The sequence below is a fragment of the Photobacterium sp. 1_MG-2023 genome (genome assembly GCF_030547945.1).
GTDB lineage: Bacteria > Pseudomonadota > Gammaproteobacteria > Enterobacterales > Vibrionaceae > Photobacterium.
In genome coordinates, this window is sequence record NZ_JAUORR010000008.1 from 115344 (window position 1) to 171255 (window position 55912).

The following is a 55912-nucleotide window of genomic DNA, read 5'->3' on the forward strand; positions in this document are numbered from 1 at the left end:
TGGTGACGGTTGCTGTTTTGGTGTACTGGTTCAACCCGGCAGGTAACCCGACCGTGGACATGCTGGCTCTGGTGGCCATCGGTTTCCTGATTTACGGTCCGGTGATGCTGATCGGCCTTTATGCTCTGGAGCTGGCACCGAAGAAAGCGGCGGGTACAGCGGCAGGTCTGACGGGTCTTTTTGGGTATCTGGGTGGTGCCGTCGCGGCGAATGCGATCCTGGGTTACACCGTGGATCACTTCGGCTGGGATGGCGGCTTCATGGTGCTGGTTGGCTCTTGTGTCGCATCCATTATCTTCCTGATGTACGCCTTTGTGGGCGAACGCGCACATCATAAGCAAAAAGAACGTGAGCAAGCGATTGCCTAAGATTTTACTTTAATTTTCAATATATACGGGCCGTTTCATATGAGTGACGGCCCGTTGTTTTATGGCGTCTGACAAACAAAATATGGATAAAAATATGAAATTAAACCTAATTGGCTTATCAATGGTTGCAATGACTCTTTCTTCAGCAGCTTTTGCGGATCCACTGGTGATTGCGCACCGGGGTGCATCAGGTTATCTGCCGGAGCATACGCTGGAAGCCAAAGCGATGGCTTATGCCATGAAGCCGGACTACATCGAGCAGGATGTGGTGATGACCAAAGACGACCAACTGGTGGTGCTGCATGATCATTATCTGGACCGCGTGACGGACGTAGCAGAGCAGTATCCAGACCGTGCGCGTGCCGATGGCCGCTATTACGCGATTGACTTTACGCTGGCAGAAATCAAGGGGTTGAAACTGACGGAAGGTTTCAACATTGATCAGGACGGCAACAAAGTCGCAGGCTATCCGAATCGTTTCCCGCTGTGGAAGTCTTCTTTTACGGTGCCGACCCTGCAAGAAGAAATCGAGTTGATTCAGGGCCTGAACAAAACACTGGGTTATGACATCGGTATCTATCCTGAAATCAAAGCGCCTTGGTTCCATCGCCATGAAGGGAAAGACATTTCGAAAGCACTGCTGAAAGTCCTGAAAGAATACGGCTACGACAGCAAAGACGACAAAGCTTTTGTGCAATGTTTTGACCCGATTGAGCTCAAGCGTATTCATCACGAGCTGATGCCGAAAATGGAGATGGATCTGAAGCTGGTTCAGCTGATGGCCTACACCGACTGGAACGAGACCATGGTGTATCAGGGCAAAGAAGCCACGCCGTACAACTACGATTGGATGTATGAAAAAGGCGGCATGAAGAAAGTGGCTGAGTATGCAGACGGCATCGGTCCATGGAAACCCATGCTGGTGGATGACAAGTCAACCCAAGACAACCTGATCATCCTGCCACTGATGAAAGCAGCCAAGTCTGCCGGTCTGGTGGTTCACCCGTATACCTTCCGTGCTGATGAGGGCCGGATTGCACCATACGCAGAGAACTTTGATGGCATGCTGGACGTGTTTTACAACAAAGTGAAAGTGGATGGTGTCTTCACCGACTTCCCGGACAAAGCCGTGTCTTTCCTGAATCGCGGTTAATCGGAACTGTCTCATCATGAAAAAGGGAGCGCATCGGCGCTCCCTTTGTTTTTCAGTTGATAGGGTTTACTTGAATCGCATCGACAGATCCATGGCCCGTACATGCTTGGTCAGCGCGCCAACAGAAATATAGTTAACACCGGTTTCGGCAAACGTCCGCAGGGTCTCGTCGGTCACATTGCCGGACACCTCCAGTGCGACCCGCCCCTGATTCAGTGCCACAGCTTCGCGCATCATCTCGGTGGAGAAATTATCCAGCATGACGATGTCGGCACCGGCCTCAATGGCTTGTTTCAGCTCATCCAGACTCTCGGTTTCTACTTCAACAGGCTTCCCCGGATTCAGTTGCTTCGCGGTTTCAATCGCTTGTTTGATCCCACCGCAGGCAATGATGTGGTTTTCTTTGATCAGATAGGCATCGAAGACACCGATGCGGTGATTGTAGCCACCGCCGCAGGCGACTGCATATTTCAGTGCGTTGCGCAGACCCGGAATCGTTTTACGGGTATCCAGCAGGCGGGTCTCAGTGCCGTCCAGCAGGTCGGCGTAATGCGCAACCTGCGTCGCGCAGCCGGACAAGGTCTGGATGAAGTTCATAGCATTGCGCTCACCAGTCAGCAGGATACGGGCAGGGCCACGCAGTATGCAAAGCACCTGATTGGGTGCCACCGGATCCCCGTCACTGACCTGCCATTCAATCTCAACTTCGCCGCCGAGCTGACGGAAGACTTCATCCGCCCACAGGCTGCCGCAAAATACGCCGTGCTCGCGGGTAATGATTGTGGCTTCTCCCTGGCTGTCTGCCGGGATCAGGCTGGCGGTGATATCGCGGCTGGCATCAATCTCGCCGCCCAAATCTTCCCGCAGGGCATCGGCCACGCTGCGGCGGATATCTTCCGGCAATTGCTGGCGCAGGTAGGCAAGGCGTGATTCAGAATCGTGTTTTTGTTCTGTAGGGTTCATTGTCTTTTCCGTCATGACTGAAGCGCAGAATGCTGATCATACTGTGAGATGCAGACAAGGGGAAGGCATTCACGGGTTGAGTGCGGGCGACTGTGGTTTTATGCTTGGCGCAGATTGAATCATTACAGGCAGGCAAAGCGATGGCGTTTACTATCAATAATGACCACTGGCTGAACGCGGTCAGGCAGGTTCCTTCTCCGTTTCATGATGCCAGAGCCACAGAGGCTGATATCACATTGCTGGTGATCCATAACATCAGTTTGCCACCAGGCCAGTTTGGCGGCCCTTATATAGAGCAGTTGTTTACCGGCCAGCTGGATCCGGCAGAACATCCTTACTTTGCGGAAATTCATCAGTTGCGCGTATCTGCCCATTGTCTGATCCGGCGTGATGGTGAAGTCATTCAGTTCGTGCCATTCAATGCACGCGCCTGGCATGCTGGTGTGTCTGAATTTGAGGGGCGGGCGAAGTGCAATGACTTTTCGATCGGCATTGAACTGGAAGGCACAGATACGATGCCATACACCCCGGCGCAATACGACACGCTCAAAGCACTGACGCTTGCACTGATGAAAACCTATCCGGCGATTACCCGCCCCAGAATTACCGGCCATGAGTTTATTGCACCGGGTCGGAAAACGGATCCCGGACTGGCGTTTGACTGGCATCGTTATAAAACAGCGCTGAAAGATTAAAAAATTTTTGGGATGTTTTACAAAAATTGACACATTTCTTATTGTGAATCTTTTGTTAATAAATTGGTCTGACCATTAACTTTTTATCCGGTTCTGGTTCGCAACATACGGAAATTTAGTCTAAAGTTGCCATAATTTTTGGCTTTTCAGCCTGTGCGAGAGGATTTTTGCACCTCGCTTTGGCTTTGACCTGTATCAAGTTGTCGGTAGACATCCTCAATTATTTCTGTAAAATTTCTGTATATAGTTAAATTGGTATGACCAATTAACCGGTCGCAGGGTCGAGCAGTCAGACAAAAAAATACAAGAAGCAGAAGCATCTAAATGACTTATAAGCGTATCCGCCAAGCCAAGCTCTCGGATGTCATTGAGCAGGAGCTTGAGCGACTGATTCTGGAGGGGATCTGGTCCCCCGGACACCAACTGCCGCCCGAACGAGAGTTAGCGCGGCAATTTGACGTATCTCGTCCTTCAGTCCGCGAAGCAATTCAACGCTTAGAAGCCAAGCATCTGCTGACCCGTCGTCAGGGTGGCGGCACCTTTGTCTCCAATCAGTTATGGCAAAGCTTTTCTGATCCATTGCTGGATTTACTGGCAGCACACCCTGAAACACAGCTTGATTTACTCGAGTCACGTCATGCCCTGGAAGGGTTGGCGGCATACTACGCAGCCCTGCGAGGCAACGAAGAAGATTTTGACCGTATCCGTGACTGTCACAGTCGGATACAGGAAGCCCAGCAACAGGGAGATCTGAAGTCTGAAGCTGCCGCAGTTATGCAATATCTGATTGCGGTGACAGAATCCGCTCATAATCTGGTCTTGCTGCATATCATCCGCAGTCTCGCCCCATTGCTGGAGCAAAACGTATACCAAAACTTTGAACTCCTGAACCGTCGCCCTGAGGTGGTGGAGAAGGTGAGCAAGCACCGAGCCGACATTGTGCAAGCGATCGTTTCCGGTCAGCCGGAAATGGCGCGAGAAGCATCGCATGCACATTTGGCTTATATCGAGGAAACATTGTTGGATTTAACCCTGGAAGACAGTCGACGTGAACGCTCTCTTCGCAGGATTCAACAACGCAAGGATGGGCTGGATTAATACCTCCCTCATATAAGCCGAGGTCGGTATCAAACAGTCGCGACATTGTTAGGGGCAACTAAAAACCCTAGTTTTGTAGAATATCAACGAAAGGATAGATCGCATGTCTGAAGTCATGAAGCATGACGTGGACGCACTGGAGACTCAAGAGTGGCTAGCAGCCCTGGAGTCCGTCGTTCGTGAAGAAGGTGTAGAGCGCGCACAGTACCTGTTGGAGCAAGTGCTGGAAAAAGCTCGTCTGGATGGTGTCGACATGCCGACTGGCATCACCACCAACTACATCAATACCATTCCTTCGGCGCAAGAGCCTGCGTACCCGGGTGACACTACTCTGGAACGCCGTATCCGTGCAATTATCCGCTGGAACGCTGTGATGATCGTACTGCGTGCTTCCAAGAAAGATCTGGAGCTGGGTGGCCATATGGCTTCTTTCCAGTCTTCTGCGGCTTTCTACGAAGTGTGCTTTAACCACTTCTTCCGTGCAGCGAACGAAACCGACGGCGGCGATCTGGTGTACTACCAGGGCCACATCTCTCCGGGTATCTACGCGCGTGCCTTCCTTGAAGGTCGTCTGACTGAAGAGCAGCTGGATAACTTCCGTCAGGAAGTGGACGGCAAAGGTCTGTCTTCTTACCCGCACCCGAAACTGATGCCTGAATTCTGGCAGTTCCCGACTGTATCTATGGGTCTGGGTCCGATTGCCTCTATCTATCAGGCACGTTTCCTGAAATATCTGCACGGCCGTGGTATGAAAGATACCTCTGCTCAGCGCGTTTACGCGTTCCTGGGCGACGGTGAGATGGATGAGCCAGAATCACGTGGTGCAATTTCTTTCGCTGCGCGTGAGAAACTGGACAACCTGTGCTTCCTGGTGAACTGTAACCTGCAGCGTCTGGACGGCCCGGTCATGGGTAACGGCAGCATCATCCAGGAACTGGAAGGTCTGTTCAAAGGTGCAGGCTGGAACGTCGTGAAAGTGATCTGGGGTAACAACTGGGATTCTCTGCTGGCCAAAGACACCACTGGTAAACTGCTGCAGCTGATGAACGAAACCATCGATGGTGACTACCAGACGTTCAAGTCCAAAGACGGCGCTTACGTGCGTGAGCACTTCTTCGGTAAATACCCAGAGACAGCGGCTCTGGTTGCTGACATGACGGATGACGAAATCTTCGCGCTTAAGCGTGGCGGTCACGAGTCTTCCAAACTGTACGCGGCATTCAAAAACGCGCAAGACACCCAAGGCAAGCCAACAGTGATTCTGGCCAAAACCGTGAAAGGTTACGGCATGGGTGAAGCGGCCGAAGGGAAGAACATTGCGCACCAGGTGAAGAAAATGGACATGACGCATGTTCTGCACCTGCGTGATCGCCTGGGTCTGCAAGATCTGGTGTCTGAAGAAGACGTGAAGAACCTGCCTTACCTGAAACTGGAAGAAGGGTCGAAAGAGCACGAATACCTGCACGCACGCCGTAAAGCGCTGCACGGTTACACGCCTAAGCGTCTGCCGAACTTCACCCAAGAGTTCATCACGCCTGAGCTGGAAGAGTTCAAGCCGCTGCTGGAAGAGCAGAAGCGTGATATCTCAACCACCATGGGCTTTGTGCGTGCACTGAACGTGCTGCTGAAGAACAAGAACATCGGTAAGAACGTTGTGCCAATCATTGCGGATGAAGCCCGTACGTTCGGTATGGAAGGCCTGTTCCGTCAAATCGGTATCTACAACCCGCACGGCCAGACGTATACCCCTGAAGACCGTGGCGTTGTGTCTTACTACAAAGAAGACACCGCAGGTCAGGTACTGCAGGAAGGGATTAACGAGCTGGGTGCGATGTCTTCGTGGGTCGCTGCGGCGACCTCGTACAGCACCAACGACCTGCCAATGATTCCGTTCTACATCTACTACTCTATGTTCGGCTTCCAGCGTGTGGGCGACATGGCGTGGATGGCGGGTGACCAGCAAGCACGTGGCTTCCTGCTGGGTGCAACGGCCGGTCGTACCACTCTGAACGGTGAAGGTCTGCAGCACGAAGATGGTCACAGCCACATTCTGGCGAACACCATCCCGAACTGTATCTCTTACGATCCGACGTTTGCGTACGAAGTGGCCGTTATCATGCAAGACGGTATCCGTCGCATGTATGGCGATCAGGAAAACGTGTTCTACTACCTGACGCTGATGAACGAAAACTACGCAATGCCAGCGATGCCGGAAGGCGCTGAAGAAGGTATCCGTAAGGGTATCTACAAGCTGGAAACTTACGCGGGCGATAAAGCGAAAGTTCAGCTGATGAGCTCAGGCACCATCATGAACGAAGTACGTAAAGCCGCTCAAATCCTGAGTGACGACTACGGCATCGCGTCTGACGTATTCTCTGTAACCTCATTCAACGAACTGGCCCGCGACGGTCAGGACGCAGAGCGTTACAACATGCTGCACCCGGAAGCAGAGCAGAAAGTCTCTTACATTGCGGAAGTGATGGGAACTGAACCTGCCATTGCAGCCACTGACTACATGAAGAACTATGCGGATCAGGTTCGTGCTTTCATCCCGGCTGAATCTTACAAGGTTCTGGGTACTGATGGCTTTGGCCGTTCTGACAGCCGTGAGAACCTGCGTCGTCACTTCGAAGTGAACGCTGGCTACGTGGTTGTTGCAGCTCTGAACGAACTGGCCAAGCGTGGTGATGTTGAGAAATCTGTTGTTGCAGAAGCAATCAAGAAATTCAACATTGACGCAGACAAGATCAACCCGCTATTCGCGTAAGAGGCAATAAACATGGCAATCGAAATTTTTGTACCAGACATCGGTGCTGATGAGGTTGAAGTTACTGAGATCCTGGTCAGCGTTGGCGACAAGATCGAAGAAGAACAGTCGCTGATCACTGTTGAAGGTGACAAAGCGTCTATGGAAGTGCCTGCTTCTCAAGCGGGTACTGTCAAAGAGATCAAAGTGGTTGCGGGCGACAAAGTATCGACCGGTTCTTTGATCATGGTGTTTGAAGCAGAGGGTGCAGCCGCGGCTGCACCTGCGCCAGCTGCAGAAGCAGCACCGGCCGCAGCGCCTGCAGCACCAGCCGCTGCTGAACTGAAAGAAGTTCACGTACCGGATATCGGTGGCGACGAAGTTGAAGTCACTGAAATCATGGTTGCTGTTGGCGACAGCGTGTCAGAAGAGCAATCTCTGATCACGGTTGAAGGCGACAAAGCATCGATGGAAGTTCCTGCGCCATTCGCAGGTACCGTGAAAGAAATCAAGATCGCTTCCGGCGACAAAGTGTCTACTGGCTCTCTGATCATGGTGTTCGAAGTGGCAGGTTCTGGTGCAGCAGCACCGGCACCAGTTGCTGAAGCAGCGCCTGCAGCTGCACCAGCAGCCGCGGCTGACAAAGAAGTGAATGTACCGGATATCGGTGGCGACGAAGTTGAAGTCACTGAAATCATGGTTGCCGTTGGCGACATGGTGGAAGAAGAGCAATCTCTGATCACTGTGGAAGGCGACAAAGCTTCAATGGAAGTTCCTGCACCATTCGCAGGTAAAGTGAAAGAAATCAAGATCGCGACGGGCGACAAAGTGTCAACCGGTTCTCTGATCATGGTGTTCGAAGTTGCCGGTGCAGCCCCAGCGGCAGCGCCTCAGGCAGCAGCACCAGCTCCGGCGGCAGCGCCTGCAGCAGCTCCGGCTGCGAAAGCAGAAGCACCAGCAGCGACTGGCGATTTCGTTGAAAACAACGAGTACGCTCACGCGTCTCCGGTTGTGCGTCGTCTGGCGCGTGAATTCGGCGTGAACCTGGCGAAAGTCAAAGGTACTGGCCGTAAGAACCGCGTTCTGAAAGAAGACGTACAGAGCTACGTGAAAGAAGCACTGAAGCGTCTGGAATCTGGTGCTGCGGCATCTGGTAAAGGCGACGGCGCCGCTCTGGGTCTGCTGCCTTGGCCGAAAGTTGATTTCAGCAAGTTCGGTGACACTGAAGTTCAGCCACTGTCTCGCATCAAGAAGATCTCTGGCGCGAACCTGCACCGTAACTGGGTGATGATCCCGCATGTGACTCAGTGGGATAACGCTGATATCACGGCGCTGGAAGCATTCCGTAAAGAGCAGAATGCCATCGAAGCGAAGAAAGATTCAGGCATGAAGATCACCCCGCTGGTGTTCATCATGAAAGCTGTTGCGAAGTCGCTGGAAGCCTTCCCTGCCTTCAACTCTTCTCTGTCTGAAGACGGTGAGAGCCTGATCCTGAAGAAATACGTGAACGTTGGTATCGCGGTAGACACACCAAACGGCCTGGTTGTGCCAGTGTTCAAAGATGTGAACAAGAAAGGCATCTACGAGCTATCTGAAGAACTGATGGTTGTTTCTAAGAAAGCGCGTGCTGGTAAACTGACGGCTGCAGACATGCAGGGCGGCTGCTTCACCATCTCAAGCCTGGGTGGCCTGGGTGGTACTGCATTCACACCAATCGTGAATGCACCGGAAGTCGGCATCCTGGGTGTGTCTAAGTCTGAGATGAAACCTGTTTGGAACGGCAAGGACTTTGAACCTCGCCTGATGCTGCCACTGTCACTGTCTTACGATCACCGCGTGATCGACGGTGCAGAAGGTGCACGCTTCATTACTTACCTGAACGGCATGCTGTCCGACATTCGTCGCCTGGTGCTGTAAAAGGTGTGACCCGAGATTCCTTGCCCGTATGACGGGCAAGGAATTGTTGCCTGGCTCACAGGGAATGCCATTTTCCTTTTCAGGGTGATAACAGGTCTGTAAACTGTTGCGCGGTCTGAAAATAAAAAATAATGCATTCTGCCTTACAGCCAGTTTAGGGATAGATGACTTACAACGAGGTCAATAATGAGTAAAGAAATTAAAGCCCAGGTCGTAGTTCTAGGCTCAGGTCCTGCCGGTTACTCTGCCGCTTTCCGTTGCGCAGACTTAGGTCTGGAAACGGTTCTGATTGAAAAATACAGCACGCTGGGTGGCGTTTGCCTGAACGTGGGTTGTATCCCATCGAAAGCACTGCTGCACGTGGCGAAAGTCATCGAAGAAGCAAAAGCCATGGCTGAGCACGGCGTGGTCTTCGGTGAGCCGCAAACGGACATCAACAAGATCCGCATCTGGAAAGAAAAAGTCATCAACCAACTGACTGGCGGTCTGGGTGGTATGGCGAAAATGCGTAAAGTGACGGTTGTGAACGGTTACGGTAAATTTACCGGTCCGAACACCATTGTTGTTGAAGGCGAAGAAGCCACCACAGTGAACTTCGATAACGCGATCATCGCTGCAGGTTCTCGTCCGATCGAGCTGCCATTTATCCCGCATGAAGACCCACGTATCTGGGACTCTACAGATGCGCTGGAACTGAAAGAAGTTCCTGAGAAACTGCTGGTCATGGGTGGTGGTATCATCGGTCTGGAAATGGGAACTGTGTATGATGCACTGGGCTCTCAGATCGACGTGGTTGAAATGTTTGACCAGGTGATCCCTGCGGCAGACAAAGACATCGTGAAAGTCTTCACCAAGCGTATCAGCAAGAAGTTCAATCTGATGCTGGAAACCAAAGTGACTGCGGTTGAAGCGAAGGAAGACGGCATCTACGTATCAATGGAAGGCAAGAAAGCACCTGCTGAGCCTGTTCGTTATGATGCAGTTCTGGTTGCGATTGGCCGTACACCAAACGGTAAGCTGATCGACGCTGAGAAAGCGGGTGTTGCTGTTGATGAGCGTGGTTTCATCAACACCGACAAGCAAATGCGGACCAACGTCCCACACATCTTCGCAATCGGCGACGTTGTGGGTCAGCCAATGCTGGCGCACAAAGGTGTGCATGAAGGTCACGTGGCTGCTGAAGTGATTGCTGGTAAGAAGCATTACTTCGACCCGAAAGTCATTCCTTCTATTGCGTACACTGAGCCAGAAGTGGCTTGGGTTGGTAAGACTGAGAAAGAAGCGAAAGCAGAAGGCATCAACTACGAAGTTGCAACCTTCCCATGGGCAGCCTCTGGCCGTGCGATTGCTTCTGACTGTGCCGACGGTATGACGAAGATGATCTTCGACAAAGACACCAACCGCGTCATCGGTGGTGCCATTGTGGGGACCAACGGTGGTGAGCTGCTGGGCGAAATCGGTCTGGCAATCGAGATGGGCTGTGATGCCGAAGACATCGCGCTGACCATCCACGCGCACCCGACGCTGCACGAGTCTGTTGGTCTGGCTGCGGAAGTGTTCGAAGGTTCGATCACTGACCTGCCAAACGCAAAAGCGAAGAAGAAAAAGTAAGTTCTTACCTTTTCTGAACGCATGAAAAAAGCGCCCATCGGGCGCTTTTTTACGTTCTGAGCCTGCGTTATGGCTTTCGGTGCCTGCTATCTTGTGGCGAAAGATGCCTGCGAAGGGCGCTCTGGCTCGCCGCTTTTGCTCCTCCTTCCATGTGTAATGGCGGAGGAGTGTTCAGGGCTCGTATCAGAGGCTGTAAAAACTGATTACTGTTTGAAACTGCTGACCATACGCTCCAGACGAACGGACAGTGCGTGCAGATTCTGGCTGGCCGTCACCATGTCGTTGGCCGTTTCGGACGTCCGCTGGGTATTTTCGTTGATATCTTCGATGTTGACATTGATATCGCTGACTACGGTGGATTGCTCTTCGGTTGCGGTCGCAACCTGAGTATTCAGATCCGAAATCTGCATGATTTGGTCATTGATCAACTGCAGAGCCTTGGTGGCATCGTGAGATGCCTGCGTCCCGGCTTCAGTGAGCTGCTGACTGTTCTGCATTGCCTGAACGGCGTTCTGTGCTTCCTGCTGCAGACGGTCAATCATGGTCTGAATCTCATCTGTTGATTTCGCTGTCCGGCTGGCCAGATTACGGACTTCTTCAGCAACCACTGCAAAGCCACGGCCCTGTTCTCCGGCACGGGCTGCTTCGATCGCGGCATTGAGTGCCAGCAAGTTGGTTTGCTCCGACACCCCACGAATGACTTCCAGAATACCGCCAATCGCTACGGTGTTATCGGCCAGATCACTGATGACCCGGACCATGTTGTTCATGTCGCTGGCCAACTGTTCAATACTGTCCTGCGCACTCAGAACGACCTGCTGGCCATTGCTGGTGGCAGAGGTTGCCTGTGATGCGGATTCAGCAGCATAAGCGGCGTTTCCGGCGATTTCGCTGACCGTTGCCCCCATTTCATTAATCGCGGTTGCAACCTGTACGGTGCGATCACGCTGATACTGACTGTGCGTGAGCGTCGTCTGTGCATGCTCAGAAACCTGCTCTGCAGCAACCCGCAGATCGGTCCCGGTGCTGGCAATGTCGGTCACCAGTGCATGAATCTTGTTGGCAAAGGCGTTGAATCCTTCGCCCAGCTGTGCAATTTCATCTCGTCCGGAAACCGGGATTCGCCGGCTCAGATCGCCATCGCCTTCACCCAGTTCACGGAAGGTGTTGGCGGCCTGCTGAATCGGGCGGGTAATGGTCTGGCTCAAATAGACGGCCAGACCGATAAAGGCCAGCGTGGTCAGGATCACCAGTAAAATGACGTGATTCCGGGTTTCATTCAGTTCAGCAAACACTTCATGCTCAGGCACCTGAGCAATGACAAACCAGTTCATGGACGGAATATAGCTGGAAGCCAGCAGCAGTTGCTCGCCATTGTGCTCTGTCGTGAACAGGTTAAAGGATTGCTTTTCGAGCAGAATCCGGCTGTCGGCACCGAAGCGGTCGGTTAAGCGAGATTTGTCCGGATTGCGGTTGTTGGGATCGAGCTGGACCACACCCTTGGCATCAGTCAGGACAACAAAACCGCTCTGCTCTAATTTCAATTGAGACAATAAGTTCGCCATATCATTGAAAGAGCGGGAAAAACCAGACATTCCTTTGCCGTTGATCTGCTGGAAATTGACAAAGAGTTTCAGTTCGCCATTGGCTTCCCGAAAGACCTGAACCATTCTTGACTCGTTACTGTCACGAAAACCAAAAAACCAGTTATCCTGATTGCGGTTCAGGCGGCGCAGGAAGCCATTCTGGTTCCAGTAATCGCCGGTGTCCCGGTTGGCAATCGAAGCATCATTCAGCCCGTATTGCGCCTTTAGCTGATTGAGCAAATCGACCAGTTGCTGGTTGTCCGCCTCACTGACGGGTTGTTCAAGTAATTTGAGGGTGGCGTGATTGGACGCCAGTTGCTCGGTCGCACTTTGCAGAAGCTTGACTTCTGACTCTACCTGATCGCGAAAATGCGTCAGCCGGGTGGGGAGTTCACTGGTGAGTAATCTGGACTGAATAATTTGTTGTGACTGACTCAAACTGAGATAGCTGACCAGTGCACAGGAAGCGATGACAGCGATACTCATCGCCAGCGTCAGCTTTTGTCTGATGGAAAGGTGCTTGATATTCATGCATCAATTCTCTGTTGCTACCGACATATCTGCGGTATAAGTGTTCGGATTCGTTGTGATTTATTTGCCAGTTTCTTGGAACTGGCCATGTGACCAAAGTGGTGTTTAAAAAAGGATGTTTCGGTTTATTGCATTGTTTCTTGTGATATCGGCAGCGATTCCCGCTGCTTTAGCGCAGCCATCGCAAAAAAGTGCTGAACGTATACACGTCGGACTTGTGCTGGGTGGCGGAGGGGCAAAAGGGGCGGCCCATGTCGGGGTCCTCAAAGCCCTGGAAGAGTTGCAAATCCCTGTTGATTACATCGTCGGCACCAGTATGGGCGCTTATGTGGGCGGATTGTACGCTTCGGGTATGAGTGCGGATGAAATCGAAGCCATCCTGAATACGGTCGACTGGGCATCCGGTTACGAAGACCGGGTGAAACGCAGTGAGCGCCGGGTTCGTGAAAAACAGCAGGAAGACCGCTTTCAGATTGTCACCGATCTCGGGGTCGAATTCTGGGAAGTGAAAGTGCCCAAAGGCTTTGTGCAGGGCCAGACTATGGGAGAAATTCTGCGTACCACGTCTGGTAATCTGCCCTGGATGATCAGCTTCGATACCTTACCCATTCCTTTCCGTGCTGTCGCCACGGACATCGAAAATCTGAAACCCGTTGTGTTGTCCGGTGGCGATCTGGCTGAAGCGATGCAGGCCAGTATGTCGGTGCCGGGACTGCTGCCACCGGTGATGCTGGATGGCAAGTTGCTGGTGGATGGCGGGATCACCAATAACCTGCCGATCTCTGTGGTGAAAGAGATGGGCGCCGATGTGGTAATCGCCGTGGATATCAGTAACGATTTCAAAACGGCGGATGAGCTGACGGATTATCTGGTGGTGATGGATCAGCTCACAGATTTTATGGTACGTGATAATGCCGCAAGGCAGGAAGCGCTGCTGGGGCAGGCGGATATTTTGCTGCGGCCGGATATTCAGGGGATCACGACCACAGATTTCAACCGGATGCCGGAAGCGTTCGACAGCGGTTATCACACGGTCCAGATGCAGCGCCTGCAACTGGCTGCTTTGGGCAGTGCGACCATCTATCAGGATTATATTGAGCAAAAACAAGCCGCCCGGCGACAGCTGGATTTTCTCGAAAGACGGCGGATTGATCAGATTGAGCTGATCAACAACAGTCCTTATGCCAATGAAGTGTTGCTGGATCGCTTGCAACTCAAGCCTGGGATGAAAGTTGATTCCGAGCAACTGGAAAAAAGTGTTCGTGATCTCTATGCCCTGGATCGGTTTGAGCGGGTGGACTACCGCATTGAGCGCCTCGGTGAGCGCCATATTCTGATTCTGGATGTCAAAGCCAAAAGTTGGGGACCGAATTTTATTGATATGCGCTTCTCGCTGGAAGATGACTTTGACAACAATACGGACTTTTCCATCGGTCTGGCACTGACCGCAACCGGGTTATCGGAAAAAGGGGCCGAGTGGCGAACCGAGCTCGAATATGGCTCCGATAAACGCATTGCCACTGAATTGTATATTCCCTTTACCAGCGATCAGGAGTGGTTCTCCGTGCTGGGGCTCGATTATGACGTCGTCAACACCAATGTGACGGTTACGGGCGAAGAGCCGGATCTGAAGAAGATTGACGACTTTATCGCGGCCCGGTTCAGCGATTTTCACCTGGACGGTTCGATTGGCTGGCAGCCAGCTTTGTGGCAGGAATTCCGGGCGGGCTACCTGATTGGCGACGGCGACACCGAGTTTCCCGGGATCCTGCGTCTCGGTAATGAAAAGCGCAGCAGCCGCAGATTGTATCTTCGCTATAACCTCGACACGCTGGACGACTTCACCTTGCCGAAAGAAGGCCATTACCTGCTGGCCGAAGTGGCTTCATCAGACGACAGTGCGACCTTTCAGGGGCAGCGTTTATCCGATACGGCGCTGCATTTCGATTTCGCATGGAAAGGTGCCTATACTTTTGGTCGCCATACTATGATGGGAAAGGCGGAATACGGGAAAGTCAGTTCGGATGAAGATCTGCGGCTTGATCCCAAAGAGCTGGGTGGTTTTCTGAACCTGTCTGGCATTCCTAAAAACAGCCTGTCCGGTAATAACAAAGTGTTCTCTGCGTTGGTGTATCGCTATCACCTGACGGATAACGACTTTGGTTTGTTTAACTCTTCTGTTTATCTGGGGACCTCTCTGGAGTGGGGCGGGGTATATAACAATCCAGATTTATCGTTTTCTGATCTGCCGGGTTATTACGCCGGGAGTATATTTACGGGGATTACGACACCGTTTGGCCCGTTTATTCTGGCATATGGCCAAACTGCAGAAGATTTAAGTTCGTTTTATTTGTTATTTGGAGGAGAACTGTAGCAAACGGATTTTTCCTGTTTTGTGAATGTTGTAAAAGTCAGCCTGATTTTAATGTTTCGTTAAAAATGATATGCTCCGTAACCGGTTTTGGTCTCTCCTGCACGCCATAAAGGTCTGAATCGAATCAAGCATAATGCGTGCGAGCAAACCGGAGAGGGCAATCACTTCCAAGGATGTTTAACCGTCTGGTTAAACCGAAAAAAGAGGAATATGTCGTGCTTGAAGCCTACCGTAAACACGTCGAAGAGCGTGCTGCCGAAGGGGTTGTCCCCAAGCCTCTGGATGCCGAGCAAGCTGCTGCTTTGGTTGAACTTCTGAAAAATCCCCCTGCTGGTGAAGAAGACTTTCTGATTGAGCTGCTGGAAAACCGCATCCCACCGGGTGTGGATGAGGCTGCTTACGTGAAAGCAGGTTTCCTGGCCGCGATCGCAGCAGGTGAAGCGGCTTCACCGATTGTCAGCAAAGAAAAAGCTGCTGAATTACTGGGTACCATGCAGGGCGGTTATAACATTGAGCCTCTGATCAGCCTGCTGGATGATAGCGCGCTGGCGCCAATCGCTGCCAAAGCCCTGTCTCACACCCTGCTGATGTTTGATGCTTTCTATGATGTGGAAGAGAAAGCGAAAGCAGGCAATACATTTGCCAAACAGGTGCTGCAATCCTGGGCGGATGCCGAGTGGTTTCTGTCCAAGCCTGAACTGGCTGAAAAAATTACCCTGACCGTCTTTAAAGTGACGGGTGAAACCAACACCGATGACCTGTCTCCGGCACCAGATGCCTGGTCTCGCCCGGATATCCCGCTGCACGCGCTGGCCATGCTGAAAAACGAACGTGAAGGCATTGAACCGGATCAGCCGGGTTCTGTGGGTCCGATGAAGCAAATCGAAGCCCTGCAGGCCAAAGGTCATCAGCTGGTTTACGTGGGTGATGTTGTGGGTACGGGCTCTTCCCGTAAATCTGCGACTAACTCAGTGCTGTGGTTCATGGGTGATGATATCCCTTATGTGCCGAACAAGCGTGCCGGTGGTTATGTGCTGGGTGGCAAGATTGCCCCAATCTTCTTCAATACTATGGAAGATGCCGGCGCACTGCCAATTGAAGTGGATGTGACCGCGCTGAACATGGGTGACGTGATTGACGTTTATCCGTTCAAAGGTGAAGTCCGCCGTCACGACTCAGACGAAGTCGTGTCAACGTTCAAACTGAAAACAGATGTGCTGATCGACGAAGTGCGTGCCGGTGGCCGTATTCCGCTGATCATTGGCCGTGGTCTGACCGACCGCGCGCGTGAAGCGCTGGGCCTGGCACCTTCTGATGTCTTCCGTCGTCCGCAACCTGTGGCCGATTCAGGCAAAGGTTTCACACTGGCTCAGAAAATGGTCGGTAAAGCGTGCAGTGTTGAAGGTGTACGCCCTGGCACATACTGTGAGCCGAAAATGACCACAGTGGGTTCTCAGGACACCACGGGCCCGATGACTCGTGATGAACTGAAAGATCTGGCCTGTCTGGGCTTCTCAGCGGATCTGACCATGCAGTCGTTCTGCCACACTTCCGCGTATCCGAAGCCGGTTGATGTGAACACGCACCATACCCTGCCAGATTTCATCATGAACCGTGGCGGTGTTTCCCTGCGTCCGGGAGATGGTGTCATCCACTCCTGGTTGAACCGCATGCTGCTGCCGGATACCGTGGGTACAGGCGGTGACTCGCACACCCGTTTCCCGCTGGGAATTTCCTTCCCTGCCGGTTCTGGTCTGGTGGCGTTTGCTGCGGCGACCGGGGTGATGCCACTGGATATGCCAGAGTCGATTCTGGTGCGCTTCAAGGGTGAAATGCAAGAAGGGATCACGCTGCGTGATCTGGTTCATGCAATTCCTTACTACGCGATTCAGCAAGGTCTGCTGACGGTTGAGAAAGCCGGTAAGATCAATGAATTCTCTGGCCGTATTCTGGAAATCGAAGGGGTTGAACACCTGACGGTTGAGCAGGCGTTCGAATTGTCGGATGCATCTGCTGAGCGGAGTGCTGCGGGTTGTACGGTGAAACTGTCTCAGGAATCTATTGCTGAATACCTGGAATCCAACATCGTCATGCTGAAGTGGATGATCTCTGAAGGTTACGGTGATCGCCGTACTATCGAGCGTCGTATTATGGCAATGCAGGACTGGCTGGCCAATCCGGCGCTGATGGAAGCGGATAAAGATGCAGAATATGCCCATGTGATCGAAATCGATCTGGCAGAGATCAAAGAGCCGATTTTGTGTGCGCCAAACGATCCGGATGATGCGCGTCTGCTGTCTGAAGTTCAGGGCACAGCCATCGATGAAGTCTTCATCGGTTCTTGTATGACGAACATCGGTCACTTCCGTGCTGCCGGTAAACTGCTGGATAAGTTCGGCGGTCAGCTGAATACCCGGATGTGGGTTGCGCCACCAACGAAGATGGACCGCGATCAACTGACTGAAGAAGGCTATTACGGTATCTTTGGCCGTGCGGGTGTGCGTATCGAAACACCGGGATGTTCACTGTGTATGGGTAACCAGGCGCGCGTGGCTGATAAAGCAACCGTCATGTCTACATCGACCCGTAACTTCCCGAACCGTCTGGGGACAGGGGCCAATGTCTTCCTGTCTTCCGCAGAACTGGCGGCTGTGGGTGCGATTCTGGGCCGTATCCCAACGATGGATGAATACCTGCAATACGCAAAACAGATCAATGCCACGGCAGCAGATACTTACCGTTATCTGAATTTCCACCGCATGGATCAGTACACCAAGCGTGCGGACGAAGTGATTGTTCAGGCTGCAGTTTAATCTGCCGGATTGAAGCAAGACACCACACAAAAGGGAGCTCAGGCTCCCTTTTTTAATGGGATTTCAGGGCGGACAACTGGCCGCCAAGCACCAGCAGTGCGGCGACGTTTCGGGCCGTGAGGGTCAGGTTCTGTGCACCGTCCGCCAGTGCCTCTGCCAGATCGCAGGGATGGTTGACCACGCTGAACACCGCGTCCAGGCCATGCTGGAATACGATGGCATGATCCTGCGACAGGCTGCCCGCAATGCCGATCACCGCTACATTGAATTGTTGGGCACAGCGGGCGACCCCAATGGGTGTTTTGCCATGAATCGTTTGGCTGTCAATGCGGCCTTCTCCCGTGATCACAAGATCCGCGTCCGACATGATATCGGCCAGTCCGGTCGCGCGTATCACAATCTCAATCCCTGGCTGAAGGTGTGCATTCAAAAGCCCCATCAGCGCAGCACCCATGCCCCCCGCAGCACCGGCACCCGGGCTATCTCTGACCATGCACTGATGCTGCGTTGCCATGCAGTCTGCAAAGTGGGCAAGGTTGGCATCCAGTTGCCTGATCATGGCTTCAGTGGCACCTTTCTGCGGACCGAAGACTCGCGCCGCGCCGTTTGGGCCGCACAGCGGGTTATCCACATCGCAAGCAACTTCAAGACAGACTTGTGCCAGTCTGGGATCCAATCCCGTGGTATCAATACGGGCCAAATCTGAGAGTGCCTCGCCACCCAAGCCAATGTCTTGGTTTTGCCGATCCAGTAACCGGATACCCAGTGCCTGCAGCATGCCAGCGCCACCATCTAAGGTCGCACTGCCACCAATCCCGATGATCAGATGCGTTCTGCCCTGATCCAGTGCAGCTGTGATCAATTCCCCCGTGCCATAGCTGGTCGTCCGCATCGGATTGCGTTTTGCTGTGGGAACGAGATCCAACCCGGAAGCCGCCGCCATTTCAATCACCGCCGTTTTACCGTCTCCCAGCAAGCCATAGAAACCGTCAACCGGGGTGCCCAGAGGCCCGGTCACGCGGACCTGCATGATTTTTCCCTGTGTGGCATCGACGAGTGATTGCACCGTTCCCTCACCGCCATCGGCCATGGGGCACAGCCGGTAATCGGCCTCGGGCAGTACCTGACGAAACCCGGCTTCAATCGCACGGGCAACCGCGAGTGCTGGCAGGCTTTCTTTATAGGAATCGGGTGCAATGATGATTTTCATAGGGTCCTCGTTGAATGTGTTGCCCTCGTATCTGTTACGAGGCAGACGCAGACTGGTTGCAATTTGACGGCGTTCCTGACATGGTGCGCGCGGTCGATGGCAGGTACAGGCGGGCTCTGGCGCCTGTCCTCAGTGTATTTGTCTCAGACGGTATCGACAAATGCCTGAACAGCAAACATCAGAAGAAGGGTGGCTATGGATTACGAATTTAAGAAAAATATGCTGGATGGCAGTTATCACGTCGTTTTCTCGATGGGGCATGAAGCGCTGGGTCGCTGGCTGATTGAAGAGGTGCAGGATGATGAGGCAAAGATTGCCCTGATCCTGAATCAACTTGGTGCATTGAAAGGCACCATGACTGAATGGCAACTCATCGGCGAAGAAATGACCTTGAGCTTGCAGGACAACGAAGCCATTGTTCAGGCTAACTATCTGTTTTTCAGCACGGAAGATGAAATGGAAGAGGACATGAGCCATTACGATGATGAAGCCATGTCTCTGTGCGGGTTTGAAGATCTGGAACAGGTACTGCATGCCTGGCGTGCATTTATCAGAGGCCGCTAACAAGATCGTCAGCACGCATTTTTCTGCCTTGCTTCTTCTTAGGGAATCAGCCGCACCATGATGGTGCGGCTTTTTTGTGCAACTTTTCTGGCTCTCACTTAAGTGATTGTTTTGTTTGTTATTTAAAAGTTGGCACGGAGCTTGTTTATTCATCTGTGTACTTCGTTTAGGGACGCACAGGTTAAGGAGCAGGGGAATGAAACTCATCAACGCAATTATCAAACCATTCAAGTTAGATGATGTTCGTGAAGCACTGGCAGATGTCGGTGTTGAGGGGATGACAGTTTCTGAGGTGAAAGGATTCGGCCGTCAGAAAGGTCATACCGAGCTGTATCGTGGCGCAGAGTATCAGGTTGATTTCCTGCCGAAAGTCAAACTGGAGATTGCGACGCAGTCGGAGAACCTGGAGATGATCATTGAGGCCATCACCAAGGCGGCTCATACCGGCAAAATCGGTGACGGTAAGATTTTCGTTTACGATCTGGACCACGCAGTACGTATCCGTACCGGCGAGACAGACGCAGAAGCATTATAACAACCAGATGTGATAAGAGGACTATGACCATGGAATTATCAACAACGGTGACAGAGCTGCGATACGCACTCGACACATTCTTTTTTCTGATTTCCGGCGCGCTGGTGATGTGGATGGCGGCAGGTTTCGCCATGCTGGAAGCAGGCTTGGTGCGTTCGAAGAACACCACTGAAATTCTGACCAAAAACTTTTGCCTTTACGCGATTGCCTGCACCATGTACCTGATCATTGGTTACAACATCATGTATGTCGATAATGGTGAGGGGGGCTGGCTGCCTTCATTCGGCACCCTGTTTGGCACTCAGGCTGAAGGCGCGGATCACTCGCTGGAATCTGACTTCTTCTTCCAGGTGGTATTCGTGGCAACCGCGATGTCTGTGGTTTCCGGCGCAGTGGCCGAGCGGATGAAGTTGTGGGCTTTCCTGGTGTTCTCTGTGGTTCTGACCGGTGTGATCTATCCGGTTGAAGGTTACTGGACCTGGGGGGGCGGCTTCTTGTCTGCGGCTGGTTTCAGCGACTTTGCAGGCTCAGGGATTGTTCACATGGCGGGTGCAGCAGCGGCGCTGGCTGGTGTGTTGCTGCTGGGTGCCCGAAAAGGGAAATATGGTAAGAATGGTGAAATTCTGCCGATTCCGGGTTCAAACATGCCGCTGGCAACGCTGGGTACATTTATCCTGTGGTTTGGCTGGTTCGGCTTCAACGGCGGCTCACAGCTGATGGTCTCGGATTTTGAGAATGCGACCGCGGTGGGCAAGATTTTCCTGAACACCAATGCTGCAGCGGCTGCCGGTGCGCTGGCATCACTGGCCGTGTGTAAAACGACCTGGGGTAAAGCGGATCTGACCATGATTCTGAATGGCGCGCTGGCGGGTTTGGTTGCGATTACGGCGGATCCCTTGTCGCCATCGCCCATGTCAGCGGTGATCATCGGTGTGATTGCCGGTGCGATTGTGGTCTTCAGCATCATTGGTCTGGACAAGCTGAAGATTGATGATCCGGTCGGTGCGATTTCTGTCCATGGCGTGTGCGGTTTCTTTGGCCTGATGGTGGTTCCGTTCAGCAACGGTGATGCAAGCTTTGGCGCTCAGCTGCTGGGTGCAGCGGTTATCTTTGCCTGGGTCTTTGGGGCAAGCCTGGCGGTCTGGGGCATCCTGAAAGTCACCATGGGTATCCGTGTGACCGAAGAAGAAGAAATGGCGGGGATGGACCTGCACGATTGTGGCATCGATGCCTATCCAGAGTTTGTCAGTGTGAAGTAATTGCTCAAACTCTGCGCTTATTCACAAAACTATTAAAAACGCTGCCTTTGTGCAGCGTTTTTTTGTGTTCATTTGTTTCAACGCATTGTCCGGTCAGGCTGCTACAGTATAATTGAGCGATACTGATAAACGTTATCATTCATTTTAGTATTAAGGAATTGCTCAATGAAAAAGCTGTTCGCCTCTGCCATGTTGCTTGGCTTATCTGCCCCTCAAATGGTTAACGCTGCTGAAGAAGTCAATGTTTATTCGCTGCGCCAGCCTTTTCTGATTGAGCCGATGCTGAAAGAGTTTACTGATGAAACCGGCATTAAAGTCAATGTGAAGTTTGCCAAAGACGGTATTGCAGAGAAACTGGCCCAAGAAGGTGAATACAGCCCGGCAGATGTGATTCTGACCGTGGATATCAGCCGACTGGCAGAACTGACCGACAAAGGTCTGGTCCAGCCGGTCAACAGTGACATCATTGAGCAAAACGTACCTGCGCATTACCGTGATTCAGATGACGAGTGGTTTGCACTGACCATGCGGACCCGCAGTGTGTACTCTTCAAAAGAGCGTGTGGGCCGTCTGCCAGCCAGCTTTGATTATCTGGATCTGGCAAAACCAGAGTGGAAAGGCAAAATCTGTACCCGTTCGGGTAAGCACCCGTACAACATCTCTCTGGTTTCATCCATGATTGCCCACTACGGCGAAGCAGAAACGAAAACCTGGCTGGAAGGTGTGAAAGCCAATCTGGCACGTAAGCCACAGGGCAACGATCGGGCTCAGGTGAAAGCGGTGAAAGAAGGCTTGTGTGATCTGGCTATCGGCAACAGTTACTACTTGGGCAAAATGGTCAATGATGAAAACCAGAAAGCCTGGGCTGAGGCTGTCTACATCAACTTCCCGGGTCAGCAAGTGAACGGCACCCATGTCAACATCAGTGGTATGGCGATGGCGAAGTATGCACCAAACAAAGCCAATGCGCAGAAGCTGATGGAGTTCCTGACATCTGACAAAGCCCAGCACATGTACGCTGAAGTGAACTTCGAATACCCGGTGAAACCTGGCGTCGAGCGCTCAGAGCTGGTGGCATCCTGGGGTGACTTCCGTGCCGATAAAGTATCGCTGGAAGAGATTGCCAACCATCACAGCGCTGCAACCAAGCTGCTGGATGAAGTACAGTTCGACCTGTAAGTGAAAGAAAAATAGGGGCCGTTTGGCCCCTTTTGCTCGATTGTCTGGTATCTTTGGGGGCGTTTTTTTCGCGAACTGCCGGGAAGGCAACAGGTTGCTTTATCGGGCAACAGTGTAGGGCGTGAAAGCTCAAGGATACGAAGTTGTAGACAATGAAATACAGATTCCCGCTTTGGCTCACCACTGGCTGGGGGTTCGGCCTCTTACTCGTTCTGCCGATTCTCGCCATTTTTTATACCGCACTCGGCGCTACGGATCAGGTGTTTTCTCACCTGATGGATACCGTCATGGGGGTGTATACCCTCAATACTTTGGGCTTGGTGCTGGGAACTTCTTTTCTGGCTGCCTTATTCGGCCTGCCTTGCGCCTGGCTGATGGCCATGTGCCGCCTGCCTGGTGAAAAATGGCTGCAATGGGCTTTGGTCCTGCCATTGGCGATGCCGGGTTATATCATCGGTTATATCTATACGGATTGGTTTGATTTCGCCGGACCGGTTCAGATTTTTCTTCGCGATCTTTTCGGCTGGCAAAGTTATCAGGATTACTGGTTTCCGGATATCCGCACCCTTGGCGGGGCCTGTCTGATTCTGGCGCTGGTTCTCTATCCCTATGTTTACCTGCTGGCTCGTACCGCGTTCATGGAACAGAGTGCCAGCTTATTGCAATCTGCACGGTTGTTGCGGTGCTCGCCCTTCGAGAGTTTTCGCCGGATTTCTCTCCCATTAGCCCGTCCTTCTATTGCGGTCGGTCTCTCGCTGGTGGCCATGGAAACGCTGGGTGACTTCGGGACCGTCAGCTATTTTGCCGTGCACTCCCTCACCACAGCGGTCTACGATACCTGGTTGGGGTATTCGAATCTGAATGCTGCTGCAAAGATTTCTGCGATGATGCTGCTGGCAATTTTTCTGCTGATCAGTGCAGAGCGATTCAGCCGCAGACGACAAAAACTCTTCCAGCAGCACCGTGAGCCGAATGAAGATCTGCGCTATCCGTTATCGGGATGGAAAAAGTGGCTGGCTCTGTGCTGGTGCTGGGGGCTGATCGGATTTGCATTCGCGATGCCTCTGATGCAGCTGATGTACTACGCCTGGCATTATCTGGCGCAAAGCTGGACGACAGAATTCAGAGATTACAGCCTCAACAGTCTGATGGTTTCGCTGACCGCATCGCTGATTGCCGTGGTTGTCGCTTTGCTGGTGAACTTTTATCACCGGCTGGATGGCCGTCGGGCCAGTCTGGCCCCCATGCGTATGACCACCATGGGATATGCCGTGCCTGGTACCGTCCTGGCCATTGGTGTGATGATTCCGCTGACGTCGGCAGACCATCTGCTGAACACGATTACTCAGGCGATGGGATGGGGACGTCCCGGCCTGGTGTTCTCCGGGACCATGTTCGCCATGATTTTTGCTTTTGTGGTTCGCTTTGGCGCCGTCGCGGTGGGGAGCATTGAAAGTAGTCTGGCGAAAATCCCGCCTTCGCTGGATATGGCTGCGAAAACCATGGGATGCGCACCGGCAGCGATGCTGCGCCGGGTGCACCTGCCGTTGATCAGACGTGGCTGTCTGGTGGCCGGTCTGCTGGTATTCATTGAATCCATGAAAGAGCTGAATGCGGCCTTGTTGCTACGTCCGTTTAACTTTGAAACGTTGGCCACTTATGTCTTTAATTACGCCTCCGATGAGCAACTGGAACTGGCGGCACTTCCGGCAATTTTGCTGGTGCTGGTTGGTCTGGTGCCATTGGTTGTTGTGAACCGTTCACTGGAGCAATCACACTGATGAGTCATGCGTTATCTGTCCAAAAACTGACTTGCCGGTATAACGGCCAGGCGATACTGGAAAATTTGTCTCTGGTCGCGGAAGACAATGAAATTATCTGTTTGCTCGGTGCCAGCGGCTGCGGGAAAACAACCTTGCTGAAAGCCATCGCCGGTTTGTTGCCTCAGGAGCAGGGGCAGTTGCACATCAATGGCCATACCATGGTGGATCAGGACCATTGGGTGCCACCGGAGCACCGTAACATCGGGATGATTTTTCAGGATTATGCTTTGTTCCCGCACCTGACGGTCGCTGAGAATATCGCTTTCGGCCTGCGGGACTGGGATAAGAAAAGAGCGCAGACCAAAGTGGCAGAAATGCTGGCACTCGTCCGGCTGGATGGCCTTGGACAGCGTTATCCGCACCAGCTTTCCGGTGGTCAGCAGCAGCGCGTTGCCATTGCCCGTGCCTTGGCCTGCGAGCCGGATTTGATTTTGCTGGATGAGCCTTTTTCAAACATTGATACTCAGGTTCGTCACGGACTGATTCGCGAGATCCGGCGGATATTCAAGGCACAGGGTGTGACTGCGATTTTTGTCACCCACAGTCGGGAAGAAGCATTTGCTTTTGCGGATCGACTGGCGGTGATGCATAACGGTGTGATTGAGCAGTTCGGTACAGCCGCCGAGCTTTACTATCAACCTTGCAGCCGGTTTGTTGCAGACTTTCTCGGCACAGGCTCTTATCTGCCTGCCACCATTCATCAGGATGAGTTACACACACCTCTGGGGACAGTGGTCATGTCGCAAGCCGTTACTTTTGGTCAAGGGCATCAGGTGGAATGGTTAGTCAGGCCGCAGAATCTGAAACTCAATCCGGAAGAAACGGGGCGGGGGGTGATTCTGGAACAACAGTTTATGGGAGACAGTTGTCGCTATACCGTGGACTATGAGGGGCATCACCTGATTGTGAATACCCCTATGATCCTGCAGACAGGCCAGCGAGTTTCTGTCGAGCTGGATTTATTTCAGCCCTGTTTGATGGCTGAAGCCAGTTAACAGTGGTCGCTGCGGCAATTACGCCTGCGGGAACATCAGGCTGATGTATGCGTCGGCCTGAGCCTGCATACTGACCTTGTTGGGTTCAATGTTAGCACGCAGATACAACACGTAACACAAACCGTGCAGCAACCAGGTCAGATCGTAAGAGGTGATCTCTGTACTCAGCTGTCCGTCAAGTTTGCCCTGTTCAAAAATATTGGTCACTTGCTTCAGGTTCGGGCGGTTTGCATCCAGGAATTGCGGCCAGGTTTCTGTCCGAACAGAAGTACTCCATTCAAACCAGACTTTCAGCCAGTCCTGCTGGTCAATCACTGCGTCAATTAAGTGGCCAGTCATACAGCTGAGGTGGCCATGAATAGAACTGTGTTCTTCTCCCAGACATTGATTTAAGAGTTCATTGAACTTACGTTCAACCTGATTCAGAACTTGCTCCACAAGCGCTTCTCGGGTTGGAAAGTAATTGAAGACGGTCGCCACGGAGACATTGGCCATATCAGCAATGTCGGCATGCCCTGCACGACCAATTCCCCGGCGGGCAAATACTTCCAGCGCACACTTGAGAAGTTGTTGTTTGCGTTTCTCGGGTGAGAGACGTGTCCTCGTTTTTTTAACTATGGTGTCCATGCTACAAATTCCCTAGCCAATCGTTTTATATGCACTTTGCTTAATAACTCTACCTCAGCAGGGCCATGGGTTCAATCCTGATTTGTTCCGAGGTGCCATATGGCTCGAAGAATGGATGGATAACTTTTCTTGCGCAACGATGATAGAATAGCTTTTTAGTGATTACCGAGAACCCATGCGCATGCCAAATGCGCATATGGAGAAAGAAATGAAGCATACCATCGAAGTCATGATTTCTGAGCAGGATGTTCAGGCTAGGATCAAAGAGCTGGGAGAGCAAATCAGCGCCTACTACCAGGGCTCAGAAAACCTGGTTATGGTTGGCTTGCTGCGTGGCTCTTTTATCTTTATGGCCGATCTGGCCCGTGCGATTGATTTGCCGCACGAAGTGGATTTCATGACGGCTTCCAGCTATGGCCATGCAATGGAAAGCAGCCGTGATGTGCGCATCCTGAAAGATCTGGATGATGAAATTGAAGGCAAAGATGTCCTGCTGGTTGAAGATATTATCGACACCGGGAACACCCTGAACAAGGTGCGTGAAATTCTGGCCCTGCGGAATCCAAACTCGATTCGTATCTGTACGCTGCTGGACAAGCCAGAGCGCCGCGAAGTGGCGGTTGATGCCGAGTGGATTGGTTTCGAAATTCCGGATGAGTTTGTGGTTGGTGTGGGCATTGACTACGCACAGAAATACCGCCATCTGCCATTTATCGGCAAAGTCGTTCCGCTGGAAGGCTGAACCTGACCCGACTTTGACAGAATAAAGAAAAGCGACCTCAGGGTCGCTTTTCTTTTGGATCACTCGCCGGCTTTCGGCAGAATTTCAGTCATGGAATTCTGGTAAGCGGTTTCCAGCGAAGCTTTACTGGTTGTGGTGACGCCTAAATCACGTAATTTACCGTCGCCGATCCCGTACACCCAACCGTGAATTTTCACTTGCTGGCCGCGTTCCCAGGCTTGCTGAAGAATGGTGGAGTTCCCCAGGTGATAAACCTGACTCGCCACATTGATTTCACACAACTTGTCTGCCCATGCCTCACGTGGCAGCAGGCCCAGTGCGTCACGGTGCTTCAGATACAGGTCACGGATGTGCAGCAGCCAGTTATTGATCAGGCCCAGCTGCGGGTTATCAATGGAGGCCGCAACACCGCCACAGCCGTAGTGACCGCAGATGATAATGTGTTTTACTTTCAGGACATCGACCGCATACTGAACCACTGACAGGCAGTTCAGATCGGTATGGATCACCTGGTTTGCAACGTTCCGGTGCACAAAGAGCTCGCCGGAATCCAGCCCGGTCAGTCGCTCGGCTGGAACACGGCTGTCTGAGCAGCCAATCCACAGATACTCAGGGTGCTGTGCTTTCGCCAGATGTGAGAAAAATTCTGGATTTTCTTCTTTGATTTTTTCAGACCAAGAAAAGTTATTTGCGAATAACTGTTTAATTTCTGCCATGACAACACCTTAGTTTGCTACATTGGGTTGTTTATCTTTGGTGTGTTCTGACGCCTTGAAAGACAGCGCCAAAGATAAACAGGTCATTACTATACACCTGCAAGGCGACTTGCAAATCCGATTAGTTGATAATTTAACGATTTATAACAAATCTCAAGCGTATTGTATGAATGCATTAGAAATTACTCATTTAAATAAGGTCTATCCCAGCGTGCAGGCGCTCAAGGATATGAGCCTGACGGTGGAGGAAGGCGACTTCTTTGCACTGCTGGGTCCCAATGGTGCCGGTAAATCCACCACGATCGGGATCATCAGCTCGCTGGTGAACAAAACTTCAGGCCAGGTAAAAGTCTTCGGGTACGACATTGATACCCATCTGGTCGAGGCAAAAAATCAGCTGGGGTTGGTGCCTCAGGAGTTTAACTTCAATCAGTTTGAAACCGTTGAGCAGATTGTCATCAATCAGGCCGGTTACTATGGTGTGCCGCGTGCGCTGGCCAAAGAGCGAGCCCAAAAATACCTCACGCAGCTCGACTTGTGGCCGAAGCGGAATGAGCGCGCACGAAATCTGTCCGGCGGGATGAAGCGTCGTCTGATGATTGCCCGGGCACTGATGCATGAACCGAAGCTGCTGATTCTGGATGAACCGACAGCGGGTGTGGACATCGAGCTGCGTCGCTCAATGTGGACGTTTCTGCGCGAGATTAACCGCCAAGGCGTAACCATCATTCTGACCACACACTATCTGGAAGAAGCAGAAATGTTGTGCCGGAATATCGGCATCATCAATCATGGTGAGCTGATCGAGCACACCAGCATGAAAGCGCTGCTGGCCAAGCTGGAGGTCGAGACCTTTATCCTGGATGTTGCCGTGAATGGCAATACGCCGGCACTGGACGGCGTGGTGTGGACCATGCCGGATAACCACACGCTGGAAATTGATATCCAGAAAGGCACAGGGCTGAATGCGGTCTTCGGTCAATTGACCGAGCAAGGCATAGAAGTTCGGTCGATGCGAAATAAAGCCAACCGTCTGGAAGAGTTGTTCGTGACGCTGGTGGCACAAAGCAAGGGAGGCGCGTCATCATGAGGTATCAGTACTGGATCGCTTTTCAGAGTCTGATCGCAAAAGAGGTGAACCGTTTCGCCCGGATCTGGGTGCAGACGCTGGTGCCGCCAGCCATCACTATGACCCTGTATTTCATCATTTTCGGCAGCCTGATCGGCAGCCGGATTGGCGAGATGGGCGGATTTACTTATATGGAATATATTGTCCCGGGTCTGATCATGATGTCGGTGATCACCAACTCTTATTCCAATGTGGCGTCTTCTTTTTTCAGCGCCAAGTTTCAGCACAATATTGAAGAGTTACTCGTCGCGCCAGTGCCGAACTTTGTCATTATTGCCGGGTATATCGGGGGCGGGGTCTTGCGAGGTCTGGGAGTTGGCGTGATCGTGACCGCTGTCTCGCTGCTGTTTGTGGATTTGCAGATTGCTCATTTTGGCGTGATTGTGGCCACGGTGATCATGACGTCGATTGTCTTTTCGCTCGGTGGCCTGATCAATGCAGTGTATGCCAAGACCTTCGATGACATCAGCATTATTCCGACGTTTGTGCTGACTCCCCTGACTTATCTGGGTGGCGTCTTTTATTCGCTGACTCTGCTGCCGGAAGTCTGGCAATGGGTCTCGAAGCTGAATCCGATCGTCTACATGGTGAATGCGTTCCGCTACGGCTTTCTGGGCGTGTCTGATGTTGGGATTGGTACTGCCTTCAGTGTGTTGCTGGCTTTCGTTGTGGTGCTGTACAGCATCGCGCATTACCTGATTTCGAAAGGGATCGGATTGCGTTCGTAATGGGCAGGCACAGACGAAAAAGCCCCGGCATATATGGCCGGGGCTTTTGGATAAAACGCTGTCTGTCGCGATGTGTTATACCAATCGCAGTAAATAACTGGTCATTCTAGCTTGCTAAAATGTTCGATAACTGCGTTAGATTTTTTGATTGTAGAATAACTACTTATCTAAAAAATCCGCCTTGTTCTCAAACATTTTTCCGGCGCTACTTCTGATCATTTACTTACTTTGATTGGTATTAAGCGGACGCTGCGTCTGATGACTGGGCGAGCTCAATCACCTGATTATCGATCAGGCGGGCTTTGCCAAGGAAAGCCGACATCAGAATTACGGCCTGAGTCGTTTCTTCACTGATCACCTGCAGCGTGCGGGCATCACGGATATAAATCTCATCCGGATCCAGACCGGCAGCACGCAACTGATCATTGGCATCCAGAATGACTTCATCAAAGTCACGGCGGCCACCGCGGATCTGGCTGCTGATCCAACGCATGGTTTTGGCCAGCACAGGTGCGCGCTGTCGTTCGTCATGGGTCAGGTAGCCGTTACGGGAGCTCATCGCCAGACCATCCATCTCACGCACGGTCGGCACCCCGATGATCTCAATCGGCATCGCCAGATCGATGACCATCTGGCGGATCAGGGCCAGCTGCTGATAGTCTTTTTCACCAAAACAGGCCACATCCGGCTGAACGATATTGAACAGCTTGGTCACAACCGTCGAAACCCCACGGAAATGGCTCGGGCGCAGTGCGCCTTCCAGCATGTGAGACAGGCCGGGAACTTCAACATAGGTCTGACGATCCATCCCGTTGGGATAAACAATGTCAGGTGTGGGTGTGAAGACCAGTTCAACGCCTTCACCGTTCAGTTTGGCCAGATCATCTTCCAGCGTGCGCGGATAATTGTTCAGATCATCTGCTTTATCGAACTGCATTGGATTGACAAAAATACTGACAACCACAACGTCAGCCTGTTCGCGGGCTTTACGAACCAGAGTCAGGTGCCCCTGATGCAGATTTCCCATGGTCGGAACAAAGGCAATACGGCGTCCATCGCGACGCCAGGCCCGGACTTGTTCACGGACAGGAGAAATTTCAGCAAAAGTCTGCATGGTGGGTTTTCCTTACTCAAAGGTATGCTCTGGACCCGGGAAAGTTCCCGCTTCCACTTCTGTCAGATACTGAGAGACCGCTTTGCGGATATCACCGGTTTCAGACAGATAGTTTTTTGAAAAGCGTGGCATATAGTTGGCCGAAATGCCCAGCATGTCATGCATCACCAGAATCTGACCGTCGGTCACGTTGCCGGCGCCAATCCCGATCACCGGGATATCCAGTGCGTCTGTGATGCGTTTGGCCAAGGAGGCTGGCACGCACTCCAGCACCACGATTTGCGCTCCGGCTTTTTGCAGCGCGAGGGCATCTGCCAGCATTTGATCCGCACGTGCCTGATCGCGGCCCTGAATTTTATAGCCACCAAAAATATTGACCGACTGTGGTGTCAGGCCAAGGTGCGCGCACACAGGTACGGAACGCTCAGTCAGGGTGCGAACGGTTTCCGCCAGCCAGGCACCGCCTTCCAGTTTGACCATATTGGCACCCGCACGCATCAGCTGTGCCGCATTGTCACAGGCTTGCTCCGGTGTGCCGTAGGTCATGAAAGGCAGGTCAGCCAGCAGCAGCGCATTCGGGCTGCCCGCACGGACACTGCGGGTATGATAGGCCATGTCTTCAATGCTGACAGGCAAAGTGTCGGTCCGGCCTTGTAAGACCATTCCCAGAGAGTCGCCGACCAGAAGGACGGGAACTTCCTGTTGCTCAAAAAGTTGGGCAAAACTCGCGTCATAGGCAGTCAGTGACGCAAACTTACGACCATCCTGCTTCCATTTCATCAGGTCGTTAATCGTTATTTTCTTCATCTTGTCTCCCTTATCCTGCGTGTGTCAGTCTTGCCACACTCGCAGGCCGTTACGGTCCACTTCAGTGAGCAGCGTTGTCAGCGCTGTCCCATCCGGCAGGACGAGTTCAGGGGCAATTTCAGCCAGTGGATAAAGCACAAACTCACGGACTTTCATGCCATAGTGCGGAATCGTCAGGCGATCGCAGTGATGTTGCAGATCGCCGTAAAGCAGGATATCCAAATCCAGTGTACGCGGGCCCCAGCGTTCCGCTTTGCGGACCCTTCCATGTTCCTGCTCGATGTTCTGAGTCAGATCGAGCAGTGCCAGTGGTGCCAGTTCGGTGTCGATGGCAACCACAGCATTGATGTAATCCGGTTGATCCTGCGGTCCCATAGGGGTGCTGCTGTAGAGTGATGATTCTGTAATCACCCGGACATCCGGGGACGCATGCAGGGCAGCCATGGCCTGACGTGCCTGGCTGACCGGATCATTGAGATTACTGCCAATCGCAATAAAAACGCGTGTCATGATGCTGATTTGGCCTGAGGCTTGCGGCGTTGCGGACGACGACGGCGGCGTTTCTGGCCGCTGCTACCCAGCGCCTGAACCATTTTGGCGCGTTCAGTCCGGTCGGCAAACTGGAACTGATGCCACCAGGCTGCCAGTTCTGCGACGTCTTCCCCTTCAAACTGGCCACGCATTTCCAGAAAATCGAATGCAGCACGGAATTTCGGATGTTCCAGCATGGCAAATGCACGTTTGCCGAAGCGTCGGCTGAAGCGGTGCTGCTGTTGCCAGATCTCGCGGACTGTAGTGGTCAGTCGGCGTGGAATCGCCAGAGTTTTGACCTGTTCGTCCAGAATATCGTTGGCCGCAATCATGAAGGCATCATAATCGTTCAGGCCCCCGGTGCTGGAAATTTCCTCAGCACGGATCATCACCGGATACCACAGCATTGCTGCGAACATAAAGGCTGGATTCACGCGTTTGCCGTCGGCAATTCGTTCATCGGTCGCAGCCAGAATGTGCTCGATCATCTTCTCGGTCTGACTGCTGTGATCTTCCGTGAAGTGCTCCGACAGAATCGGGAACAGTTGCTGGAACAGGTTGTATTCCCGCAGCATTTTATAGGTTTCAAGACCACAACCGGCCTGCAGCAACTTCAGGCTTTCTTCAAACAGGCGCGCAGCCGGAATATCCAGCAATAGTGTTGATAATGGCTGAATCGGGGCCGCAGTCTTTGCTTCAATCTGCATGTCCAGCTTCACGGCGAAGCGAACAGCACGCAGCATCCGTACCGGATCTTCACGGTAACGGGTTTCCGGATCGCCAATCAGGCGCACCAGACGATTCTGGAGGTCATTCACGCCATTGGCATAATCGGCCACGGTGAAGTCCCGAATATTGTAATACAGGGCGTTAATTGAGAAATCGCGTCGTTCAGCATCTTCATCAATGGTGCCGTAGACGTTGTCGCGCAGCAGCATACCTTCGTGGTTTCTGGAGGCAACGGCCTGTTTTCCGGCCGGCAGTTTGGCGGTGCTGGCATCATGGTGGCCCCGGAAGGTCGCGACTTCAATCACGTCACGGCCGAACAGAATATGAGCCAGACGGAAACGGCGGCCAATCAGGCGGCAGTTACGGAACAGCGCTTTAATTTCTTCTGGCGTCGCATTGGTCGCGATATCAAAATCTTTGGGTTCTTTGTCCAGCAGTAAATCCCGGACGCCGCCACCGACTAAATAAGCATCGAATCCGGCTTTATTGAGGCGATAGAGTACCTTCAGCGCGTTTTCGCTGATGTCTTTGCGGGAGATACCGTGCTCCTCACGTTGATAAACTTGCAAGCTTGGCTCCTCGTTACCCGAAGCATTTTGCTCTCGGGTCAATACTTTACGGCAAAAGCTGGCGACTCGACTAAAGATAACACACCTCGTAATTATGAACTGGCCGGACTGAACAGCCGCATATCATATACCCAAGTCACCTCAAGATGCTAGGTTCAGGGTGATCGCTGTTGTTGGCGGCAGGTTCGCGACATCCCAATGCGCGATCCCCCAATCCAGAATTTCATGGGGTTTTGCGGTCTGTAATGCAGCGGGTGGCGACATGCCCAGAAAGGTCATGGCCTGACAGAGCAATGGGCCTGGCTGATGCTGGCTGATCGCTGGCGCATGATTTTGCTTGGACAGTTTATTGCCGTTTTCCGTCACGGCAAGCGGCAGATGCAGGTACTGCACTTCGGGTTGTCCCAACTGACGATAGAGGCCAATCTGGCGGCCAGTCGGCTCAATCAGATCGGCGCCCCGGACGACTTCAGTGACGCCCTGCGCAATGTCATCCAGCACCACGGCCAGATTATACGCGTACAGGCCATCACGGCGGCGGATAATAAAATCTTCCTGAGCCAGTGCTTCCGGAATGCTGATCCAGCCGTGGCGCAGATCTTCAAATCCGGTCACCGCAGATTCAACCTTCAAGCGCACAGCACTGTCCTGAGCACTGTGATGAGCCGTCCGGCAGGTACCGGGATAAAATCCACCGGCTTCTTTGATGGCTTTGCGGCTGCAACGACAGTAATACGCGTCTCCGCTGGCCAGCCACGCATCGACTTGTGCCTGATACAGATGATGACGCTGGCTCTGATAGATCACCTCGCCATCCCAATGCAGGCCAAAGGCCTCGAGGGTGCGCAGGATATCGTCCGCAGCACCCGGCATTTCACGCGGCGGATCCAGATCTTCCATTCTGACCAGCCAGCGTCCTTGTCTGGCCCGGGCTTGCAGATAACTGCCGACAGCAGCGACCAGTGAACCGAAATGTAACGGACCGGAAGGAGAGGGCGCGAAACGGCCAGTGTAAGCAGATTGCATGGGCATGGTTTTCGTTGTCGGAACTGGAAAATAAAAAAGGGAGCCAAGGCCCCCTTTTACTCATTCTGGTGACAAAGGGCAGATTAGCCAGCCATTTGCTTTTCTTTGATCTCTGCCAGTGTCTTACAGTCGATGCACAGATCGGCTGTCGGACGTGCTTCCAGGCGGCGGATACCAATTTCAACACCACAGGAATCGCAGAAACCGAAATCGTCATCTTCGATACGTTGCAGCGTCTTTTCAATTTTCTTGATCAGTTTACGCTCACGATCTCGGTTACGCAGTTCCAGGCTGAACTCTTCTTCCTGTGCTGCACGGTCAACTGGATCCGGGAAGTTAGCGGCTTCGTCTTGCATGTGGTTTACAGTACGGTCAACCTCTTCACGCAATTGGTTGCGCCAAGCTTCAAGAATTTTACGGAAGTGCTCAAGCTGAGCTTCACCCATATATTCTTCGCCGGCTTTTTCCTGATATGGGTCAACCCCAGCAATAGCCAGGATGCCTAGCGATTTTTTAACCTTGCTCTCTGGCATATAGCATCTCCTAACATATACCGAATAACCGTCACTGGTTAATTTTGGCGGGTATCTATAGCAGAAAGGATATAACGTGGCAATTGCTGCATCTCTTCAATTTTATACCAATGTGAAGAAAGCATCATTTTTCCTTAAGACTGCGCAAATTCTACCCGCTGGCTTAACGTCAGCGCCGTGGGGCTGATGTCTGCACGGTAACAGAAGACTTCAACACCCGATTTTTCTGCTTGTTTTAGTAAGTCCTCATAGACCGGGTCTATATGGTGTGCTGCAGCGACATTTTCAATCCCTGAATGCAGAACCGCAAAAAATAAGACTGCACGCTGTCCGTTTGCCGCCACTTCCGCCAGCTCTCTTAAGTGCTTCTGACCTCTGGTGGTGACCGCATCGGGGAAGTATCCGCGACCGTCTTTTTCCAGCAGTGTCACACTTTTTACTTCGATAAAGCAGGCGGGGAGTGAAGGGTCGTCCAGTACAATATCTACCCGGCTGTTTTCAGTACCATACTTCACTTCCGTGCGCAATGAAGCATAGCCCGATAATTCAGGGATGTGGTCATTTTTGAGCGCTTCGACCACAATCTGGTTGGCTCTGGCTGTATTAATGCATATCCAGTCACCGGATTGCGTCTCGGTCAGTTCCCAGCTGTGAGCGTATTTTCGCTTTGGGTTATCAGAGGTGGAATACCAGATGGTTGCCCCCGGTTCTGCGCATCCGGTCATGGCGCCAGTGTTGGCGCAATGCATCGTCATTTCCGTGCCATCGGGCAGGGTGACATCGGCCAAAAATCGTTTGTAGCGACGAATCAGGGTTGCGGGTTGCAGGGGCGGGTTGAAAATCATGGACTGTCCTGTGAAGCGTGATGAAGTGGCCATTGGTTGACTAATCGGTAACGGACTCCGGGTCCGTCGGCTTCAGAAATATACAGGCCAAAACGCTGAAAGTGAAAATGAAAATCGGGCGACAGGTTTTCCAGTACCGGACGCTGGCGTACATTTTTCTTCAGGGTGATGTGCGGTGTGTATTGCCGGGTATCACGCGGCAGGCCAGTCGCTTCGGCAATTTTTCCCAGTTGTTCTGCCAGTTGTAACAGCGCAGGCGGCGATTGCTCTGCGCCCATCCAGATCACCCGGCTGCGTTTCCAGTAGCGGATAAAATTGAATACAACGCTGAAAGCTGGGATGGTCAGTTGATCAGTTGCCTGAAGCAGTTGCTGCTGTTGCGCCTCGGTGACCTGCCCGAGAAACGCCAGTGTCAGATGCAGGTTTGCATCAGGCACGACCCGACCACGGCCGGGAAAGTGGTCTTTGAAATAGCAGAGTTGCTGATAAGGCTGCAGATTTTCTGCCGGTGGTTCGGTCAGCGGCAGGGCAAAAAACATCCGTTTGCCGTCTGTCTGCTGGCCGTACACGGCGGGCTCGTTTGGCACAAAAGCATCTGTTGAAGTCATGGTTGCTACTCCTGACAGGGACAGGCGATCAATCCACTTGTGACTGACTCGAATACGCCGATGGTTGCGGTTGGGCAGCCCGGTGCTGAACCTTACATCTTGCGGCGACATGGGTATACAATAGAAGCGTTTTTGCTAACCGGTTCAAACCTCAGCAAATCCAACCCCTCAATCAAAGATGACACAAGGTGTTCACATTGTCACAGCTCCCCATTGAAGTTGTTCTGCCTGATATCGCTGCGACGCTTCAGCGCCAGACTCAGATCATTCTGAAAGCACCACCCGGTGCGGGTAAATCGACCCGGCTACCGTTGTTTCTGCTGGAAAGCCAATGCATTGACGGCAAAATCATTTTGCTGGAACCCCGGCGGCTGGCTGCGCGGAATATTGCTGCCTATCTGGCATCGCAACTGGGTGAGCGTGTGGGTCAGACGGTCGGGCTGCGGGTTCGGGGAGAAACCCGGATCAGTGCGGCAACAAAGCTGGAGATCGTGACTGAAGGGGTGATGACCCGGATGCTGCAGCAGGATCCGGAATTGTCCGGGATCGGCATGCTGATCTTTGATGAATTTCATGAACGCAGTCTGCACGCGGACACTTCGCTGGCACTGGCGCTGGAAGTGCAGGAAGCGTTCCGGGACGATCTGAAACTGCTGGTGATGTCCGCCACGCTGGATCATCAGGCGCTGCAGTCACTGCTCCCGGATGCTGAGTATCTGTCATCTCAGGGACGCAGTTATCCGGTGGCGTTTCGGTATCAGCGTCAGGGCACCTCGGCTCAGCAGACACCGGGTGTGTCGATTGAGTGGACGGGACGGCAGCTCCTCAGGCTGCTGGACGAAGAAGCGGGATCCATGCTGGTTTTCCTGCCCGGCGCGGGCGAGATCCGTCGTCTGGCGGAATGGCTGACTTCGGCTGTTGCACCCGATGTGATACTGGCGCCGCTTTTCGGGCAGCTCGACAGCAAACCCCAGCAACAGGCGATTCAGCCTGCCCCGGCAGGCAAGCGAAAAGTGGTGCTGGCAACCAACATTGCGGAAACCAGTCTGACCATTGAAGGGATCCGGCTGGTGGTGGATACCGGCTGGGAACGGGTTTCGCAATGGGATCCGAAAACCGGGATCAGTCGGCTGGAATTAGTGCGGATTGCCCGCTCTTCGGCAGAGCAGCGGGCAGGCCGTGCCGGACGACTGGCGCCCGGCATTTGCCTGCGTTTGTACAGTGAAGACTTGCTGGCCCGCCAGCCCGCAGTTCCTCAGCCAGAAATTTTACGGGCCGATCTGAGTTCACTCGCGTTGGAACTGGCACAATGGGGATGTGCTGCGGCCAGCGAATTGCGCTGGTTGGATGTACCGACAGATGCTGCCATGCAGCAGGCACAGGCTTTATTGTTGTCGCTCGGCGCACTGGATGCGCGCGGACAACTGACCGCCAAAGGTCAGGTCATTCAGCAACTGGGGGCGGAGCCCCGGCTGGCAGCCATTCTGGCCCATGCACAGTCGTTACCGGCGCCAGCTCAGATCACGGCAGCCATGCTGGTGGCTTTGCTGGAAGAGCCGGTGCGAGGCGTGGAGAATCCGGATTTGTCCTGGCAACTTCATCTGATGGAATCGGGCAAGTTACCGCGTGCCTCACAGTATCTGCAGCGTGCCGGGCAACACTGGCATAAGCTCACCGGCCAGGCCGCTCAAAAGCCGCAATGGCGGCTGGAGAGCCGTTGGTTAGCTGAACTGATGGCTGCCGGTTATCCCGACCGGATCGCCTTGTCGCGCGGTCAGAACGGACGCTTTCAGCTGGCAAACGGGCAGGGCGTCAGTGTTGATGATGCGCAGGTGCTGGCCGGAGAGTCGGCGCTGGTCGTCGCGGATGTGGTGAAAACCCGTCAGGGAGACAGCCGGGTGTTCAGTGCGGTGGCCGCGGACATTGATCAGTTGCAACAGACACTGCCGCAACTGTTCCATGAACAGGAGTGGCTGGACTGGGATGATAAAAAAGGGCGGCTTGTCGCAGAAAAGCAATGCTGTTGTGGCAAGCTGATCATCCGGCGAACCCCGATGGAGAACCCCGATCCGGCACGGGCCAGTGAAGCTTTGCTGAATGCCATTTGCCGACAAGGCTTGCAGGTCCTCCCGTGGCAAGCGCACAGCGAAAATTTGCTGACTCGGGCCCGCTGTGCCCGGGAGTGGCTGCCGGAGCTTGAATTACCGGCCTTGGATGAAGACAGTCTGCTGGTGGCACTGTCGCAATGGTTGCTGCCGTTTATGACGGGCATCAGCACCATGAAGGGATTGGCGAAGCTGGATCTGGTGGCCGCGCTGGAAGCGTATCTGGGGTGGGATAAGGCCAGGCTGTTAGACGCGGCGCTGCCGACGCATTATGAAGTCCCGACAGGCTCTCGTTACCCCATTCGCTATCAGCCGGGACAGGCGCCGGTGCTTGCGGTGCGGATGCAGGAGATGTTCGGAGAACAGGCCTCACCTTTGATCGCCAATGGCAACGTGGCTGTGGTACTTGAGCTGTTGTCTCCGGCCCAGCGGCCCCTTCAGATCACGGCCGATCTGGCCGCATTCTGGCAGGGCGCATACAAGGATGTTCAGAAAGAAATGAAAGGCCGCTATCCGAAGCATGTCTGGCCGGATGATCCGGCGACCCATGCACCCACGAGAAAAACGAAAAAATATTTATAACGTACAGCTCTAACACTGTCCGTCCAGACCCAAAAAGAAATCATGATGACCCAAGCGCTGAAGTGCCGTCAGGCGGCTCCGAAAAAAACAACTGAGAAAAAGCCGGCTCCCAAGAAACCGGCCACACCCCGCAAAACACCGGCCAGAAAAGGGACTAAGGCTGCGACGGCGAAGAAAACCACCAAACCCTCGGCGAAAGCGCCAGCCAGAGGCAACTGGCTGTCCCGGATCGGGCGCTGGGTATTCTTCTCCAGCCTGAAACTCGGGCTGGCTATTCTGGCAGTCGTGTTCGTGATGGGGATCTATCTCGATAATCTGGTCCGGGATAAATTTGAGGGTCAGCTCTGGGACCTGCCAGCCGTGGTGTATGGCCGGGTTCTGGATCTTGAGCCGGGGCAGGCGGTGACGCTCAGTGAGGTCCGCCGCGAACTGGATACCCTGCAGTATCAGAAGGTCAGAACACCGCAGCGGGCGGGCGAGTATTCTGCTTCGTCCACCCGGATTGAATTGATCCGTCGTCCGTTTGAGTTTGAGGACGGCTATGAAAGCCAGCGTCACGTGATGCTGACCTTTGATGACAGTGGTTTGCGTCAGGTGTTTGATCTGGGCCGCGAGAAGTCTTTGGGCTATCTGCGTATCGAGCCCAAAATGCTCGGGATGCTGGGCACCAAAGAAGGAGAGCAACGTATCTTTACGCCCCGGAATGAGTTTCCGGAAGTGTTGGTGGATGCGCTGCTCGCGACGGAAGACCGTGATTTCTACCACCATGGCGGGGTGTCGCCCATGGCGATTCTGCGCGCTGCACTGGTGAACCTGAAAGCCGGACGCACGGTGCAGGGGGGAAGTACCCTGACTCAGCAGCTGGCCAAAAATGTTTTTCTGACCCGTGAGCGGTCGCTGTGGCGAAAAATTCAGGAAGCCTACATCGCGATTATCATCGATTACCGGTACAGCAAAGACAGGATCCTGGAAGCCTATCTGAACGAGGTTTATCTGGGACAAAGTGGCAGCCGTGAGATCCATGGCTTCGGGCTGGGCGCGCGCCTCTATTTCGGACGGCCGCTACAGGAATTACGCATCGATCAATTGGCAATGCTGGTTGGGATGGTGAAAGGGCCGTCATATTACAATCCGTGGCGTCACCCGGAGCGTGCGAGAGATCGGCGGGATCTGGTGCTGCGCTTGATGCTGGATCAGGACATTCTGACGGGCAGAGAATACGAACAGGCGGCCACACGGAAGCTGGATCTACAGAAGCAGGCGGTGATCGCGAGTCGTCAGCCTGCCTATTTCCAGTTGCTGCAGCGCGAGCTGAAAGAGAAAGTGGGCAACCGTTTTACGCCGGGCGTCGGGCTGCGGATTTTCAGTACGCTGGATCCGGTCTCTCAGCAGGAAGCCGAGCAGGCGGTGGCGACCTGGATACCGGCGCTGGAGAAAAAAGCCGGTGGCGACATTGAAACAGCGATGGTGGCCGTGGATCGTCATACCGGTGAAATCCGGGCGATGATCGGCGGCAGCCGTCCGGGTTATGCCGGTTTTAACCGGGCACTGGACGGGCGACGCCAGATTGGTTCTCTGGTGAAACCCGCGGTGTATCTTGCTGCGTTGCGGCAGCCGGAGCAATTCAGTCTGGCGACCACGCTGGATGACAAACCCATCCTGCTTAAAGGTAATCAGGGCAGTGAATGGCGGCCACAGAACTACGATCGGAAATTCCGTGGTCAGGTGCCGCTCTATTACGCGCTGTCCCGTTCTCTCAATGTCCCGACAGTGAACCTGGGCCTCAAAGTCGGTTTGGATCAGGTTATTCATACGCTGACGGATTTAGGCGTGTCTGAAAATGAAGTGCCGCGTCTGCCATCGATTTTGCTGGGCGCGATCACGCTGTCACCATTTGAAGTCAGTCAGATGTATCAGAGCCTGACCAGTGGCGGACGCCGGGCGGATCAGACGGCTTTGCGCGCCGTGGTCGATCGTCAGGGCAAGATGTTGTATCGCCACATTCCCTCAGGCCGTCAGGTCGTGCCGGAACAGGCAGCATGGCTGACGACGTACGCCATGAAGCAGGTCGTCAGTCAGGGCACGGGGCGCTATCTACAACCCAGGTTCGGCTGGGCAACGCTGGCCGGTAAAACCGGCACCACCGATGATACCCGGGATAGCTGGTTTGTCGGCGCGGATGGCCGGGAAGTGGTCACGGTCTGGATTGGCCGGGATGATAACAAGCCGGTGAAACTCACCGGGGCCAGCGGTGCACTGCGGTTATACAGTGGTTATCTGGAACGGCGTCAGCCGGAGCGGTTACAGCTGAACTGGCCGCAAAAACTGAGCACGCTGAAATACCACCGCCTGAATAATGGCACGCTGGGGCTGGATTGCCGGGGCGAGCAGTCGCTACCGGCCTGGGATCCAAACGGGCAGATGGCCGCACAGTGTCGCGAAAGCAAGCCGGAAGGCTGGATCAAAGAGATGTTTACCTGGTAAGGCCATGGGCCTTACCGGATGCACCGTACTGAGTTTAGCTTTCCGGATCGAAGTAATAAGAAATCCGGGCTCTCGGATTCAGGTACTGACGGATGGGCTCTGGCAGTTTGTGGGGCAAGAGCGCCCGTTCAATGGTCAGTTCGCTTTCTTCCAGATCCAGAATCGGCGCTTCGTTTGACGGTACGCTGGGTTCATAGAGCAGGATATTCGGGTAAAGCAGCCGTTTGGCGTTCACGGAAATCACCATCCCGATTTGCTGGTTAGACAGCAGTACCACACTGCCCGGCGGGTAGACACCCATCATCCGGACCAGTTGCGCAATAAACTCCTCGCTGTATTGCCCTTTTTTATGCTTGAACAAATAGGACAGTGCACTGTAGGGGATTCTGGCTTTCGAGGGGTCCATCGGGTGACACAGGTTATCATAAGCGTTCACCACAGCCACCAGTTGGGCAAACCGGTTAATTTGATGTCCTTTGAGTCCCAGAGGATAGCCGGTGCCGTCCATGAGCTCATGGTGCTGGCTGAGGATCGGTTTGGCCGCTTCGGGAAAATGCTCCCCTAATTCTGCCAGCTCCAGGCTGTATTTCGGGTGTAGCTTGAGGAAATTTGCCTCCGGTTCTGTCAGGGGCGAGATTTTCCGCAGAATATGGGTCGGGATTTTGTGTTTCCCGATATCGTGAAACAGGGCCCCCAGCGTAATGATCTTAATATCGTTGGCGGGCATACCCTGTGATTTTGCCAGCAACATCGACAGAACAGCCACGTTCAGGGAGTGGTAGTAAATATCTTCCGACTCTTTGACATCGTTCATCAGATGCAAAGCCAGATTATCGTTATCCAGCAACGCATCAACCATATCATTCACCAGTTCCGATGCGTCTTTAAAGGCCGTGACTGGCCGGTTTTTAATTTTCTGAGAAATTGCACGTAACTGAGATAAAGAGCGCTGGAAGCTTTTCTCACAGCGCTGCAGGTTTCTTTTGTAGTTTTTCAGGTGTTCAATTCGGCGCTGCTTTTCCTGCCATAACTTATCTGCCAGTTTGTGAAGAAACCGGGTTTCTTGATCTGAAATGGCGTGTTGCGGTGCGTGATTTTCTGAGAGGGGCGGGTTGTCGCTTTTGTCCGGAAAGTGGAAAACAAACTTCAGGCCCAGTCCACGAATGAGGCGAATTTGATGTTCATCCTTTATTTTGAAGTGATTCAGCATAAAGGGATGCTCCGTCCATTGCAGTGGCAGCTTGATATACAGGCCGGGAGTTAAACACTCTGTCGGGAGTCTTACGCTTGTCATTACCTTGTTCTATCAAATTGAATGTCAGGCAGGACGATAACCACCCTGTGCATGTCATGCTGCGACAGTGGGGCAGGGCTGGGTAAAAATTGCCGAAACAAGAAAGAGAATATTTATCACAAAGCCATCGAAAAATCGATGAATAAGAATAACGTCAGTAAAGAAATAGGCTGAAAGTAATGAAAGATGCTTATGGGAAATGAAGATAAAAAAAACCTCGCAAAAAGCGAGGTTTAAAAGATGGTGCCGACTACCGGAATCGAACTGGTGACCTACTGATTACAAGTCAGTTGCTCTACCTACTGAGCTAAGTCGGCGTTTTTTTGTTCTTAAGTTATTCTTAAATAACTAAATTTGGCTCCCCCTGCTGGACTTAACGCGGCCGGCCAGGCCAGCGACATTGAGCACATCGTGCTCACCCAGCTAAAGGGCATACACTGCATCTTGGCAATGTAATTAATTTGGCTCCCCCTGCTGGACTTGAACCAGCGACATACGGATTAACAGTCCGCCGTTCTACCAACTGAACTAAGGGGGAATTGTTCTTTATTATGACGTTACCAGAACACCACAAATCAAATGATGGTGCCTCGAGGCGGAATCGAACCACCGACACGAGGATTTTCAATCCTCTGCTCTACCGACTGAGCTATCGAGGCAACGGGGCGCATTAAAAAGGTTTTCCGGACTATCGTCAACGGTTTTCTAGAAAAAAAAATGCAACTTCCCTTTTTTTGTGCTGATTGTCCGTATTTTGAGCTGAATTCATGGCGTTAGCCTAAGCAACACGGGGAATGCTGTGATTTCATTTCTTCACTTTGCGTCATTTCTCTTGCCATCCTGAAGTCTGGAAAACACCTCTGTTGAGTTCACTTGATTTGTTGGTCGATTTTTATCCGGTGTCATCCTTACATCGGATGATAATTGTGATCAATATCACTTCGCTTACTTATTTCGCAAATATAAATGAAACTGATAATTGATCTCATTATCTTCTGTCGGCATGATGTGCGCCCTGTTTAATGGGCAGAATATTGCTTTTCCTGATTGCGTTGTTAATAGGTTGTCATTTGGGGATGAAAAGTTTCTTGATAGGTATGGCGCAGGCCGTTGTGATGGCTCTGTCCTGGGCTGGATCTGCGCAAGCCGCAGAACCTGTAGTTCAGGCCAGCCAGTATCCATCCGATGCGTGGTTGCGCGATGATTCGCGGCAATCGGCAAGGGTTCTGAATTTTCTTCGTACTGAGAATCAGCACACGGCGAAAACTCTCTCACCACAGCAACCTTTGGAAACAGCACTGCGCCATGAGTGGCAGTCTCGTCAGGCAACGATCGCTGAAAGACCCTGGCATCTGGCCGGGACCTACAATTACCGGCTGAGCAAGGGGGTGTTGTGGCAACAGCACGCTAAGAGCGGGACAGTGAAGACTGTTGCCGATCTGAGCAAACGCAGTCAGCATTCGGATTATTATCACCTCGGCAGCTGGCAGGTGAGCCCGGATCATCGCCTGCTGGCGATCACTGAAGACCGGCGTGGCGACCGAAATTACGCACTGACTGTGTTGGATCTGCGCACGGGTCAGATCAAGGCAACCTTGACTGAGGCGGCGAGCACGGATCTGGCCTGGAGTCAGGACAGCCAAAGCCTGTACTTTGTTGAGAATGAATCCGGCACGTACCGGCCATTTGCGGTGCGTCGCTGGTCGCTGACTACGGCGACACAAACCACGATTTTCCGGGAAGACAATCCGGCCTGGCTCGTTTCCGTGTATGCCGCCACTGCAGATCAATACCTGTTGATTCAGTCCAATAATCACAACACCAGCGAGCAGTGGCTGATTCAGAGTAACAGGGGTCAGTCGCTGGGGGTGATTCGCCCACGGGAATCCGGCATTGAATATTATGCCGATGTCCGTCATGGCCGTTTATTTTTGTCCAGCAATCTGAACGGTGATTTTGCGCTGTACCAGAGCGCGCTTCCGAAGACAGCCCATCGGGGGGCGTCGTCTCAGGCTGCATGGCAACCGCTCTGGCAACCGGAAAACAATCAGCACATCAAGAACTGGCTGCTGTTTCCGGAGCATATTGTGCTGGAAGTGACAGCGCAGAATCTGAGCCGTCTGGTGGTGCTGAACTATCAGGGTGTCGTCCAGAACGATAGCCCGATCACCCCTGCGGGCGGTGTCGCCTGGCTGTCGGGTAATACGAACCGCTACGGCCAGTCGGTGATGATCCGCAGGATGTCGATGACACAGCCGCCGCAGTGGCAAGCGTTCAGTCTGAAGCAGCAGACCTTCAGGGTTGTGGCAGAAGATCGTTATCCCGATTTTGCACCGGACAATTACCGGACGGAGCAAATTCAGGTTCGCCATCAGGGCGTTTCTGTCCCGGTTACACTGGCGTATCGAGCCGATCGTTTGACGCAGACATCGCCGGTCATCCTTTACGGTTATGGCGCTTACGGCACGCCGGTTCGTCCTTATTTCATGCCGCAGATCATCAGCTTGCTGGATCGGGGCGTGATTTATGCGATTGCCCATGTCCGGGGCGGCGGTTATCTGGGACCGGACTGGTATACGCAAGGGAAAGGGGTCAATAAGCCCCGTGCTTTCGATGATTTTCTGGCTGTGGCTGAAGTGATGAAAGCTTTTCATCATGGCCAGAACCGCCCGATTCTGGCACTGGGCGGCAGTGCCGGTGGCACACTGGTTGCTGGCGCCCTGAATCGCCAGCCTGATTTATTTTCCGGTGCCGTGCTTCAGGTGCCCTTTGTGGATGTGATCGCCACGATGTCGGATCCCAGTTTGCCGCTGACCCGTCAGGAATATGCGGAGTGGGGCGATCCGAGTGATCCGGCGCAGCGCGCCGTGATGGCGAGTTACAGCCCGAACGACAATATTTCCGCTCAGGCTTATCCTCCGATGCTGGTGACGGCCGGATTGTATGACACGCAGGTGCCTTACTGGGAGCCCGCCCGGTGGGTGATGCGCGTGCGTGAAAACAGTCTGAATCCGGGGCCGTATTTGCTTCAGACCGATCTGTCTGGCGGACACCGCCAGGATGCCCGGCAGGCACAACAGCAGCAAGCCCGCGAGTATGCTTTCCTGCTGAGTCTGGTGTCCTCCGGGACCGAGTCTCCCTGAGATGAAATTGAATCAGTCCCGTCTGGCTTCCTGTGAAGCCGGAGGGGCTGCTTTTACCTGAATCAACCTTCACTTGTAATTTTTTGTTGAGAACCGGAGTTTGCACCATGCAGTTAAAGCCTATCCCCCTGGCTTTGTATGCCTTGTCCAGTACCACTGGCCTGATGAGTTTTCACAGCCTGGCCGCCCAGCAGCCAGATGCGAAAAAGATGGAAACCGTGGTCGTTACGGCGACCCGCATTGAGCAACCGTTGTCTGAAACCAACGGCTCTGTCGCCGTGATCACCCGTGACGATATTGAGCGCGAGGGGGCGACCGAGCTGTACGATGTACTGTCGCATGAACCGGGTGTGAGTGTCAGTGGTGGTGCCGGTCGTCCGCAAAATATCACGATCCGGGGGATGAGCGGCAACCGGATCGCGGTGATCAAAGATGGTGTCAAAGTGGCAGATGGTTATGGCGCCAGCGATCTGAACGATGTCGCAGGTCATAACAGTTTTGATCTGGGTGACGTCAAACAGATTGAGGTGGTGAAAGGGGCTGACTCGTCGCTCTATGGCTCTGGCGCGATTGGCGGTGTGGTGGTCCTGACGTCGAAAACCCCGAGCGATTATCTGGGCAGCGAGGATCATTATGTTGGCCTGACAGGGGGATATTCAGGCATCAGCGATAAATATATCTCGACGCTGACCACAGCAGCCCGGATGGGTGACACCGCGCATCTGGTGCGCCTCAGCTACTGGCAGGGCAGCGAGACCAAAAACCATGAGCAGTCCCTGTATGTCCGCGATATTGACGGGATCAATGCGGCGCTGACCAGTGAATGGTTCCTCAATGGCAGCTGGCTGCTCAAAGGCAAGGTGGATTATTACAACCAGCAGGTTCGCCGGGCGCAGGGGATTGCCCCGACTCAGATGGACGGCATCTGGGAAGCGACTTCGTTTCTGGAAGAAGCGGATACTACCACGCTGTCCGTGCGCGCAGGCGCTGAGTGGGAAGGTGAAAGTTTGCTGGCTGATCAGGCGGATATCAATCTGTATTACCGTCAGACCGACACAGCCAGTGACAAAGATATTGGCATGCAGCGTACGCAGGAAGGGCTGGTATTCAAGCGCCGTCAGTCTGAAAACCGGGCTTTTAATGATCACCTGATCGGCGTGTCGTCTGATCTGCAAAAGCAGGTCAGCCTGGGTGATGTTGAACATACATTTGCCTGGGGTGTTGCACTGGAAAGTATGTTGCATGAGCGCCCGATCAATGTGCGTGTCGTGGACTGGACCGGGAACATGCTGACGGACTCGGAACCTTTTGCGACGGCCAGAACGAACACTTTTGGCATCTATGTGCATGATGACATTCGCTGGGGCAAATGGAATCTGGCACCGGGGCTGCGTTTCGACGTCCAACAGATGTCGTCTGAGGTGGAGGACACCATTGGCGGCTACCCGCTGCATGAGCTCAGCAGCAGCGAGCTTTCTCCAAGCTTGTCTCTGGCTTACCAGTGGACGCCGGCACTGAAATCTTACCTGAGTTACACCCATGGCTTTTTGGCGCCGTCTTATGCCAAGGCGTATGGCTTTGTCCCGCACTTGTCGAGCGATCTGGGGAATTTCGTCATCCGGCCCAATGCGGATCTGGATGCGGAAACCAGTGACAATCTGGAGTTGGGAGCCAAATACGACGACGGTCAGCTGGCTGTCTACGGCGCGCTGTTCTATTCCGTTTTCGATAACTTTATCAGTGAAAAAACCATCGGTTGGAATGACGCCGGCAAGTACGCCGAGGTGCAGTATCAGAACCTGAATGGCGTGAAAACTTATGGTGCCGAGATGACGGTCAGCTACTGGTTCAACGACCGTCTGAATCTGGCCACGCAACTGGGCATTGTTGATGGCGAAGATGAGCACGGTGAACCGATTCGGACCCTGACGCCGCTGGAAGGCAACTCCATGCTGATTTACCAGCAGGACAGTCTGAATGGCTTCATGCGGGTGAATTACGCTGCGGCGATGGATCAGGTCCCCAGTTGTGCAGACAGTTTGGGGATCCGTCAGAACTGCGCAACAACCTCGGGTTGGATGACGATGGATGCGGGCGTTGGCTATGACGTGACGCCAGATTTTCGGATCAATGCGGCGGTGCATAACCTGTTTGATCGTGAATACACCCGATATCAGGACGTGGCCGGTGTGACAGAAGCACAAACCACCTTTGCGACCGAGCCGGGCCGCTATTTCAGCGTGAACGCCAAGTACCGTTTTTAAGGATGCCGGGATGAAACGATCTTTACTGACTCTGGCGGCGATCTTGTGTGCGCCGCTTCAGGCCCAGCACCTGATTTACCCGCTGGACACCCCGGCGATTCACAACAGTGATGACGCGCTGGCGTATGTTCAGGCGCGATATCCGCAAACCGACCGGCTGGCGCTGCGGGGCACCCGTCAGAGCCTGCTGGGTACGCATTATCATTTTGTGCAGCAGCAGGCTTCAGGTCAGTTCTGTGAAGGCGCCATCGTGGTGACCACGGACAGTCATGGTCAGCTTCACCGTCTGTTCAATCATCTGGTGGATAACGTCGACGAGTGCGCGCTGAATGTGCCATTGCCACCGCGTCCGCACACCTTACTGACGCCGCCGCAGGGCGACATTGTTCAGACAGCGATGACGGTGTTTGATCCGGATCCGCGCACCGCGACGGGTCGTGCCCTTGAAGCGGATCATTCAGATGTGGATGAGATTGTGATTCCGGCTGAGGCTTACACCACGGTGTCCGGCGTGGAAGTCACGCGAAAAGACGGCCAGTTGTATCTGAGCAATGATCGGGTAATGGCAATCGATATTCAGTCGATGACAGCACTGGATGTCGGGCCGCAGCAAGGTCTGGTGACCGTTGCAGACGGACAGCCGTTTGATTTCACCCGGCAGTCTGCAGCGTTTCGGGATGTCAATGCGTTCTATCACCTGGATCAGTCGTTGCAATATCTGGCCAGCCTGGGCTTTACGGGAGAGCGGGCTCTGTTTACGGCGCCGCTGAAAATTGATGCGCAGGGCCAGAGCACCAATAACTCGACCTATCTGGATGACGTCAGCATCCTGTCGATGGGGGTGGGTGGCGTGCCGGACAGTGAAGATGCGGATGTGGTGCTGCATGAATTCGGCCACGCCATCAACGATATGCTGGTGCCGGACTGGAAAGGCGGAGACACCGGCGCCATTGGTGAAGGTTTCGGCGATTACTGGGCCGGGGCTTACAGTTTCTGGGTTCAGCGTCATCGGAATGAACGCTTTGAATTGGATGTTTTTGCCAATTGGGATGGGGCAGCAGGCGCGGTGAAATCCCGTCGATCGCTGCATGATGACGATGCCCGCTACAACCGTGACATGGAATACCGGGCCCATATTTCCGTGGCCGGCACATTGGGCGATGAACTGTGGTCAACGCCTCTGTTTCAGACCCTGAAGCAGGCGGAAGCCGTCTATGGCGAGGCGGCTTTTGATGAATTCAATCGGGTGGTGATCGAAGGCATGGCCGGGATGGGCTATGGCATGAAGATGGACGATCTGGCCCGCTCCACCGTGGATGCGGCGCAGCGCCTTTATCCGCAGAAAGACTATGCCCAGTGGCTCACCGCTCGTTTTCTTCACCATGGCATTCTGAATGACACCGTTGTTCTGGCTCAGGCAACTTCTGCGCTGGCAGTGACCGGAAAGCATCTGACGGACTTCTCTGTCGCGCTGGCCAATGACAGTGAGCAGACACTGGCCGCTTTGAGTGCTCAGTTGTCCATGCCTGCGCTGAACTGGCATCAGCAGGTACAGGCAACGCAGGTTGTGCCAGGTGCCGTGACTGAGGCCAGAGAAGCCATTCAGGTTCCTGCTTCGCTGCAATGCGGTGAAGCCATTCAACTGACTGCTGATATTACGGTGACGCAGCATGCGGCCCAAAAATCCCGTCATAGTCAGCAGCAACTGAGCTTTACCTACGGCGTGCCAACATTGTCACAGCCGTTGAAAGTGCTGAATGTAGCCCTGTCGGATGCCCGTCAGATCAATGACGGCGGCAAGATATTACTGGGTGAATCCATGGATGCTCTGAAAGTGCCAGCAGGTGCCGGGCTGGTATCGGATGACTTTGGTATTCAGCTGTCTGTATCGCATCCGCGTTTTTCTGATCTGCGGGTGGTGGTCCGTACACCGTCAGGCCGGAGCTTTCCGCTGATGACTTACCAGTCATCGCCTCTGACCGAAAAAACCTACACCTTTACCCAAGGGAGTACCCCGGCACTGTCGACGCTGGTGGGGGAGCCGATGTCCGGAAACTGGGTGCTGGAAGTGACCGACCGGGTGACAGGGCAGCGCGGCACCCTCAAAGCCTGGGGGATTGGTGCAGTGACCGGGTATGACTGCGGCCATGCAGAGACCGCCCAACCGAACAAAGACAACACCGTAAAACCAGACAACCAAGGCACATCCGGCGGGGGGGCGCTCGGGGTGCTGAGCCTGCTGTTTGGCCTGGCGATGGCGTTTCTGAGACGCCGCCCATTTTAATTCGAAAGAAGTGAGAATCAGATGAATTCAATCCAACTTGCGGTCTTGCCGGTTGCGCTGACCATGGTTCTGAGCGGATGTAATGGCTCGGGCTCCGGCAGCAGCAATTCAGGTGATCAGCATCAACCGACCTATGACGTCAGCGGTCGTGTCTCTTCTGAATCGGTTGACCTGCCGATGACAGTATGTGCGGATGTCAATCGAGACTGGACATGCAGCACCGATGAGCCATCGCTCAAAGCCACGCAATATCACTTTACCCTGACCAGTACAGACATCCGGGTGAAAACTTCCCCGCTGCTGGTTCAGGCCACGCCAGTGGTTGCGGCCCGCTCAACGGCAACGACGGCATTGAATCTGGCTGCGCCCGCTGCCCGTGAAAATGCGCACACGCTGATCAATGGAGTCACTACTCTGGTGGTCGGTGAAATGCTGTCCGGTGCCAGCCTGAATACAGCGATTGCTTCGGTGAAAAATCACCTGACAGCATTGGGAATGACGCCGCCATCAGATTTGCTGGCAGGCAGTGATGATGCCGTACTGGCAGAACTGGATGGCAAGGTGCTGTCTCTGCTCAGCCAGTTGAGCAGCCGCCATACAGATTATGGCGTTGTGGTTGCCGGTGCTGCGAAAGGTCTGGGCATGTATGGTGCCGATCTGATGGCCGATACGCTGGATGAAGAGAAGCTGGAGAAAATCCTGGCACTGGGCCGGATGTCGGTCAAACAGCTCAATGATACTGGCATGGTTCAGCATCTGAATCTGTCGACAGGTGCTTTGACCGATGAGCCGGATCCCGGTGCACCGGGACAGGATGCCAGTTTCGGACTGGATGTGACCGAGGGCGGTTTCAAGTTCACCAAACTGGACGCCAAGGGGCAGCCGTTGCCTGAAGACAGTGCGACCTGGCATTGTGTGAAAGATGAGCGCAGTGGCCTTGTCTGGGAAATCAAAGCGGATGATACGGGCTCATTCCGCGACAAACACCGTCTGTTTGCACTGGAAACCGAGACCGTGAAGCCACATGCCGATGAACTCGCGCTGGCGTCTTGCAGCTCGGATCAACTGGAAGCCTGCACAACTCTGGCGTACAGCCAGAAACTGAATGAATCAGCACTGTGCGGGAAAACAAACTGGCGTCTGCCGACCATGCATGAACAGTATGACTTGCTCGATTTCAGTGAAACGGCAACCGACGTAAACAACAACATTTATGGCCTGACGGTGACATTCTTCAACGATCTGTGGATCGGCAGTGAAGACTTACCTTATGGCTTCTACTGGTCTTCAACCCTGCTGCGAACGGATCCCGGTTATACCTCAGGTAAAGCGATTACCTATCTGACGCAGATGACGGGTGCTGACGGTGGCACAGGATTGGGCGAAATCACGGCCTATCAGGCACTGTGTGTGCCGGGTGAAGAATGTCTGTCGCCAAATGTGATGGCAGTTCGGATGGTTGCGGAATAAGGAATCAAATGATGTTGAAAAAAATTGCTGGCGTATGGTTCTGTGCGCTGCTGTGCTCAGCCAATGCGATGGCTGCATTTCAGTCCTGCTATCAGGATATGTCCGGCAGCGCCCCGGATATCCGTTTTCAGGAAAACAAGCATGGGACTGTGACGGATCTGCAGACTAATCTGGTCTGGCGTCGTTGCCTGATGGGCACATCGTGGGATTCGGTGCAGCAAACCTGTGTAGGTGCGCGGGAAGGTTACAGTTGGAAGAAGGCGCTGTTCCAGATTGATCTGAACGAGAAGCACAAAGTGGTGGATGGGGTTTCCGGGTGGCGGTTGCCCAACATCAAAGAGTTGGTGAGCCTGCGTGAGGTCGCCTGTATTTCACCGGCATTGAACCTCAAAGCTTTCCCGGGCCTGATCCGGACCGAAGATGAACAATGGGAAGTCACCACCAATGTCTGGTCGTCGACGCCGCATGCCGCAAGTCAGACGATTCTGAGTCTAGGCCTGAATGATGGCATGGTGATGCATTACGGCTATCAGGATTTTGAGCTGGGTGTGTTGCTGGTGAGTGACGGCGCGCAGTAAGCGAATGGTGCATCTGAGACAAACCCCACGGCAACGTGGGGTTTTTATGATCAGGGCTGAGGCCTGGTTCAGGATTTTAGGCTGAATTTTCCGGTCCATTTTTCCAGCTCATGATACAGCCCCTGTAATGAGCGGGTACTGTGATGGCTCTGACCGACCACCTCAGACAACTGTCTGCCGCTGTCTTCTATCGTATTGATCCGGTTTGAAATATCGTCGCTGACCTGCGTCTGTTCTGCGGCCGCGGCTGCGATCTGATGGCTCATCTGGGTGATGCTCTCCAGCGCCGAGACAATCTGCTGCAAGGCTTCCGAAGCCTCTTGCGACTGCTGCACTGTGGTCTGGCTGGTGGCTGCACAGGTTTCCATGGTCTCAATCGCATTGCGGGAACCACTTTGCAGACGGCTGATCATCTGCTGGATCTCTTTGGTGCTGTTTTGTGTTCTGCCCGCCAGATTCCGGACTTCATCGGCCACCACGGCAAAGCCGCGGCCCTGCTCACCGGCACGGGCTGCTTCAATTGCAGCGTTCAGCGCCAGCAGATTGGTCTGCTCGGCAATATCGCCAATCACTTCCAGCACCCGGGCAATGCTGTTCACTTCGGTATCCAGATGTGCAACCGCCTGACTGGCTGTGCCCAGTTGATCCGCCAATCCCTGAATATTGCCAACGGTCGACAGAATCAGCGTCTGGGTGACCTGACTCTGTTCGTCGGCGCGTTCGGTGTTCTTGGCCGTATCGCTGGCAGAGGCTGCCACATTGTTGGCAGAAGAGGCCATTTCAGTCATTGCCGTTGCGATCATGGCCGTGGACTGCTGCTGGTCATCGGTCAGATTGGCAATTACTTCGGAACGGGACGAGACGTGATCAATTTCCTGACGCAGTTCCGCCATCGACTGTTTGAGCTGATTCACCAGTTCTGCCAGTGACAGACTCATGGTCTGGACGGCGAAGTAAATACTACCTGGGATCGCTCGGGTCTCAAAACGAGTGGTAATCCGGCCATCTGCAACGGCCTGAACGGCGGTCTGAACTTCATGAGGCTCTCCGCCCAGCAGATTCAGAATCCGCTTACTGGCGAAAATCAGGACGGCCAGAATGGCTGTTGTGATAAAGATGCACAAGATGAGCTGCCAGCTCGCGGTAGACCAGAAACGCTGATTGACTTCGTTATAGCCGATTCCGGTGCCAACATACCAGCCCCACAGGGGGGAACGACGGGCGATTGAGCGTTTCTCTTCAATGCTGCCGTCCGCTTGTTTTTGGGTCCAGATATACTGCGCCAGCTGATTGCCGCTGGTCGCAACGGCCTGTTCCAGAATGGAGCCGACACTTTTTCCGTGACCATCTTTGAAGTCGTGGAAGCTGGTGCCGTGCAATTGCGGATCCAGTGGTGCGGCGATAAAGTTGAGTTGTTCATCCGCGACATAAACATACTCATTGTCTTTGTAAATGTTATTGCGCAATAGCCGGGTCGCCATCGCCTTGGCTTCTGATTCGCTCAGTAAACCTTCTTTGGACATCTTCTCGAATTCCACCAGCGTACTGTAAGTACTGGTGAAGAGTTGTGTGACTCTGGATTCGTTGTCCTGATTACTGGCGACGCGTAATGTCCATAATCCGGTGATCATAATGACCAGCATTGCGGCCAGAATAATTCCGGAAAGCAAATAAGTTTGTGTTCTGAGTTTCATTCCCTGCTCTCTACATCATGCTTATGAGACCCGTATCATTATTTTGAATCGGGGTTATTTTTCTTCGCAAAAATACTAGATCAGGTTGTGTAACGTGAAGAGAAGAAAAGTGACAAAATATGATCCTGCTTAAGAGGTTCAATATTCGTCATTTACCAATGAATATTATTGTGAAACGTGAGAACTAGCATTTAGTGCTATTGGTGGCATATCTGGGTGAAAAAGATGGGCCAGTAATGGCCCATCCGAAGTTTGGCGGGTTAATTGAGTGCCCAGACTGCTGCCTGTCCGGGTTGTTCACCTTTGGTCCACCATTTTGCGGTATAGACCAGACCTTCAAACAGTACTTTATCACCTGCGACATACGCCTGATTGGCATCCCAGGCGGGCGCTGCTGGCAGCAGCTTGATATCCAGCTGGTAAGTGTAATCCCTGTTTTTCAGGAAGATCTGATTGCCATAGAGATCCTGAGCGTCAAACACAATACTGCCATCCGTCCCTTGTTTTCCGACCTGCACCTGCTGCGGGTAGGTCTGATTGACAGTGTCTGCTAAAGTCGCCGCCCAGACCGACTGGGACTGGTTGGCGGCTGTGATGGCCAGTTGCTCAGAAACAGCTTCAACACCGTTTTGGTCGAAGATCCGGAACCAGACGGTTTCATCCGGCTGGGCAATGTCTGTCGCTTTCACAAAAGCACCTGCTGGGGTCCATGCATCCGGCTGACCGGTATCCGAACCTGCAAACCGGATGTCGGTACAGTTGTAAAAGCCTTCACCAGCCGGGTCATCACGCTGCCAGCGGGAAAAGAGAATCGCATCGCCCGTTCTGTCGGTGGGTAAGGTGATGGTCATCTGATAATACTTGAGGCCGTTAATGGTGGTGGTTGGGATATTGCCGACATCCGCGATGAGCTCCAGATCGCCCCAGGTCAGCACCTGTGTGGCACTGTCGAAGCCTGGCTTGGTCAGGTAGAACTTCCAGAAGCTCGGGTTGTGGGGCGTCTCAGCGCGATATAACACACTGAGCTGACCTTGATTGGTCGTATCAATGGTTGTTTTCTGCCAGTAAGGGGAGGGGAGGTCCATCCCGGATTTCTTGCTGTCTGCGGCAGAACATAGTTTGCCATCGGGGATGGCCAGCTCAACAGCAGCCTGATTGTTAAAGTCCGACACCAGTTTGGCAAATTCCGGCTTTTGTACAAAGGGATACCAGCCGGACTCAAGGAAGGCTGCCCGGCAGGCTGCATTCGGAATGGTCGAGCCATCCGTTGAATCCCAGTAGCCACCGTCTTGTGAACAGATTTCCTGTCTGGCTGGCGGGTACTCCATGTACCCGTGTGCCTGTGCTGTTGTTGATAAGGAACTCATGATTGAACCGGCGCCCAGCAACCATATCCCTTTCCGCCACGCGGTATTTTGAAGCAACATTTTCTCTCCTTAAAAAAGCGTTATGTGCATATTTGCATTAGATGGTTTGGACGAGTCGAAAGGAACTGGCAATCAGGAGTATGTTAAGAGAGGAAGTGACTCAAACCCTGTCAGTTTTTCTTACATCAGATACGAAATACTTGGGACTAATCGCAAGTTTTTTAATCAAGGCAAAAAAGAATGGCGTGCTGAGAATTCTTGTGAAAGAGGAATTGTCAGAATGCGCAGCATTCAGAATGTCGAAACGCTGATGGCAGAGGAGAAGAGGATCCGATGAATCTTGAGTTTTGTCGGGACGCATAAAGAAAAACCCCGGTCTTTCGACCAGGGCTTCTGAAGTGGCTCCCCCTGCTGGACTTAACGCGGCCGGCCAGGCCAGCGACAATGAATGCGCAGCATTCAGAATGTCGAAACGCTGATGGCAGAGGAGAAGAGGATCCGATGAATCTTGAGTTTTGTCGGG

Annotated in this window: 42 protein-coding genes and 3 tRNA genes (1 of these 45 running past the window's edge); 25 read left to right on the plus strand and 20 right to left on the minus strand. The window is 53.3% G+C overall.

Annotated features, from left to right (window positions below; translation table 11 throughout):
• On the plus strand, window positions 1–368 hold the 3' portion of the coding sequence (gene glpT / locus Q4579_RS09550) for a glycerol-3-phosphate transporter (protein ID WP_303563532.1). Its footprint begins 994 nt before the window's first position; the window shows 368 of its 1362 coding nt (coding positions 995–1362); the start codon falls outside the window, past its left edge; it ends in the stop codon at window positions 366–368.
• Window positions 369–462: 94 nt separating this feature from the next.
• Window positions 463–1521 carry a glycerophosphodiester phosphodiesterase gene (gene glpQ / locus Q4579_RS09555; RefSeq protein WP_303563534.1) on the plus strand — a complete coding sequence of 353 codons (1059 nt, stop codon included), beginning with the start codon at window positions 463–465 and terminating at the stop codon, window positions 1519–1521.
• 66 nt (window positions 1522–1587) lie between these two features.
• Here glpQ and nadC read toward each other — a convergent pair whose 3' ends face one another.
• A complete protein-coding gene (gene nadC, locus Q4579_RS09560) occupies window positions 1588–2499 on the minus strand; it encodes a carboxylating nicotinate-nucleotide diphosphorylase (RefSeq protein ID WP_303563535.1) in 912 nt (303 codons plus the stop codon).
• A 125-nt stretch (window positions 2500–2624) separates the two neighbouring features.
• Here nadC and ampD point away from each other — a divergent pair, with 125 nt between their 5' ends.
• The 5 genes from ampD (at window position 2625) to lpdA (ending at window position 10551) form a co-directional block, all read left to right on the plus strand.
• Window positions 2625–3179: a 1,6-anhydro-N-acetylmuramyl-L-alanine amidase AmpD gene (gene ampD / locus Q4579_RS09565; protein WP_303563596.1), complete on the plus strand. Its 555-nt coding sequence runs from the start codon at window positions 2625–2627 to the stop codon at window positions 3177–3179.
• Window positions 3180–3503: 324 nt separating this feature from the next.
• Complete coding sequence (gene pdhR / locus Q4579_RS09570; RefSeq protein WP_303563537.1) at window positions 3504–4277, plus strand: pyruvate dehydrogenase complex transcriptional repressor PdhR; 774 nt, start codon at window positions 3504–3506, stop codon at window positions 4275–4277.
• A 103-nt stretch (window positions 4278–4380) separates the two neighbouring features.
• Window positions 4381–7044, plus strand: coding sequence for a pyruvate dehydrogenase (acetyl-transferring), homodimeric type (gene aceE, locus Q4579_RS09575; protein ID WP_303563539.1), 2664 nt, complete (start codon window positions 4381–4383; stop codon window positions 7042–7044).
• Window positions 7045–7056: 12 nt separating this feature from the next.
• Window positions 7057–8940: a pyruvate dehydrogenase complex dihydrolipoyllysine-residue acetyltransferase gene (gene aceF, locus Q4579_RS09580; protein ID WP_303563540.1), complete on the plus strand. Its 1884-nt coding sequence runs from the start codon at window positions 7057–7059 to the stop codon at window positions 8938–8940.
• Between the two features lie 186 nt (window positions 8941–9126).
• A complete protein-coding gene (gene lpdA / locus Q4579_RS09585; protein ID WP_211646303.1) occupies window positions 9127–10551 on the plus strand; it encodes a dihydrolipoyl dehydrogenase in 1425 nt (474 codons plus the stop codon).
• A 203-nt stretch (window positions 10552–10754) separates the two neighbouring features.
• Here lpdA and Q4579_RS09590 read toward each other — a convergent pair whose 3' ends face one another.
• Window positions 10755–12668, minus strand: coding sequence for a methyl-accepting chemotaxis protein (locus tag Q4579_RS09590; protein WP_303563542.1), 1914 nt, complete (start codon window positions 12666–12668; stop codon window positions 10755–10757).
• 115 nt (window positions 12669–12783) lie between these two features.
• Here Q4579_RS09590 and Q4579_RS09595 point away from each other — a divergent pair, with 115 nt between their 5' ends.
• Window positions 12784–15042, plus strand: a complete 2259-nt coding sequence (locus Q4579_RS09595; protein WP_303563543.1) for a patatin-like phospholipase family protein — start codon at window positions 12784–12786, stop codon at window positions 15040–15042.
• A gap of 215 nt (window positions 15043–15257) precedes the next feature.
• Complete coding sequence (gene acnB, locus Q4579_RS09600; protein WP_303563544.1) at window positions 15258–17855, plus strand: bifunctional aconitate hydratase 2/2-methylisocitrate dehydratase; 2598 nt, start codon at window positions 15258–15260, stop codon at window positions 17853–17855.
• Window positions 17856–17907: 52 nt separating this feature from the next.
• Here acnB and Q4579_RS09605 read toward each other — a convergent pair whose 3' ends face one another.
• The gene (locus Q4579_RS09605; RefSeq protein ID WP_303563545.1) at window positions 17908–19065 is read right to left on the minus strand and encodes a glycerate kinase; all 1158 of its coding nucleotides are present in this window, start codon (window positions 19063–19065) and stop codon (window positions 17908–17910) included.
• 195 nt (window positions 19066–19260) lie between these two features.
• Here Q4579_RS09605 and Q4579_RS09610 point away from each other — a divergent pair, with 195 nt between their 5' ends.
• From Q4579_RS09610 to Q4579_RS09635, 6 genes are all read left to right on the plus strand, one after another.
• The gene (locus Q4579_RS09610; RefSeq protein ID WP_303563546.1) at window positions 19261–19629 is read left to right on the plus strand and encodes a YacL family protein; all 369 of its coding nucleotides are present in this window, start codon (window positions 19261–19263) and stop codon (window positions 19627–19629) included.
• 196 nt (window positions 19630–19825) lie between these two features.
• Window positions 19826–20164, plus strand: a complete 339-nt coding sequence (locus Q4579_RS09615; RefSeq protein ID WP_303563547.1) for a P-II family nitrogen regulator — start codon at window positions 19826–19828, stop codon at window positions 20162–20164.
• A gap of 29 nt (window positions 20165–20193) precedes the next feature.
• Complete coding sequence (locus Q4579_RS09620) at window positions 20194–21423, plus strand: ammonium transporter (protein ID WP_303563549.1); 1230 nt, start codon at window positions 20194–20196, stop codon at window positions 21421–21423.
• Window positions 21424–21588: 165 nt separating this feature from the next.
• The gene (locus tag Q4579_RS09625; protein WP_303563551.1) at window positions 21589–22602 is read left to right on the plus strand and encodes a Fe(3+) ABC transporter substrate-binding protein; all 1014 of its coding nucleotides are present in this window, start codon (window positions 21589–21591) and stop codon (window positions 22600–22602) included.
• A gap of 152 nt (window positions 22603–22754) precedes the next feature.
• The gene (locus tag Q4579_RS09630) at window positions 22755–24383 is read left to right on the plus strand and encodes an iron ABC transporter permease (RefSeq protein WP_303563552.1); all 1629 of its coding nucleotides are present in this window, start codon (window positions 22755–22757) and stop codon (window positions 24381–24383) included.
• A complete protein-coding gene (locus Q4579_RS09635; RefSeq protein WP_303563554.1) occupies window positions 24383–25420 on the plus strand; it encodes an ABC transporter ATP-binding protein in 1038 nt (345 codons plus the stop codon). Before Q4579_RS09630 ends, Q4579_RS09635 begins: the two co-directional genes overlap by 1 nt.
• An 18-nt stretch (window positions 25421–25438) precedes the next feature.
• Here Q4579_RS09635 and Q4579_RS09640 read toward each other — a convergent pair whose 3' ends face one another.
• Window positions 25439–26047, minus strand: coding sequence for a TetR/AcrR family transcriptional regulator (locus tag Q4579_RS09640; protein ID WP_303563555.1), 609 nt, complete (start codon window positions 26045–26047; stop codon window positions 25439–25441).
• A 208-nt stretch (window positions 26048–26255) separates the two neighbouring features.
• Between Q4579_RS09640 and hpt the strand changes: the two genes are divergently transcribed.
• A complete protein-coding gene (hpt, locus tag Q4579_RS09645; RefSeq protein WP_303563557.1) occupies window positions 26256–26789 on the plus strand; it encodes a hypoxanthine phosphoribosyltransferase in 534 nt (177 codons plus the stop codon).
• 59 nt (window positions 26790–26848) lie between these two features.
• Here hpt and can read toward each other — a convergent pair whose 3' ends face one another.
• Window positions 26849–27505: a carbonate dehydratase gene (can, locus tag Q4579_RS09650; RefSeq protein ID WP_303563560.1), complete on the minus strand. Its 657-nt coding sequence runs from the start codon at window positions 27503–27505 to the stop codon at window positions 26849–26851.
• Window positions 27506–27671: 166 nt separating this feature from the next.
• On the opposite strand from can, the gene Q4579_RS09655 reads away from it, so the two are divergent.
• On the plus strand, window positions 27672–28595 hold the full coding sequence (locus tag Q4579_RS09655) for an ABC transporter ATP-binding protein (RefSeq protein WP_303563562.1): 924 nt from the start codon (window positions 27672–27674) through the stop codon (window positions 28593–28595).
• Window positions 28592–29362 (plus strand): ABC transporter permease, encoded by a 771-nt coding sequence (locus tag Q4579_RS09660; RefSeq protein WP_303563564.1) that lies wholly within the window; start codon window positions 28592–28594, stop codon window positions 29360–29362. The genes Q4579_RS09655 and Q4579_RS09660 overlap by 4 nt, the downstream gene beginning before the upstream one ends.
• A 238-nt stretch (window positions 29363–29600) precedes the next feature.
• Here the strand turns inward: Q4579_RS09660 and panC are convergent, their stop codons facing one another.
• The 8 genes from panC to thpR form a co-directional block, all read right to left on the minus strand.
• Window positions 29601–30476 carry a pantoate--beta-alanine ligase gene (gene panC / locus Q4579_RS09665; RefSeq protein WP_303563565.1) on the minus strand — a complete coding sequence of 292 codons (876 nt, stop codon included), beginning with the start codon at window positions 30474–30476 and terminating at the stop codon, window positions 29601–29603.
• A gap of 12 nt (window positions 30477–30488) precedes the next feature.
• Window positions 30489–31283, minus strand: a complete 795-nt coding sequence (gene panB / locus Q4579_RS09670; protein ID WP_303563566.1) for a 3-methyl-2-oxobutanoate hydroxymethyltransferase — start codon at window positions 31281–31283, stop codon at window positions 30489–30491.
• A 24-nt stretch (window positions 31284–31307) separates the two neighbouring features.
• Complete coding sequence (gene folK / locus Q4579_RS09675; protein WP_303563568.1) at window positions 31308–31793, minus strand: 2-amino-4-hydroxy-6-hydroxymethyldihydropteridine diphosphokinase; 486 nt, start codon at window positions 31791–31793, stop codon at window positions 31308–31310.
• A complete protein-coding gene (pcnB, locus tag Q4579_RS09680) occupies window positions 31790–33154 on the minus strand; it encodes a polynucleotide adenylyltransferase PcnB (protein ID WP_303563569.1) in 1365 nt (454 codons plus the stop codon). Before pcnB ends, folK begins: the two co-directional genes overlap by 4 nt.
• Before the next feature lie 99 nt (window positions 33155–33253).
• On the minus strand, window positions 33254–34138 hold the full coding sequence (gluQRS, locus tag Q4579_RS09685) for a tRNA glutamyl-Q(34) synthetase GluQRS (protein WP_303563571.1): 885 nt from the start codon (window positions 34136–34138) through the stop codon (window positions 33254–33256).
• Window positions 34139–34221: 83 nt separating this feature from the next.
• A complete protein-coding gene (gene dksA / locus Q4579_RS09690; protein ID WP_046220528.1) occupies window positions 34222–34671 on the minus strand; it encodes an RNA polymerase-binding protein DksA in 450 nt (149 codons plus the stop codon).
• A gap of 134 nt (window positions 34672–34805) precedes the next feature.
• Window positions 34806–35516: a DNA/RNA nuclease SfsA gene (gene sfsA / locus Q4579_RS09695; protein WP_303563573.1), complete on the minus strand. Its 711-nt coding sequence runs from the start codon at window positions 35514–35516 to the stop codon at window positions 34806–34808.
• Window positions 35513–36124: an RNA 2',3'-cyclic phosphodiesterase gene (gene thpR / locus Q4579_RS09700; RefSeq protein WP_303563575.1), complete on the minus strand. Its 612-nt coding sequence runs from the start codon at window positions 36122–36124 to the stop codon at window positions 35513–35515. The genes sfsA and thpR overlap by 4 nt, the downstream gene beginning before the upstream one ends.
• Before the next feature lie 197 nt (window positions 36125–36321).
• Between thpR and hrpB the strand changes: the two genes are divergently transcribed.
• Together hrpB and mrcB are read left to right on the plus strand one after the other, a co-directional pair.
• Window positions 36322–38811, plus strand: coding sequence for an ATP-dependent helicase HrpB (hrpB, locus tag Q4579_RS09705; RefSeq protein ID WP_303563598.1), 2490 nt, complete (start codon window positions 36322–36324; stop codon window positions 38809–38811).
• Between the two features lie 42 nt (window positions 38812–38853).
• Window positions 38854–41295: a penicillin-binding protein 1B gene (gene mrcB, locus Q4579_RS09710; protein ID WP_303563576.1), complete on the plus strand. Its 2442-nt coding sequence runs from the start codon at window positions 38854–38856 to the stop codon at window positions 41293–41295.
• Between the two features lie 34 nt (window positions 41296–41329).
• Here the strand turns inward: mrcB and Q4579_RS09715 are convergent, their stop codons facing one another.
• The 4 genes from Q4579_RS09715 to Q4579_RS09730 all read right to left on the minus strand — a co-directional run bounded on the left by Q4579_RS09715 (window position 41330) and on the right by Q4579_RS09730 (window position 43248).
• On the minus strand, window positions 41330–42589 hold the full coding sequence (locus Q4579_RS09715; RefSeq protein ID WP_303563578.1) for an HD-GYP domain-containing protein: 1260 nt from the start codon (window positions 42587–42589) through the stop codon (window positions 41330–41332).
• Between the two features lie 241 nt (window positions 42590–42830).
• Window positions 42831–42906, minus strand: a tRNA-Thr gene (locus Q4579_RS09720).
• A 145-nt stretch (window positions 42907–43051) separates the two neighbouring features.
• A tRNA-Asn gene (locus Q4579_RS09725) sits at window positions 43052–43127 on the minus strand.
• Window positions 43128–43172: 45 nt separating this feature from the next.
• Window positions 43173–43248, minus strand: a tRNA-Phe gene (locus Q4579_RS09730).
• Window positions 43249–43665: 417 nt separating this feature from the next.
• On the opposite strand from Q4579_RS09730, the gene Q4579_RS09735 reads away from it, so the two are divergent.
• The 5 genes from Q4579_RS09735 (at window position 43666) to Q4579_RS09755 (ending at window position 52328) form a co-directional block, all read left to right on the plus strand.
• Window positions 43666–45732, plus strand: coding sequence for a prolyl oligopeptidase family serine peptidase (locus Q4579_RS09735; protein WP_303563580.1), 2067 nt, complete (start codon window positions 43666–43668; stop codon window positions 45730–45732).
• Between the two features lie 107 nt (window positions 45733–45839).
• Window positions 45840–47996 carry a TonB-dependent hemoglobin/transferrin/lactoferrin family receptor gene (locus tag Q4579_RS09740; protein ID WP_303563581.1) on the plus strand — a complete coding sequence of 719 codons (2157 nt, stop codon included), beginning with the start codon at window positions 45840–45842 and terminating at the stop codon, window positions 47994–47996.
• Window positions 47997–48006: 10 nt separating this feature from the next.
• Window positions 48007–50280 (plus strand): proprotein convertase P-domain-containing protein, encoded by a 2274-nt coding sequence (locus Q4579_RS09745; protein WP_303563582.1) that lies wholly within the window; start codon window positions 48007–48009, stop codon window positions 50278–50280.
• Between the two features lie 21 nt (window positions 50281–50301).
• Window positions 50302–51750, plus strand: a complete 1449-nt coding sequence (locus Q4579_RS09750) for a DUF1566 domain-containing protein (RefSeq protein ID WP_303563583.1) — start codon at window positions 50302–50304, stop codon at window positions 51748–51750.
• A gap of 11 nt (window positions 51751–51761) precedes the next feature.
• Window positions 51762–52328 carry a DUF1566 domain-containing protein gene (locus tag Q4579_RS09755; RefSeq protein WP_303563584.1) on the plus strand — a complete coding sequence of 189 codons (567 nt, stop codon included), beginning with the start codon at window positions 51762–51764 and terminating at the stop codon, window positions 52326–52328.
• A 68-nt stretch (window positions 52329–52396) separates the two neighbouring features.
• On the opposite strand, the gene Q4579_RS09760 is transcribed toward Q4579_RS09755, so the two are convergent.
• The 3 genes from Q4579_RS09760 to Q4579_RS09770 form a co-directional block, all read right to left on the minus strand.
• A complete protein-coding gene (locus Q4579_RS09760) occupies window positions 52397–54022 on the minus strand; it encodes a methyl-accepting chemotaxis protein (protein WP_303563585.1) in 1626 nt (541 codons plus the stop codon).
• Window positions 54023–54282: 260 nt separating this feature from the next.
• Window positions 54283–55449 carry a lytic polysaccharide monooxygenase gene (locus tag Q4579_RS09765; RefSeq protein ID WP_303563586.1) on the minus strand — a complete coding sequence of 389 codons (1167 nt, stop codon included), beginning with the start codon at window positions 55447–55449 and terminating at the stop codon, window positions 54283–54285.
• Window positions 55450–55549: 100 nt separating this feature from the next.
• Window positions 55550–55912: hypothetical protein (locus Q4579_RS09770; RefSeq protein WP_303563587.1), on the minus strand; the 363-nt coding region annotated here is incomplete at its 5' end.

Bases quoted from the DNA above. Each gene is read 5' to 3' on its own strand.
- panC (WP_303563565.1), bottom strand. From the start codon at position 30,476: ATGCAGACTTTTGCTGAAATTTCTCCTGTCCGTGAACAAGTCCGGGCC.
- thpR (WP_303563575.1), bottom strand. From the start codon at position 36,124: ATGACTTCAACAGATGCTTTTGTGCCAAACGAGCCCGCCGTGTACGGC.
- Q4579_RS09765 (WP_303563586.1), bottom strand. From the start codon at position 55,449: ATGTTGCTTCAAAATACCGCGTGGCGGAAAGGGATATGGTTGCTGGGC.
- lpdA (WP_211646303.1), top strand. From the start codon at position 9,127: ATGAGTAAAGAAATTAAAGCCCAGGTCGTAGTTCTAGGCTCAGGTCCT.
- Q4579_RS09595 (WP_303563543.1), top strand. From the start codon at position 12,784: ATGTTTCGGTTTATTGCATTGTTTCTTGTGATATCGGCAGCGATTCCC.
- Q4579_RS09735 (WP_303563580.1), top strand. From the start codon at position 43,666: ATGAAAAGTTTCTTGATAGGTATGGCGCAGGCCGTTGTGATGGCTCTG.
- Q4579_RS09760 (WP_303563585.1), bottom strand. From the start codon at position 54,022: ATGAAACTCAGAACACAAACTTATTTGCTTTCCGGAATTATTCTGGCC.
- Q4579_RS09755 (WP_303563584.1), top strand. From the start codon at position 51,762: ATGTTGAAAAAAATTGCTGGCGTATGGTTCTGTGCGCTGCTGTGCTCA.
- pdhR (WP_303563537.1), top strand. From the start codon at position 3,504: ATGACTTATAAGCGTATCCGCCAAGCCAAGCTCTCGGATGTCATTGAG.
- Q4579_RS09660 (WP_303563564.1), top strand. From the start codon at position 28,592: ATGAGGTATCAGTACTGGATCGCTTTTCAGAGTCTGATCGCAAAAGAG.
- Q4579_RS09605 (WP_303563545.1), bottom strand. From the start codon at position 19,065: ATGAAAATCATCATTGCACCCGATTCCTATAAAGAAAGCCTGCCAGCA.
- Q4579_RS09745 (WP_303563582.1), top strand. From the start codon at position 48,007: ATGAAACGATCTTTACTGACTCTGGCGGCGATCTTGTGTGCGCCGCTT.
- gluQRS (WP_303563571.1), bottom strand. From the start codon at position 34,138: ATGCAATCTGCTTACACTGGCCGTTTCGCGCCCTCTCCTTCCGGTCCG.
- folK (WP_303563568.1), bottom strand. From the start codon at position 31,793: ATGACACGCGTTTTTATTGCGATTGGCAGTAATCTCAATGATCCGGTC.
- Q4579_RS09715 (WP_303563578.1), bottom strand. From the start codon at position 42,589: ATGACAAGCGTAAGACTCCCGACAGAGTGTTTAACTCCCGGCCTGTAT.
- Q4579_RS09590 (WP_303563542.1), bottom strand. From the start codon at position 12,668: ATGAATATCAAGCACCTTTCCATCAGACAAAAGCTGACGCTGGCGATG.
- Q4579_RS09655 (WP_303563562.1), top strand. From the start codon at position 27,672: ATGAATGCATTAGAAATTACTCATTTAAATAAGGTCTATCCCAGCGTG.
- Q4579_RS09640 (WP_303563555.1), bottom strand. From the start codon at position 26,047: ATGGACACCATAGTTAAAAAAACGAGGACACGTCTCTCACCCGAGAAA.
- Q4579_RS09750 (WP_303563583.1), top strand. From the start codon at position 50,302: ATGAATTCAATCCAACTTGCGGTCTTGCCGGTTGCGCTGACCATGGTT.
- nadC (WP_303563535.1), bottom strand. From the start codon at position 2,499: ATGACGGAAAAGACAATGAACCCTACAGAACAAAAACACGATTCTGAA.
- glpQ (WP_303563534.1), top strand. From the start codon at position 463: ATGAAATTAAACCTAATTGGCTTATCAATGGTTGCAATGACTCTTTCT.
- sfsA (WP_303563573.1), bottom strand. From the start codon at position 35,516: ATGATTTTCAACCCGCCCCTGCAACCCGCAACCCTGATTCGTCGCTAC.
- Q4579_RS09615 (WP_303563547.1), top strand. From the start codon at position 19,826: ATGAAACTCATCAACGCAATTATCAAACCATTCAAGTTAGATGATGTT.
- mrcB (WP_303563576.1), top strand. From the start codon at position 38,854: ATGATGACCCAAGCGCTGAAGTGCCGTCAGGCGGCTCCGAAAAAAACA.
- can (WP_303563560.1), bottom strand. From the start codon at position 27,505: ATGGCAGAAATTAAACAGTTATTCGCAAATAACTTTTCTTGGTCTGAA.
- Q4579_RS09620 (WP_303563549.1), top strand. From the start codon at position 20,194: ATGGAATTATCAACAACGGTGACAGAGCTGCGATACGCACTCGACACA.
- Q4579_RS09740 (WP_303563581.1), top strand. From the start codon at position 45,840: ATGCAGTTAAAGCCTATCCCCCTGGCTTTGTATGCCTTGTCCAGTACC.
- Q4579_RS09610 (WP_303563546.1), top strand. From the start codon at position 19,261: ATGGATTACGAATTTAAGAAAAATATGCTGGATGGCAGTTATCACGTC.
- Q4579_RS09630 (WP_303563552.1), top strand. From the start codon at position 22,755: ATGAAATACAGATTCCCGCTTTGGCTCACCACTGGCTGGGGGTTCGGC.
- panB (WP_303563566.1), bottom strand. From the start codon at position 31,283: ATGAAGAAAATAACGATTAACGACCTGATGAAATGGAAGCAGGATGGT.
- aceF (WP_303563540.1), top strand. From the start codon at position 7,057: ATGGCAATCGAAATTTTTGTACCAGACATCGGTGCTGATGAGGTTGAA.
- dksA (WP_046220528.1), bottom strand. From the start codon at position 34,671: ATGCCAGAGAGCAAGGTTAAAAAATCGCTAGGCATCCTGGCTATTGCT.
- ampD (WP_303563596.1), top strand. From the start codon at position 2,625: ATGGCGTTTACTATCAATAATGACCACTGGCTGAACGCGGTCAGGCAG.
- Q4579_RS09635 (WP_303563554.1), top strand. From the start codon at position 24,383: ATGAGTCATGCGTTATCTGTCCAAAAACTGACTTGCCGGTATAACGGC.
- Q4579_RS09625 (WP_303563551.1), top strand. From the start codon at position 21,589: ATGAAAAAGCTGTTCGCCTCTGCCATGTTGCTTGGCTTATCTGCCCCT.
- hpt (WP_303563557.1), top strand. From the start codon at position 26,256: ATGAAGCATACCATCGAAGTCATGATTTCTGAGCAGGATGTTCAGGCT.
- aceE (WP_303563539.1), top strand. From the start codon at position 4,381: ATGTCTGAAGTCATGAAGCATGACGTGGACGCACTGGAGACTCAAGAG.